39 protein-coding genes (2 of these 39 running past the window's edge) are annotated in these 57,671 nt (G+C 63.0%); 28 read left to right on the top strand and 11 right to left on the bottom strand.

Going from position 1 to position 57,671, the window contains the following annotated elements; translation table 11 throughout:
* Positions 1-296, top strand: partial view of a type VI secretion system baseplate subunit TssF gene (tssF, locus tag B0G62_RS14425; RefSeq protein ID WP_103704877.1) — the final stretch only. The gene continues 1,558 nt to the left of window position 1, outside the view; 296 of the gene's 1,854 nt are visible here — the last part of the coding sequence; its start codon lies beyond the left edge, outside the window; it ends in the stop codon at positions 294-296.
* 2,044 nt (positions 297-2,340) lie between these two features.
* Here tssF and B0G62_RS32180 read toward each other — a convergent pair.
* From B0G62_RS32180 to B0G62_RS14410, 3 genes are all read right to left on the bottom strand, one after another.
* Entirely contained in the window at positions 2,341-2,634 is a 294-nt protein-coding gene (locus B0G62_RS32180) for an NAD-dependent epimerase/dehydratase family protein (protein WP_244193245.1), read from the bottom strand.
* A gap of 1,438 nt (positions 2,635-4,072) precedes the next feature.
* Complete coding sequence (locus B0G62_RS14415) at positions 4,073-4,612, bottom strand: hypothetical protein (RefSeq protein WP_103704876.1); 540 nt, start codon at positions 4,610-4,612, stop codon at positions 4,073-4,075.
* A 319-nt stretch (positions 4,613-4,931) separates the two neighbouring features.
* Complete coding sequence (locus tag B0G62_RS14410) at positions 4,932-5,318, bottom strand: proline dehydrogenase family protein (protein WP_244193244.1); 387 nt, start codon at positions 5,316-5,318, stop codon at positions 4,932-4,934.
* A gap of 157 nt (positions 5,319-5,475) precedes the next feature.
* On the opposite strand from B0G62_RS14410, the gene B0G62_RS31260 reads away from it, so the two are divergent.
* The 10 genes from B0G62_RS31260 (at position 5,476) to B0G62_RS14365 (ending at position 20,290) form a co-directional block, all read left to right on the top strand.
* Positions 5,476-5,928: a hypothetical protein gene (locus tag B0G62_RS31260; protein ID WP_146055281.1), complete on the top strand. Its 453-nt coding sequence runs from the start codon at positions 5,476-5,478 to the stop codon at positions 5,926-5,928.
* 129 nt (positions 5,929-6,057) lie between these two features.
* A complete protein-coding gene (locus B0G62_RS14405) occupies positions 6,058-8,577 on the top strand; it encodes a type VI secretion system Vgr family protein (RefSeq protein WP_103704875.1) in 2,520 nt (839 codons plus the stop codon).
* A gap of 52 nt (positions 8,578-8,629) precedes the next feature.
* Complete coding sequence (locus tag B0G62_RS14400; RefSeq protein WP_146055280.1) at positions 8,630-11,314, top strand: hypothetical protein; 2,685 nt, start codon at positions 8,630-8,632, stop codon at positions 11,312-11,314.
* The gene (locus B0G62_RS31255) at positions 11,307-11,825 is read left to right on the top strand and encodes a hypothetical protein (RefSeq protein WP_146055279.1); all 519 of its coding nucleotides are present in this window, start codon (positions 11,307-11,309) and stop codon (positions 11,823-11,825) included. Before B0G62_RS14400 ends, B0G62_RS31255 begins: the two co-directional genes overlap by 8 nt.
* A gap of 158 nt (positions 11,826-11,983) precedes the next feature.
* Positions 11,984-12,274, top strand: a complete 291-nt coding sequence (locus tag B0G62_RS14390; RefSeq protein WP_103704872.1) for a PAAR domain-containing protein — start codon at positions 11,984-11,986, stop codon at positions 12,272-12,274.
* A gap of 21 nt (positions 12,275-12,295) precedes the next feature.
* Positions 12,296-13,324, top strand: a complete 1,029-nt coding sequence (locus B0G62_RS31250; RefSeq protein ID WP_146055278.1) for a hypothetical protein — start codon at positions 12,296-12,298, stop codon at positions 13,322-13,324.
* 503 nt (positions 13,325-13,827) lie between these two features.
* Positions 13,828-15,432 carry an MFS transporter gene (locus tag B0G62_RS14380; protein WP_103704870.1) on the top strand — a complete coding sequence of 535 codons (1,605 nt, stop codon included), beginning with the start codon at positions 13,828-13,830 and terminating at the stop codon, positions 15,430-15,432.
* A 166-nt stretch (positions 15,433-15,598) separates the two neighbouring features.
* Entirely contained in the window at positions 15,599-18,544 is a 2,946-nt protein-coding gene (locus tag B0G62_RS14375; protein WP_103704869.1) for a molybdopterin oxidoreductase family protein, read from the top strand.
* Positions 18,545-18,558: 14 nt separating this feature from the next.
* Entirely contained in the window at positions 18,559-19,293 is a 735-nt protein-coding gene (locus B0G62_RS14370; protein WP_103704868.1) for a 4Fe-4S dicluster domain-containing protein, read from the top strand.
* 43 nt (positions 19,294-19,336) lie between these two features.
* Positions 19,337-20,290 (top strand): dimethyl sulfoxide reductase anchor subunit family protein, encoded by a 954-nt coding sequence (locus B0G62_RS14365; RefSeq protein WP_103704867.1) that lies wholly within the window; start codon positions 19,337-19,339, stop codon positions 20,288-20,290.
* Between the two features lie 10 nt (positions 20,291-20,300).
* Here the strand turns inward: B0G62_RS14365 and B0G62_RS14360 are convergent, their stop codons facing one another.
* On the bottom strand, positions 20,301-20,981 hold the full coding sequence (locus tag B0G62_RS14360) for a hypothetical protein (RefSeq protein WP_103704866.1): 681 nt from the start codon (positions 20,979-20,981) through the stop codon (positions 20,301-20,303).
* A 161-nt stretch (positions 20,982-21,142) separates the two neighbouring features.
* Here B0G62_RS14360 and B0G62_RS14355 point away from each other — a divergent pair, with 161 nt between their 5' ends.
* The 3 genes from B0G62_RS14355 to B0G62_RS14345 are packed head-to-tail and all read left to right on the top strand — an operon-like array spanning position 21,143 to position 22,344.
* On the top strand, positions 21,143-21,724 hold the full coding sequence (locus tag B0G62_RS14355; protein WP_181315584.1) for an RNA polymerase sigma factor: 582 nt from the start codon (positions 21,143-21,145) through the stop codon (positions 21,722-21,724).
* Between the two features lie 12 nt (positions 21,725-21,736).
* Positions 21,737-22,051 carry a hypothetical protein gene (locus tag B0G62_RS14350; protein WP_103704864.1) on the top strand — a complete coding sequence of 105 codons (315 nt, stop codon included), beginning with the start codon at positions 21,737-21,739 and terminating at the stop codon, positions 22,049-22,051.
* On the top strand, positions 22,048-22,344 hold the full coding sequence (locus tag B0G62_RS14345) for a 4Fe-4S dicluster domain-containing protein (RefSeq protein WP_103704863.1): 297 nt from the start codon (positions 22,048-22,050) through the stop codon (positions 22,342-22,344). Before B0G62_RS14350 ends, B0G62_RS14345 begins: the two co-directional genes overlap by 4 nt.
* A gap of 100 nt (positions 22,345-22,444) precedes the next feature.
* Here the strand turns inward: B0G62_RS14345 and B0G62_RS14340 are convergent, their stop codons facing one another.
* A complete protein-coding gene (locus B0G62_RS14340) occupies positions 22,445-22,765 on the bottom strand; it encodes a DUF4148 domain-containing protein (protein ID WP_103704862.1) in 321 nt (106 codons plus the stop codon).
* A gap of 342 nt (positions 22,766-23,107) precedes the next feature.
* On the opposite strand from B0G62_RS14340, the gene B0G62_RS14335 reads away from it, so the two are divergent.
* Together B0G62_RS14335 and B0G62_RS14330 are read left to right on the top strand one after the other, a co-directional pair.
* On the top strand, positions 23,108-24,544 hold the full coding sequence (locus B0G62_RS14335; protein ID WP_103704861.1) for an MFS transporter: 1,437 nt from the start codon (positions 23,108-23,110) through the stop codon (positions 24,542-24,544).
* A 120-nt stretch (positions 24,545-24,664) separates the two neighbouring features.
* Entirely contained in the window at positions 24,665-25,399 is a 735-nt protein-coding gene (locus tag B0G62_RS14330) for a transporter substrate-binding domain-containing protein (RefSeq protein ID WP_103704860.1), read from the top strand.
* A gap of 82 nt (positions 25,400-25,481) precedes the next feature.
* Here B0G62_RS14330 and B0G62_RS14325 read toward each other — a convergent pair whose 3' ends face one another.
* A complete protein-coding gene (locus B0G62_RS14325) occupies positions 25,482-26,906 on the bottom strand; it encodes a DEAD/DEAH box helicase (protein ID WP_103704859.1) in 1,425 nt (474 codons plus the stop codon).
* A gap of 61 nt (positions 26,907-26,967) precedes the next feature.
* The gene (locus tag B0G62_RS14320; protein WP_103704858.1) at positions 26,968-27,834 is read right to left on the bottom strand and encodes a LysR family transcriptional regulator; all 867 of its coding nucleotides are present in this window, start codon (positions 27,832-27,834) and stop codon (positions 26,968-26,970) included.
* Between the two features lie 165 nt (positions 27,835-27,999).
* Between B0G62_RS14320 and B0G62_RS14315 the strand changes: the two genes are divergently transcribed.
* The 6 genes from B0G62_RS14315 (at position 28,000) to B0G62_RS14290 (ending at position 35,591) form a co-directional block, all read left to right on the top strand.
* Entirely contained in the window at positions 28,000-29,025 is a 1,026-nt protein-coding gene (locus tag B0G62_RS14315) for an NAD(P)H-quinone oxidoreductase (protein ID WP_244193243.1), read from the top strand.
* A 648-nt stretch (positions 29,026-29,673) separates the two neighbouring features.
* Positions 29,674-31,110, top strand: a complete 1,437-nt coding sequence (locus B0G62_RS14310) for a TldD/PmbA family protein (protein ID WP_103704857.1) — start codon at positions 29,674-29,676, stop codon at positions 31,108-31,110.
* Positions 31,110-32,471, top strand: a complete 1,362-nt coding sequence (locus B0G62_RS14305) for a TldD/PmbA family protein (RefSeq protein WP_103704856.1) — start codon at positions 31,110-31,112, stop codon at positions 32,469-32,471. The genes B0G62_RS14310 and B0G62_RS14305 overlap by 1 nt, the downstream gene beginning before the upstream one ends.
* A gap of 49 nt (positions 32,472-32,520) precedes the next feature.
* Complete coding sequence (locus tag B0G62_RS14300) at positions 32,521-33,321, top strand: hypothetical protein (RefSeq protein WP_146055277.1); 801 nt, start codon at positions 32,521-32,523, stop codon at positions 33,319-33,321.
* A gap of 696 nt (positions 33,322-34,017) precedes the next feature.
* Entirely contained in the window at positions 34,018-34,293 is a 276-nt protein-coding gene (locus B0G62_RS14295) for a hypothetical protein (RefSeq protein WP_103704854.1), read from the top strand.
* A gap of 197 nt (positions 34,294-34,490) precedes the next feature.
* The gene (locus B0G62_RS14290; protein ID WP_244193242.1) at positions 34,491-35,591 is read left to right on the top strand and encodes a helix-turn-helix domain-containing protein; all 1,101 of its coding nucleotides are present in this window, start codon (positions 34,491-34,493) and stop codon (positions 35,589-35,591) included.
* A gap of 50 nt (positions 35,592-35,641) precedes the next feature.
* Here B0G62_RS14290 and B0G62_RS14285 read toward each other — a convergent pair whose 3' ends face one another.
* The 4 genes from B0G62_RS14285 to B0G62_RS14270 form a co-directional block, all read right to left on the bottom strand.
* Positions 35,642-37,354 (bottom strand): hypothetical protein, encoded by a 1,713-nt coding sequence (locus B0G62_RS14285; RefSeq protein WP_103704852.1) that lies wholly within the window; start codon positions 37,352-37,354, stop codon positions 35,642-35,644.
* 64 nt (positions 37,355-37,418) lie between these two features.
* Entirely contained in the window at positions 37,419-41,894 is a 4,476-nt protein-coding gene (locus B0G62_RS14280) for an AIDA repeat-containing protein (RefSeq protein ID WP_103704851.1), read from the bottom strand.
* Positions 41,895-42,103: 209 nt separating this feature from the next.
* Complete coding sequence (locus B0G62_RS14275; RefSeq protein WP_103704850.1) at positions 42,104-43,387, bottom strand: autotransporter strand-loop-strand O-heptosyltransferase; 1,284 nt, start codon at positions 43,385-43,387, stop codon at positions 42,104-42,106.
* A gap of 49 nt (positions 43,388-43,436) precedes the next feature.
* The gene (locus B0G62_RS14270; protein ID WP_103704849.1) at positions 43,437-44,426 is read right to left on the bottom strand and encodes a helix-turn-helix domain-containing protein; all 990 of its coding nucleotides are present in this window, start codon (positions 44,424-44,426) and stop codon (positions 43,437-43,439) included.
* A gap of 513 nt (positions 44,427-44,939) precedes the next feature.
* On the opposite strand from B0G62_RS14270, the gene B0G62_RS14265 reads away from it, so the two are divergent.
* The 6 genes from B0G62_RS14265 to B0G62_RS14240 form a co-directional block, all read left to right on the top strand.
* Positions 44,940-45,650 carry a hypothetical protein gene (locus tag B0G62_RS14265; RefSeq protein WP_103704848.1) on the top strand — a complete coding sequence of 237 codons (711 nt, stop codon included), beginning with the start codon at positions 44,940-44,942 and terminating at the stop codon, positions 45,648-45,650.
* A gap of 84 nt (positions 45,651-45,734) precedes the next feature.
* Entirely contained in the window at positions 45,735-46,679 is a 945-nt protein-coding gene (locus B0G62_RS14260) for an AMP-binding protein (protein ID WP_103704847.1), read from the top strand.
* Between the two features lie 9 nt (positions 46,680-46,688).
* Positions 46,689-54,395, top strand: coding sequence for a type I polyketide synthase (locus B0G62_RS14255; RefSeq protein ID WP_103704846.1), 7,707 nt, complete (start codon positions 46,689-46,691; stop codon positions 54,393-54,395).
* Positions 54,392-55,621: a 3-oxoacyl-[acyl-carrier-protein] synthase III C-terminal domain-containing protein gene (locus tag B0G62_RS14250; protein ID WP_103704845.1), complete on the top strand. Its 1,230-nt coding sequence runs from the start codon at positions 54,392-54,394 to the stop codon at positions 55,619-55,621. The genes B0G62_RS14255 and B0G62_RS14250 overlap by 4 nt, the downstream gene beginning before the upstream one ends.
* Positions 55,621-57,489: a polyketide synthase dehydratase domain-containing protein gene (locus B0G62_RS14245; RefSeq protein ID WP_103704844.1), complete on the top strand. Its 1,869-nt coding sequence runs from the start codon at positions 55,621-55,623 to the stop codon at positions 57,487-57,489. The genes B0G62_RS14250 and B0G62_RS14245 overlap by 1 nt, the downstream gene beginning before the upstream one ends.
* A gap of 14 nt (positions 57,490-57,503) precedes the next feature.
* Positions 57,504-57,671, top strand: partial view of an ABC transporter ATP-binding protein gene (locus B0G62_RS14240; protein WP_103704843.1) — the 5' portion only. 579 nt of this gene lie beyond the right edge of the window; 168 of the gene's 747 nt are visible here — the first part of the coding sequence; its start codon is at positions 57,504-57,506; its stop codon lies beyond the right edge, outside the window.

The following is a 57,671-nucleotide window of genomic DNA, read 5'->3' as shown; positions in this document are numbered from 1 at the left end:
CGCACAGTGCAAGCGGGCAGATCAACGCGATTGTCGGCCTATCACGAGAAACCGCGATGGAATGGATCGTGGAAAAGCCTCAGTCCCGTATGGCCCGTGGACTGCGTGTGCGGCTTGTTATTGACGAGACGGCTTTCGTTGACGCTGCGATCGTGGGGTTAGCACGTGTGCTCGAAAGCGTATTCGTGCGCTACGCGCCAGCACATAGCTTTGTGCAACTGGTGCTCGTCTCGGCCAACAACGGCTCAGAATTGGCCAGAGGCCAACTCCTGCCCGGCGCTGTTCCGCTCCTTTAAGGTCGATGGGAGGAGTAGATGTTCGAAGGAGAAGGTATCGCAGCCAGCGCGATCGCCTCTGCTCAGCAAAGCGCTCGAAAAGGCGCTCGTGCGACACCAGATGAATCCTGCAGGTGCGACGTGGGAGGGGCTGTGGGTCGCGCAGGATTTTTCGTGCCGCCACGGTCACATCACCAACATCGCCCCCCGAAACTTGATTCGCCAACGAGAGCAGGGCTGCCGAATCTGCGCCAATGAAGAGGCAACGATGCGTGCGGCAGAACTTGCTGAGGCCGCATCGTCTGTTGGCTTGATCGTCCGTGGCGTGGAACGGCCGCTTGGCACCACTTCCGCTGCACGCAGGGGCGTCAACGGTCGTGCCTCGGCCAGTCGCTCTTGAGTGGTGCGGGCTGGACCGAGTGCTTGCAGGAAGAGCGACAGATTCCAGGCGCACTGCTCCGCGACGGACTGGAACAACTGCAAGCTCGCACAGCCCGGCATGGTGGCGAATGCCCGACCGGCAAGTACTTCGGTACAGCGAGACTGTAATTCCCACCTCACCTGGCAGTGTCACCGCAGACACGTCTGGGCCGCGAATTTCGATAATGTCCGAAATAGGGAGAAGTGGTGCCCGGATTGCAGCGTCTTTAACCGGATCACGAACGCGAAGTCAAAAGCGCGAATCCGGCTAGACCCTGGATGAGTCGATTACTTACCGTTTATCGGGGTGGTTCATCGCATCGTCCTCGAATACGTTCGTGCACATCACACCCGAGACTGGCTTTCCGGTTTTGTCGTCGATCGCTGTGTAGTGACGGCCTGTCTTTTGATTCCAGTCGCATACGCCGGGAGCGGGCAAACCAGGTTTAATATCACGCAAGCCTCGCCCGCCAAGAAAGCCTACCGTCGCATCTGACGAGACAACGCAACCAGATATAAGCGCGCAACCTGCTACAAGAAGTGTGGCTCTAAGCAATCGAAGTCTCCGTTCTGAGTAGATATCAGGCAACGTCACATTTTAAGGATGTGACTATTATAGATCACACGAAATCCGATTTTTTTCGCATGCGGCCCCGCGGTCAATCCTGGCTTTGGAACAAAATGTTCGCCGGCTCGATTTTCGCCCGGCAAGTTCTGGCCTGGATTGAATGGACACCGCTCTCCCTTCGGAGAATTCGGTATGTGTGAGGGCCTCCCGAACCGAACGGTATGGACATCCCAAAGTGGAGTTTCGGCGTGTGGTGAGCAACGGAACATAGTTGCGGTGCATTTTGAACGTGTTTACGCACAAGCGAGATCGTCTTCGGTGCGCATTGCAACGGTCAATTTATCGGGAATTATTCTCATGAGAGCACTCCAGGATGACCCGTGCGCCTCCGGCGTACGCTAGTGGCTTGCAGCGAGGGCGGAAATCCAAGGCGAGTTACGCACTGCGATGCAAGGTTGTTCGGGTGACCGTTATCGATGAAACCGGGGCCTCGCTGGCAATTTGCGGCGATCGCGTATGCCTCACACAGGTCGCTTACAACCCACAATGCGTGCACAGACGATGATGGTCGATGCCCTGCGTACCAAGGCCAAACGACGTTAGTGACCGCTCCGCATCAAGGTTCAGTCATATCCGAACGCTCGGCGAATGTCCCCTCATGGCCGAGCGCGGAAGTACAAGGCCAGCGACGTCCCGCACGTCAACTGCACCGAAGGACATACGCGGCGTGGCCGGCATCGCACCATCAAGCAACGACTTGATGAGCCCAATCGAGCTCGAATAGTCCTGGCCAAGAGTCGGGCCGAATATACCCACCGGATTTACGACGGCGAGCTTGGGTGTGTCGTCCTGCGCAACAAATTCCCATGCGGCTCTTTCTGCGATGGTCTTGGACCTGATGTAGGGTGTGGACGTCCGCACCGGACATATCGGTCCAGTCTGCCTCCGTAAAGGGAGCCGACCGGGTTGGATGCCCGTAGCCGATCGCGCCGAACGAGGACGTCATTACGACCCGCTCGACACCGGCGTCGCGGGCAGCGCAAAGAACGCGCAACGTGCCGTCGCGGGCAGGCCCGGTTAAGGCGTCTGCATCCTTCGGCTGCGCGGACGGAAAGGGGATGCCACGTGCAGAACGTACTGGCATCCGGCGACGGCTTGCGGCCAGCCTGCGTCGTCGCCGAGATCGGCAGCGAAAAACGAAAGCTGCCCGATCTCGTGGCCAATGCCACCCGTCGCCAGCATTGCCCTGACTTCCTTCTCTCGCTCTAGCCGGCGAACTGTGGTATGAACGTCGTGACCCGCTCTGAGAAGCTGAACGATTGTGTGACTGGCAACAAAGCCTGTGCCCCCGGTTACCAAAACCCTGCTCATCCTGATTTCCTCCTGTCGCTCGTGGATACAGACCGGTACACGACTGGAATCGCGAAACCGCAGGCGTGAGTTTTTCGTGTTGTATGCTTGCTGGCAAGCAGGATGATCACGGAGGCATCCGTCGCGTTGCTGCCCGTTTTCCGTTCGCTGCACGATTGGGCCGATCGCTATGGTGCGGCTTTGCTCGCTCGACGCGCGCTTCCAAAACCTCCGCGAAAGAACGGGAGCAAGACGCCGAAGGGCTGATCTTGCTGGGCTGCCACTCTCACAACGCGGACGCGAGATCTCACTTTCGGAAATGGACGACTGGAAGGGTACTGAACGATATGTAATCGTCAGCGCCGAGAGAAAGTCCGTAGTCGAAGAATAAGCAGACGCTCGAATGTCCTGGCTGGCGTGATTCCAGTGCCCGGCACCGGCCGCTGTGCAACACCATCCACGCATTTACCACCAGCGTTTGAAGTCGGCGAACTCGTCGCGATGGAGCTGCGCCAGAATGGCCATCTTCCCGACAAGTCCGTTGGGATGCCTCCTGCTACCCTCGAAAGACAACTGAGCCCCAACAGTAGACTTCAAAACACGCAACACTACCCGGCGTTCAATGTCGAACAGCTCCGGATTCGCACAATCGTCTGCAGCCAAACCTTTCACGAAAGAGTCCCAAGTCGGACACGCTATCCAAACCCGATCAAGGAAGTTCAGCCGCTGGAGGAGTTGGTTGGCTTCTGTGGTTACGTTTCAGCACATTGACGGAAGATGGTCGTCCGTCTCCATCCACAACCTCTATGCCGATGCGAAACGGCCTTTGACGTGCAATTCTCACGGGCACGACCTCTTGGGCGGCTCCTTAAACGTGGCGGCAAGGGGAGTTATTGACGGTTTTGCTTCGTCGTCGCAATCAGGTCGGCAATCGAAGCGCGCGGGGTTCCGATCTACACGGAAAAGATAGAGATTAAAGACCTCCCGCATATTGCCGTTAACAAATAACTGTGCCCAAGGAATGAGAGGACGGGGAGTGGATTGCAATAGGAAAAGAACGGGAATTAACGCATTGGTGATGATCATGGGGTGCTCGTTGGTAGCTCAGGTAGCCCATGCGAGCAAGGAGACCAAGGTCAATCCCGGCGCTGAAGCCCATAGCGCCAAGAGCCACCACGTCCATCAACCCCCTCATCCTATGGTCGTGGCGTGGTCACACGAACACCGGAGGCCTGAGCATTTACAGCACGTGGGGCGAGCGAAACACGAGGAACGTGCGCAACACACGCGAGTGGTGATGGCCCATCCAGGGGCGCGCAGATATATGCATCGTGTGCGGATTCAAAAGCACCCGGTGCACCACGGTCTATGGGCACAGCGAGAGGTCCACTATGTTCAACGGGCGTCGACCGTTCAAGAACCGTGGGCCGCCCAGACACGACACGCTCCCACGTGGGTTCTACCTCAAGTCTGTGATCAGGTGTTGAACTACACCGGCGCGTGCCAACCAGCGGTCCTGGAGAGTTTGCGCGTTCTCGGTCTCCAGGCGCCTGATGTGGAAGACCGCGAACAGATGGCCCAGCATCTCCAATCGATTCTGGATCACGAGGGGTTGGAACAGGCGCAGGCCCAATGCCAATCTGTGTTGGTTGAAGATCAGCAAAAGATTGGGGGGCTTCAAACGCTGTTGGCTCGAGCCCATGTCGTCCCCTCGGATGACTGCTCCCAGGAGATCCAGACTCTCGCGGCCCAGCAACTGATGACTCAGACCACGGTGGTCCAAGCCCAGTCTGTGCCCGTCGCCACCGGCGCGTCTGATGTTGCCCAGGCCCCCGTGGCCGCATCCGAACGACCGAACGTACAGCCATAAAAACAGCTCTGTCAGGTTGACAGAGGAGTGACGCTGGCATTGCAGTTGTCGATCCAGTGGCAGGATGCTCATACTGTTTGTAATGTCGAAATTCGACAGGCGAACGGGTTGCCGCCGTTTGCCGTCCATGAAGCGGTGCAGGGGGCGTTGATCGCTTGGCCGGTAAAAAGGCGGCAGGCCCTCGAATGGGTCATATCGACCCACACCGGTCAGCCGGTCTCCTCGATAGCAGTCGTTCGAACCGGGACCAAAAGTCTGGTCGGTCCCGATCCTCGGTGCGTGCTGTAACTGCTAGCGAGTCCGATCGCGACGTATCATCGCCGACAGGATATCCGGCGATTCGTGGACTCTCCTTGATTCGCCGAGTGCTGTAGCCATACCAGTCATGCCCGTATGGCACATAGACTCGCACATTAAATCCTTGCGCAAGCAAAGCGTCACGCAGCGGTTAACACACCCCAAGTAACATCTGGAATTCAAATTGCGACCTGTCGATTTGCTCGCGTTGCAGCCAGTTGGTCAGTGCATCGATTAATTGTGCATCGTGCGTTGCAATGCCGACGAATGATCCCGCCTGAATAGCTGTCGAAACGTGCCGAACGAAGTGTGAGTTGATCGCGGCCCGATCCATCGATGCGCCCTGGACAAGATGCTCCTTCGCCTCCGCGTAAATCCCCTTGCAAATACGCATGCGACTCTTGCGTGCCTGCAATGGAACTATGTCATCGTTTGTGCGCGTCAAATACGCTTGTATTGCGATTCCGATTTGATGCCCGTCGGATTCGAGATTCAAGAACGCGTCGAGCGTTTTCTGGGTGCAACTGATGTCTTCCATGTCGATGCACGCTCTGATCCCCTTCGATGTTCGGAGTGCCCGGCGACATGGCGGCGATCCAGAAAGTTCTCCTGCTGCGCGACGAGCAATTCCAAAGTGTCCCTTCCCACATCATCGACGCTGCCCATGAGCGATTCCTCAGGTACGTAACAAACCGATGGCGACGATTCACCGATTGCCCCGGAACCCAATTGTTAAAGACGCCGCGTGCATCTATGTGCAGTTCAATATCCAGAGCCCGATATCCCGATGCGGCATTGGGACTTCAGTATCCCAATTCTCGCCCTTTCGGCATGCCGAGATTAGATGCGTCGCGCATAAACTGGATGTGCCTGCAACGTTATCGTTAAAAATCATCATCGCGCCACAGCCATGCAGTTTTGATTTTGATATTATCTCGGCGTTATCAGGCAGGATTTTGTTCGCTGATTTGCCTTATTTACCGATGAACAGATTTTTCGGTCAAATTTTCCTTTTTCAACGAATAAGACGCGCGGTTCCGGCCATTTGTGTTCGCAGCGACCGGGAGCGCGATTTACGCATGATCGGGGTAACGCATGGCTTCCCAGGCACTGGACAAGGCGCTGAGCACCGGCTACTCGCAAGCTGACGTCTCGCCAAACTCGACAAGCCAGTAGGCGACGACTGGCTGCCGTTGCGGCGACCCAATCGTGTTGCCGAACCTATAAGCGCGCAAGCCGTTGCAAGCGCAAGTGTGCAACGAAGAAGATGGAAAAGCATGGACATGACCGACTTGGCTGACGCGATCCGCGGCGGCCTGATCCAGCAGGACCGCCTGATTAAGACGGATATTCCCGCGTTGCCGGACAATGCTCTTGTGCCCCGCCGGGCGGTGACGTATTCCGAGCTGGGCCGGGACTTCCGCGTCACTCTCGACATGGTATCCACGGCCAGCGACATTGAACTCAAGAAGCTCATCGCGCAGCCGATGACGCTGTGGGTTCAGCAGGCGGATAAGTCTTACCTCCCAGTCAATGGATACATCCATACGGCCCGCAGACTTGGCGGAGATGGCAGCCTGTCCAGCTATCAGTTAATTTATGCGTCTTGGATGCACTTCCTGCGATTCCGCAGCGACATGCGGTACTGGCAGGATCAATCCCCGGACGCGATCATCACCGACGTCTTCAACCAGCACCCGCAGGCCCGCGGGCAATTCCAGTTTGCCCTGTCGAAGCCCTTGCTCCAACGCTCGTATTGTCGCCAGAGCGAGACGGACTGGAATTTTGTCCATCGGCTGATGGAGGAGGAAGGCCTGTTCGGCTTCTGGCGGCAGGCCGAAGACGGTAAATCACATACGCTGGTCGTGACCGACGACATTTACTCGCTCGACGAGGTGTCACCGAATCCAGTGAAGTTTTGCCGAGAAGGCACAGGCAGCGAAACGGATGCATTTACGCAATGGTCTGGTGCCCGGACGCTTCAGAGTACGTCGTATACGACACGTACGTTCGACTACAAGGCCCCCACCTCAGCCGTCAATCCCAAAGGCACATCACTACCGACGATGGCGGGCCAGGGTGACTTGCCCGAGCAGACCGAAGTTTATGAATATACCGGCGCGTATACTTACCTGACCCAGGACCGCGGCGAGCATCTGTCGAAGATTCATCTGGAAGAGTGGGAGTCGCGCGCAAAACGGTTCTTCGCTGTTGGCGGCGTTCGTGGGGTTGATGCCGGACGACGCTTCGAACTGAGTGGCCATCCGGAGCACGACCGCGATCAGGCCAGCCAGCGCGAATTCGCGGCGATCAAGGTGCGCAGGTACATCGAGAACAACCTGCCGCTGTCGGCGCAGGACGCGAGCTTTCCGCATAGCCTGCAAAACGAACTGGCTCGGGCCAAGGCCGGGCACGCCGGAGAAACCGTGGCCGCCGACGACGGTTCAGCCGGGTTTTATCTGGTCGAGGTCGAAGCACAGCGCATAACGGTCCCGTACCGCAGCCCGTTCGAACACAAGAAGCCGGAGATGCACCTGGAGACGGCCATCGTTGTCGGGCCGTCCGGCGAAGAGGTCTACACGGACGCACTGAACCGGGTGAAGGTGATGTTCATCTGGGACCGCCTGAATCCGGGGGACGCAGGCGCGTCGTGCTGGGTGCGGGTGGCACAGTCGGACACAGGCGGCGGCTATGGAAGCGTCCACGTCCCAAGGGTCGGTGAGGAAGTGCTAATCGGCTATGTCGGCGGGGATTGCGACAGGCCAATAGTCCTGCATCGCGTCTACAACGGAAGCGTGCAACCGCAGTGGCACAGCAACGGTATCCTGTCGGGCTACCGGTCGAAGGAGTATTCGGGCTCCGGTTACAACGAAATGGTCCTCGACGATGCAACGGGGCAGAATCGGGCGAGATTGTTCAGCAGCACGGCGAACAGCCAGCTTCACTTAGGTTACCTGATTGACCAGAGCGGCAATACCCGTGGCTCGTATCTCGGCTCCGGATTTGCCCTGACGGCGGATTCATACGGTGCGGTGAGCGCCGCGCAGGGGTTGTACGTAACAACGTATCCGAAGCAGGCGAATAGCCAGCAAATGGACGTGCGCGAAGCCCAGCAGCAGCTCATCAGTTCCGAAAGTACGATAGAGGCGTTGTCGCAGGCAAGCCAGCAGCATCAGGCGGAAAGTCTCAGCGCGGGTCACGACGCGCTGAAGACGTTCACTGACGCGACGCAAAGCAGCGCACAAGGCTCGCAGTCGAGCGGCAACACAGCGGGCGGCGGCACGGGCAGCGCAAACGCGTTCAAGGCACCCGTGATGCTGGTCGCAAGCCCTTCGGGCATTGCCCTCTCGACGCAGCAGTCGGTACATATCGCGAGCGACCAGCAGACCAATCTCGTGAGCGGACAAAGCACGTTCATCGCGAGCGGCAAGTCACTGGTGGCGAGCGTGGCGGAGAAGATAAGCCTGTTCGTGCAGAACGCCGGGATGAAGCTCTTCACGGCTAACGGAAAAGTCGAAGTACAGGCACATTCCGACAACATCGAACTTACGGCGCAGAAGACGGTAAAGGTCCTGTCGGCGACGGAGAATATTGAGGCAATTGCCAAGCAGGAAATCCTGCTGACGTCGGGCGGCGCTTATATCCGGATCAAAGACGGCAACATCGAGATTCATGCGCCGGGCAAGATCGACATTAAGGGCGCGCAGCACAGCTTTAGCGGCCCCACAAGGCTCGATGAGAAGTTCCCGTCGTGGCAGAACACTGAAACGGGTCGCGCGATGGATTTTTCGGGCTGACGTTGTTTGCGGTCGATGATTGTCAACATGATGAATTGAATAAGGAAAGTGTGTGGCGCAACAACCAGAGCAATCGCCGAAAGTTGAAAGCTGGGCATATCCCTTTCCACTGAAGGCGACAAACAGCGCGTCTGCACCTGAGGCGTATCTGGCGGCGCTCGCTGCAGCCGAAGATGGTTTTTATCCGATCGGTGCAAACGGGCTGTGGCACGGGGGAATCCACTTCGGTGCCGGGACCGCTGGCAAATTTGCTCAGGATGGCGGAGTGAAGTGTATTGCCGACGGTGAAGTCGTCGCATTCCGTCTTGATTCGAAGCTTCAGGGTCAGGAATTGGCCTATCCGGATGGAAGCAAAGCGGGCTATTCGAAGGGATTCACACTGGTGCGGCATCGGCTCGTCTTGCCAACGCCGCCTTCACAGACTGCCAATGTGAATGGTTCTCCCCAGAATGCCCCTGCTTCTGCGCCCCCGGAGGATGTGCTGACGTTTTTCAGTTTGTATATGCACACGCTCCCGCTGGAGGGCTACAGCGCGAGCACGCCCGCTCAGGGCCACGCGAAGACATTGCCTGCCTACTATGGCGCCAGTGAAATTTACAGCGTCGGCGACAAAGCACACGATCCGCGCCTGAGTGCCGATGGACATCCGGACAATAACGTTACCGGATTGCGCGTGCGGGCGTCGTCCTCGGCCCACGCCGCTGTGGTGGGTTGGCTGGCATCCGGTACGAAAGTTAAGGTCGGGCAGAAGCACGGTGGATGGGGAAAGATCGCAAGCTTCGTTTCGGGTACGGTCGAGTCTTACAAGGAAGGCAGTTCCGTGCCTGCGAACGCTTCGTCTGGTTGGGTCTTCTTAGGGGAGATGGCAAGGGAAGCGCAACCGTCGGCGGTAGACCAGGTCTACATCCTGCCAAAGCCTTACAAGATTTCGGCGGGCGAGACGGTAGCCTATATTGGCGAGTACCAGCGTCTCGTGGAGGCGCGGGCACACCATACGTTACCGCCCAAGCTCGGCGAACGTCCATTGCTGCATGTCGAGGTATTCACGGGAGACGATCTTGAGGCGTACATCTTGCGCAGCCGCACGCGTGCGCAGCAGCTTGATCCGAAATCGCGCAGCCTGTTGCTGATTTCGAAGGGCGCCAAACTGGTGCAGCCATCCTCCCCTGATACATCAATCCCGAGCGGGACTACCGTCAAGGCGGCGCCAGATTCGCCCAACAGCGGGCCGTGGTGCAAGGTTCAGAAAGTTGATGCGTCCGGCCATCCGATTGCTGGCCCGGCGATCTGGATCGCGCGTTCTGACTTGCAATCCACTGGTGCCCGCCAGGGCTGGAGCCAGTTCCCGCTGAGCGTGCAGTCTGCTGGTGGGTCCGCTGCCGCGTGGACACGCGTAGCCTATACCGCATCAGCCCAGCACTTCGTTGAGGCGGCAAACAAGACATGGTATGCGGTCAGTATTGCAGACGAGAACAACGCGCAGGTCGATGGCTGGGTGTGCGATCACGGGCATCCGCTTGTTGAACTGAAGAGTCCATGGGACTGGCCGGGATTCGACATCGTGAGTCTGGGCGCATCGGTCTCGGATATGTTTCAACGCGCCCTGTTCATCGCCGATAGCGGCACACCGGACGAGATCACGCGCTTCGAGAATGCATTCAAGAGCGCACGTTCGGACGCAACCATCGCGAGGCTGGAAGATGCTATCGATGGTCAGGGGCAAAATGACGGCAAGATTACCGCGGACGAACTGCAACTAGCACTTGGCAAACCATGGCTCGCGGACCGCATCGACCATCTGATCGTTCGATACGAAAGTGAGTGGGGCGGTGAGATGAGCAAATGGGATGCGCTGGACTCGCACATGCACGCGGGGCTGCCCGTCTGGCAGGCAGAAAAGAAGCGTATCGATGCTCTGCGGTTCTGGCCCAGTGTGGCATCGATCGACAAGTTTCCATCGTCGGCCACTGTTTGCCATATTCATCCGCTCGGGATCGCCGGAAATTTTAAGGGTAGTGGGTTCAGATTTACCATCGAGCAATTGAAACACCTGTTCCCGGACGCGTCGAATCAGGATATTCAGGCGGTCGTGGACGAGTTAAATGCCCATATTGATCTTTACCAACTCAATCGCCCCCTACGTCGTTGCCACCTTTTTGCACAGATACAGGAGGAAGTCGGGACATCGCTCAGTGTGCCCGTTGAAAGCTTGAATTATTCGTCATCGGCGTTGACGCTTTTCGGATATTTTGTAGCTAATCCTCACGAAGCGACTCTTTACGGTCGAACACACGACCATCCGGCAGACCAAGCAGCAATCGCAAATCGGGCATACGCAAATTCCGATAGCAACGGCGGTGTCGCGACCGGGGACGGGTGGAGCTATCGCGGTCGCGGATATATTCAGTTGACGCACCGTGGGGGATATCGGCGGTTTACAACATGGAACCGAGCCAATCGATCTAACTGGCCCTCCGAGGCAGATGTCGATTTCGAGGCTAACCCTGATCGCGTAGCCGAGATACGATATGCGGTTCGATCGGCGTGTTTTTTCTGGGTAAGCAATGGCCTGTACGAAAAAGCGGACGCTGGATCGACTCCGGACAATGTTGACTCGATATCAAAATCAATTAATCCCGGTCTCTTTAAGAATCAGGATGCGAAAAAAAGGGAGATCATCCAGGATCGGAGGGATAATTTCGCGAGAATTTTCAATTGGGGAGGATTTAATGAATAGCCGAGCAAATTTGTTAGCCATGGCGGCGATTTTGATCGTTAGGGGCGGCATATCTTTAGCGCATGCAGGTGAGCATGATTCGCTCTGCGCCGAAAATGAGACAGTCTATTTTTCGTGCAAGATTGAGCATTCGCAGAACTACGCATCGATCTGCGCAAAAGACAATATGTCTTCGGATTCTGGTTATGTTCAATATCGTTTCGGTCGAAATCGCGACGCGGCATTTAAATTTCCCGATGCCAAGGTGCCTCCGAATGATCTTTTCCATATTCAAATCATCAATCACTTTCGCGATGGAATTGGGAAGCATGTGATATTCAAGAATGGCGCCTATACCTATGTGGTCTCGAACGCTGTTCAACCGCCCGAAATTGGTATTTTTAGAGATGGAAAACTAGTCACAACAAAGAGTTGCGAGTTTGATGGTGGATTTTCATCGATTAGTAACCGCGCCGACTACGGAATCAAGCAAGGGGAAAAGTCGCAATTGGATACGTTCGATGGAAGTTGAGTTAATTACTGATTCGAGGTCGAAATATGGCTGCAGGATTAATGAGTATACGTGATGATATCGGGCGATATCGCTGGGTGCGCGCCAGAAACGCCGACAAACAGCAATTGAGCCCAATGAGCGGCATATCGTTACTCACTTTGAATGAGCAATAACCCTTGCAACGTTACCTGATTCTCAACGGCGACAAGACTACAGCGAACGGAACGGTAGTCGCCGCACCGACGACGATCCAGTTCATGGGCCGCGATGTCGCACACGAAGGCGATGACGTGCAATGCCCCGCATGCCATACGACGGGCAAGATCAAGTGCGACGGTCCGCGCCAGGTGATGAGTGCGCCCGATGGCCGGCACGCCGCGTTAAGTGACGATCTTTGCACCTGCAAGTGCGATCCGTCGCCGAAGCTCGTGGCTTCGCAACAGTCGATGTCGGTCGACGCTCGATAACTGAGGGCGTGCGCAACCCTTATGACAAAGGTTGATGATCGTATTCCAAGGATTCGCGCCTATCTTGCGGCTGATGGATTCAGCCTGCTGGATGAGGAATGGTGCGGCACGTTCAGCCAGTATCGTTTCCGATGCACGAACCACCATGTCTCCGCCCAACTCGGGGCAAGTCTTCTACGTCGCCTTCGCGGAGTGCGCGGCGCATTGGTATGCGAGCAGTGCTGGATTGAACAGCTCATGACCCGCTTGCATGACGCTGCTCATGCGGCAGATGGCCGATGTTTGAGCAATCAGTACGAGAGCAAGAGCGCGAAGTATCCCTTCGTCTGCGCGGTGGGGCACAAGTTCGAAGCATCGGCAGCGTCAGTTTTGGACGGGCGCTGGTGTGCCACTTGCTCAAGCGAAAGGCGTGCCGATTGTCGCCGCTATCAGGGTGGGCTGCAACCGATACAGGACCGAGCCCGCGAATTTGGTGGCGAGTGTCTATCGACGGCCTACAACGGACGGATGGCTAATTACCGGTTCCGATGTGGTCACGGGCACGAATGGGAAATCGCGGGCATGGAGGTCATGCGCGGAACGTGGTGCTCGGAGTGCTTCGTCGATCGGATGCGGCGGCAGAACGGGATGACCGAACTTCAGCAGGCGGCTAAAGACCGCGGCGGCGAGTGTCTATCGACGGAATATACCGGTGTTCGGAACACATATCTGTTTCGATGCAAGGACGGGCACGAATGGTCGATGCACGGCTTTCACATTCTCGTGGGCGGCTGGTGTGCCATCTGCCGCATGGAAGAACGGCAGCGGTCAGGCCTCGAACGGATGCGGACCATCGCGAACGAGCGTGGCGGCATCTGTTTATCCGGCGCGTATATCGACAACAATACGAAACTTGAGTGGGAGTGCGCGCGTGGTCATCGCTGGTGGGCGCGCCCAAGGCAGGTGGGGTCCGGGAACTGGTGCGCGCAGTGCAGTTTCCTGTCGCAGATTACGCAGGAAAAGACTCGACGGAAGCGCCGCTACGAACCGTCCGGGCCTGTCGAGGTATAGTTTCCTGGATTTTTCGCCCTCCAGCGCGTTAGTCCCTCACGGGAGGGGCTACTTGAGCGTACTCACCTGCTTCGGGACGCACGAACCGCCTGGCGAGCTGGGAAATTGGCTGAATTAGCTCTGCTGACGAGGTTTGAATCTACTCAGAAGCAGGAGTGACCGCTCATGGCCGATCCCGGACAACGCCGATCTTCCCGACGCAAGCTGATTTCGGTGTCTCCGTCACATCGACGGCCGAAAGGCCGGGCCGCCGCTGGTTTTCCTCATGCCCCGTTGCGCGATTCGTTTCCAGCTTGGTCGCGTGAGCCGCCGCTTTGGCAACGAGCGGGTCCGCCATAGAGAGCGGTATCCGGTACATCGATTAATCAGACTTATCGACGCGCTGTGCGTCCAGAAGCACATATCGGTACCGGGCCCAACAAATTCAGGGTCCCTCCACCGGGTTGACTTGCTTCGTCGGCACGAACAGACTCTGCTCACCATCGATCAGCACGGGAGCGGACTTGGCCAACCCCGATCTCGACCCGCAGTCCGCGCACGTCATCGCAGCGCAGGCAAGCCCGTGCGACAAGCTCGTCATCCACGCACAGCCCACCACCGTCGACCGCCCGTGCCGGCGCAAGCGCCTCGCGCTGGCCGCGACGATTCTCGGTTCGAGCATGGCCTTCATCGACGGCTCCGCCGTCAACGTCGCGCTGCCATCCATTCAACGCGAACTGGGCGCGAGCATCGCGGCGATGCAGTGGGTCGTCAACGCCTATTTGCTTTTTCTCGGCTCGCTCGTCCTGGTCGGCGGATCGATGGGTGACACGCTCGGGCGCCGCACGGTGTTTGTTGCGGGCATCGCGCTCTTCACGCTGGCGTCGGCGGCTTGTGGATTGGCGCCGAATGCGTCGGCGCTGATCGCGGCTCGCGCGGTTCAAGGCGTCGGCGCGGCGCTGCTCGTGCCCAGCAGTCTCTCGATCATCGGCGCAGTGTTCGACGCCGCCGCTCGCGGACGCGCGATCGGCACCTGGGCAGGCGTCGGCGCGATCACGTCGGCGGTGGGGCCGGTGGCGGGAGGCTGGCTAGTCGACGCGTTCTCGTGGCGTGCGATCTTTTTTCTCAACGTCCCCGTTGCCGTGCTGACGATTGGATTGGCGCTGGCGTCGGTGCCCAACAGCCACAAAATCGATGCGCCTCGTGAACTCGACTGGCCTGGCGCGCTGAGCGCGGCAGCGGGACTCGCCGCGCTGACGTTCGGCCTGACCGAAGCGTCGGCGCGTGGCTTCGCGCATCCATTGGTGTTCTGCGCGATCGGCTCGGGCGTGCTCGTGCTCGGCGCTTTCGTGATGATCGAATCGCGCAGCGCCAACCCCATGATGCCGCTCGACGTGTTTCGCTCGCGAGATTTCACCGCCGCCAATCTCGTCACGCTGCTGCTTTACTTTGGACTTGGCGGTGCATTCTTTTTCCTGCCGTTCACGCTGATCCGCGCGCACGGCTATAGCGCAACCGAAGCGGGCGCGGCGCTCCTGCCGGTGCCGGTAGCGATTGGTTTGCTATCGCGTTTCACCGGCGGCTTGACGAACCGCTTCGGTTCGCGCGCGCTTTTGAGCGCTGGCCCCGGCGTCGCCGGCATCGGTTTCGCGCTGCTGGCCCTGCCGTTCGTGCGCGGCGGCTATTGGACTGGCTTTTTCCCTGCGCTGATCGTGCTCGGGCTTGGGATGACGATCACGGTTGCGCCACTGACGACGGTCGTCATGAGTTCGGTGTCGAGCGAGCGCACTGGCGTTGCGTCCGGCATCAACAACGCCGTTGCGCGTGTGGCGGGTCTGCTGGCGATCGCCGTGCTCGGCATCGTGTTCGTGTGGTCGCACCACGCGGCGTTATCGGCCCGCCTCGACCCCTTGCACGTGCCGCAGGACGTTCGCCCGGCCGGGCAGTTGCCGGAGCCGGACGACCGGAGCGCGAGCGCAGTGGGCGAGGCCCATACGCCGATGGACCGTGTGGACGTCGACGCCACTATCGACGCCATGCGCGCCGTCGCGGCCGTATCCGCTGCGTGTGCGTTCGCCGCAGCGGGCATTGCGGCGGCAAGCCTGCGACCTCAGCAACGGCTTCGCTGACGATTTGTAAGAGCGCGGTGGTTTGGTCCACGTCGCCCGAACCATCAGGCAAGCCGATGTTTGAGATCGCAAATTGCGAGTTTTCTTATGTGCTGGTCATTTATACGATGTCCCTTATCGGCATGGCGTTTTTGCCGTTTGCGCCGCGCGCACATCTGGAGGAGCGATGGAACATAAGCCCCGCACGCAGGACGAAAAACTCGAGGTCAAGACGACGACCTGCTACATGTGCGCCTGCCGCTGCGGGATTCGCGTTCACCTGCGCGATGGCGAGGTTCGCTATATCGACGGCAATCCTGAACATCCGCTGAATCAAGGCGTGATTTGCGCCAAAGGCTCGTCGGGCATCATGAAGCAATACTCGCCCGCGCGTCTCACCCAGCCGCTGCTGCGCAAGCCCGACGCCTTGCGCGGTACCGCGCAATTCGAGCCGATTTCCTGGGAAGCCGCGTTCGACCTGCTGGAAAAGCGCCTCGCCCATTTGCGCGCGACGGACCCGAAGCGGTTCGCGCTGTTCACGGGCCGCGACCAGATGCAGGCGCTGACGGGGCTGTTCGCCAAACAGTTTGGTACACCGAACTATGCAGCGCATGGTGGGTTTTGCTCGGCGAATATGGCGGCCGGAATGATCTATACGATAGGCGGATCGTTCTGGGAATTCGGTGGCCCGGACCTCGATCGCGCGAAGCTCTTCTTCATGATCGGCACGGCAGAAGATCATCACTCGAATCCGCTGAAAATCGCCATTTCGAAGTTCAAGCGTGCGGGTGGCCGCTTCATCGCGATCAATCCCATCCGCACCGGTTACGCGGCCATCGCCGACGAATGGGTGCCGATCCGTCCCGGCACCGACGGTGCGCTGTTCATGGCGCTCATGCGCGAGTTGATCGAAAGCCATGCATACGACCGCGAATTCGTCGAGCGTTATACCAATGCGGGCGAGCTGATCGATATGCGGCCCGATAGCGATAGCTATGGCCTCTTCGTGCAGGACAGAACGGTTGAAGTGCGCAATCCACTCTTTCCGCAGAATCATATGTGGTGGGACGTCGCGGGCCAGCGCGAGGTCCCGCATCACACACCGGGCGCGCGGCCCGCGCTGGAAGGGCGCTACACGCTTGCGGACGGCACGCCCGTCGCACCGTCATTCGAGTTGCTGCGCGAACAGGTCGCCAATTGCACGCCGGAATGGGCGGCGCATATCACGGGTATTCCAGCAGACACGATCCGCCGTCTGGCGCGGGAAATGGCCGATGTCGCACGCGATCATAAGGTAACCTTACCGATTCCGTGGACCGACGCCTGGGGCGAGCATCACGATTGCGTGACGGGCGCACCCATTGCTTTTCACGCCATGCGCGGGCTTGCCGCTCATTCAAACGGTTTCCAGTCGATACGTGCGCTCGCGGTGTTGATGTCGTTGCTCGGCACCATCGACCGGCCAGGCGGCTTCCGGCACAAGTCGCCTTATCCGCGCGCCGTGCCGCCCTCGGCGAAACCGCCCAACAGCCCCGACGACGTAAAGCCGGATACACCACTCGCGAATGGCCCGCTTGGCTGGCCCGCCGCACCGGAAGATCTTTTTGTCGACGCCAACGGGCAACCCGTGCGGATCGACAAGGCATTCTCGTGGGAATATCCGCTCGCCGTGCACGGTCTGATGCATAGCGTGATTACGAATGCCTGGCGCGGCGACCCCTATCCGATCGATACGCTGTTGATCTTCATGGCCAATATGGCATGGAATTCGTCGATGAATACCGTCGAAGTTCGCAAGATGCTCGCGGACAAACACGAGAGCGGCGAGTACAAGATTCCGTTCATCGTCGTGTGCGATGCGTTCCAGTCGGAGATGACTGCTTTCGCCGATCTGATCCTGCCCGATACGACGTATCTCGAACGCCACGACGCGATGTCGATGCTCGACCGGCCGATTTCCGAATTCGATGGTCCGGTCGACTCCGTGCGCGTGCCCGTCCTGCCGCCAACGGGCGAGTGCAAACCGTTTCAGGAAGTGCTCGTCGAACTGGCCGGCCGCCTGAAACTGCCTGCTTTCACGACGCCGGAAGGCAAGCGCAAATACCGCGACTATCCAGACTTCGTGGTTCATTACCAGACGGCGCCAGGATCGGGCATAGGCTTCCTGATGGGCTGGCGCGGCGAGAATGGCGAAAAGGCGCTGGTTGGCGAGCCGAATCCGCAGCAGTGGGAGCACTACGCGAAACACCATTGTTTCTATCACTACTCGTTGCCCGAATCGCTGCAATACATGCGCAACGTCAACGGGCCTTATCTGCAGTTCGCCGTTGAAAAGGGCTTTCGCAAATTCAACGAGCCGATTGTCATCGCGATTTACTCGGATGTGATGCAGAAATTCCGGCTCGCCGCGCAGGGCAGGACGAAGGGGCGCCAGCCGCCCGAGCACTTGCGCGCGCGCATCGAAAAGTACTTCGATCCGCTGCCATTCTGGTATCCGCCACTCGAACACGATACGACCGATCACGCGCGTTTTCCGCTCGCGGCCGTCACGCAGCGGCCAATGGCGATGTACCACTCGTGGGATTCGCAGAACGCCTGGCTGCGCCAAATCCACGGCGAAAACTATCTCTACATGAATCCGCGCACGGCGGCCGCGCAGGGCATCGCGGACGGCGGCTGGATTTACGTCGAATCGCAATGGGGCAAAGTGCGCTGCATGGCGCGCTATAGCGAGGCGGTGGAACCCGGCACGGTCTGGACGTGGAACGCCATCGGCAAGTCGGCGGGCGCGTGGACGCTTGGAGCCGGTGCCAACGAATCGCAACGCGGCTTCCTGTTGAACCACCTGATCGCCGACGAGCTTCCGCTCAAGCGCGCAGATCATGCGCGCACGTCGAACTCCGATCCGGTTACGGGGCAGGCGGCGTGGTACGACGTGCGCGTGCGCATTTATCCGGCGCAAGCGGATGCCGACCACACGCTGCCGCAGTTCGCCACGATGCCCGCATTGCCGGGTGCAATCGGCACAATCGACACTGGCACGGGTGGGCTGATTCATCGCGTCGTACAGACCTATTTTGCCGGGCGCGGCGAGTTTGCCGCGCGTCTTGCGAAGGCCACACAGCGTAAATAATCGGGGGGCAGGCGATGACACAGATGGCGCTCGTGATCGATCTGAACGTCTGCGTGGGTTGCCACGCGTGCGTGACGAGTTGCAAGGAATGGAACACCTCGGGCGAGGCGGGCGGTCTGGCCGATTTTCGCCCGTATGACGCTGATCCGTCGGGCACGTTTTTCAACCGTGTGCAGACGTTCGAAGCCGGCGAATTTCCATTGGCCGACACCATTCACTTCCCGAAATCCTGTCTGCACTGCGAGGATCCGCCGTGCGTGCCGGTCTGTCCGACCGGGGCAAGCTACAAGCGCAAGGAAGATGGCCTCGTGCTGGTCGATTACGACCGCTGCATCGGCTGCAAATACTGCGCCTGGGCCTGCCCCTATGGCGCGCGCGAAATCGACGAAGCGCGCAAGGAAATGACCAAATGCACGCTATGCGCCGATCGCATCTACAACGAGGCGCTGCCCGAGCGCGACCGCAAGCCTGCGTGTGTGCTGGCGTGCCCGACTTCGGCGCGCCTGTTCGGCGACATCCACGATCCCGAGTCGGTCGTGTCGAAGGCGATCCGCGAACGTGGCGGCTATCAACTGATGCCGGAGTGGGAGACCCGTCCGTCGAATCACTATTTGCCGCGTCAGAAAGTGACGTCGTGTGGTGATGGCGCGTGTTCGTGCAAGACATCGGGTGAAACAGCGCCTTCGACACTCGAAGCGCAGGTTGAACACGGCACGCTCAATCTCGCGTCGATCGCCACGCGCGCTTGAGTGCGATTGATTACCACGCCTGAATCGAACAGTGGAGAGCGGTATGAAACCGGCATTTTCAGTGGTGTTTCTCACGACGCTTAGCGGCGCGGGTCAGGGGTTGCTCATCGCGCTAGTCGGCGTTGAACTGGCGTTACGGCTAGGCTTCGGCAATGGGGCTACGGTTCCGGCTGCGTTTTATGTCGTTGGCGCAGGGCTTTCGTGCACGCTGGGCGCGTTGGGACTCGTTGCCTCGTTTTTTCATCTCGGCCATCCCGAGCGGGCATGGCGGGCCATTGCGATGTGGCGTACCTCGTGGCTTTCGCGCGAATGCCTTTGTCTGCCGGTATTTCTGGCCTGTACCTTTGCGTATGGCCTCGCGCATTTAACAGGCGCATCGTTTTCCTTCGCAATAGGCGGCGTGGCGGTCGTGACCAGTGTGCTGCTTTTCGTTTGCACCGCGATGATTTACGCGTGCCTGCGCTTTCTTCAGGAATGGGCGACGCCGCTCACGCTGGTCAATTTCCTGCTGCTTGGCTGCGCATCGGGCTTTACGCTTGCAACGGCATGCGCCGCGAGATTCGCGCCGGTCATGACCGTGCCGCTCGCCATCTGCGCATGTGCGTTGACGCTTGCCGGCTGTGCATCGCGCACGGCGTCGCTCATCCGCAATGCCCGCCTGCGCCCGAAATCAACGGTGCAAAGCGCGACGGGTATTCGCGCGGAACATGTCGAGCAGAAGTCGCGCGGATTTACCGCCGGCGCTTTCAATCTGCGCGAGTTCTTTCACGGCAAGACACCGCGCGCGCTGACCCGCATCAAATGGACGTTCCTGCTAGCGGCATTTCTCGCGCCTTTCTGCCTCGTGGCGATTGGCGGCGGCGTGCGATCCGTCGGGCTGTCGTTCGTGCTGCTTTGCGCGGCGGCGCTCATCCAGTACGCAGGGCTGGTGGCGGAGCGGTGGTTTTTCTTTGCCGAGGCGCGGCACCCGCAGAATCTTTACTACCAGCGCTCCTGATGGAAGAGCGCTAGCCGCCCAGCGCAATAATCGCCATCGTCAACACGGCGCCCAGCAACGTCATGGCGAATCCCGCTTTCATTGCGCCGGCACCCGTGTAGCGTCCGAGCGCAAAGCCCGCGCCGAACAGCATGGCAAGCGTGAGCACGCGTGAAATGATGAGCGCGATGACGTGATCCTTCACGAGGAGAAGGGGCAGCGCGACCGGAAATGTCGATACGACGACAAGCAGAAAAATGCCGGCTGCGCCAATAAAATCGTCCCGTCTGAAATGCGCGCGGGGCGGCAGCGTAGGGGCTGCGGCCAGGCGCGCGCGAATCAGTTCGAGTTCATCGTCTTCGACGAGCGGCTCAAGCGCCTTCGGCAACGCGTCGCGCAATGCCCGCACGGCTGCGGCGCGATCCGGTTCGCGCTTCACGGTCAGCGCAAGGCTCAGGCGCTGCCCGCGATCCGCGAGCGTGCGCACGAGAAACATCACCGCATCGGCGAGGCCCCACGCGAGATTGCAGCCGAGCGCCGCCAGGAACAATTTGCGGCCCGTGTCTTCTCCCGCGGTGACGGCCTTGATGGCGCCAACGAAAGTCAACGCCATGAATAGCCCGAAGCACAATTCGGTCACGCGATCGACGGTATTGAGTACGGGCTCGCGCTTTTCGGGCACCGGTTCGCGCGTCGGTGTAGTGGTGTTCATAGGGCCTCGTGCGAGCGGGAATCAGCCGTTCTGCCGTTCCTTATCCGGACGGATAGCTGCAAAAGATACGCCATTGCGCCAAATGGCTCGCTGAACCGGACTGCGGCAGGAATTTTTCGCGTTCGCCACAATATCCGTGCGCCTGAAACGTCTTCAGGTCCATGGAACCGCCACCCACCTCGCAGCCGATGACCGACCGAGACAGCGAAATCACCGCGACCGTGGTGCGTGAGCGCACGAGGCTCGTCAATTTCATCCGGCGCCGGATCCGCGATCAGGACGATGCCGAGGACATTCTGCAGGATGTGTTCCACGAATTCGTGCAGGCCTACCGGCTTCCCGCGCCGATCGAACAGGCGAGCGCGTGGCTGTTCCGCGCCGCGCGCAACCGCATCGTCGATCGCTTTCGCAAGAAGAAAGAGCAGCCGCTCGCCGACCTGTCCAAGCCGGAGGACGAAGCCGACAGTGAATATCGGCTCGACCTCGCCTTGCCGGCGCACGATGCCGGCCCTGAGGCGCTCTACGCTCGCAGTCTGTTGCTCAAGGCCCTGCAGGAAGCGCTCGACGAGTTACCGCCGAATCAACGTGAGGTCTTTATCGCGCACGAACTGGAGGGGCGCTCCTTCAAGGAGCTGGCTGCGCAAAGCGGCGTCGCGCTCAATACGCTGCTTGCGCGCAAACGCTATGCGGTTTTGCATTTGCGCGCACGTCTACAGCCCATTTATGACGAACTGGATATTTAGAGGAGCAGAAGGATGAAGTTTCGAATCAGATGCGCGGGTAAAGCGCTGCTTGTGCTGGTTGCCATAGCCGTGCTGGGCTGGGTGGTCATGATGCTCTGGAACTGGGTGGTCCCGGCGCTCTTCGTTGGCGCCCGCGCGATCGACTTCGCGCACGCGTTGGGCCTGCTGGTGTTGAGCCGCATTCTGTTTGGCGGATTTCGCGGGCACGGCGGCGGGCGCTACCGGCGTCACTGGCGCAAATGGGAAGCGATGACGCCCGAGGAGCGGGAGCATTTCCAGTCGGCATGGAGAGCGGGACGCGCACGGCGCACGGGAGACGAAGCATGAGCGGGAAATCAACCACTCACTGCAAACAGAAGCCGGGCGTGATTGCGCCAGTCGTCGACCTGAAACGCTGCGAAGGCAAGGGCGATTGCCTTGAGGTCTGCCCCGAGAATGTGTTCGAGGTCCGGCGCATCGATGAAGCCGATTACCGCGGCCTCGGTTGGGGGCATCGCCTGAAACTGCGGGTGCACGGCATGAAAGTCGCCTATACACCCAACGCACAGGCGTGCCAGTCATGCGGCCTGTGCGTGACGGCGTGCCCTGAACGCGCGATCAAACTGGCCAGAGCGGCATAGTCTTATCGACGGAAACTCGCGACTGGAACTCGCGCGTTGGGCCGTGCAGCGGATACAGGGCAGCGAATGCCGCGCAGCGTGCGTTGCGCGGCCCGGCAGCTTACTGGCCGAAGTAGACGGGCTTCATGCCGTCGTAGGCAGGACGCTCGGCGACAGGGGCAACGCGGCCGCCCGAGGCAGTGGAGCCGTCCGCGACGCCGCCAACGGCGCTATTTTGTGCTGCGACCTTGGCCTCGGCGGCGAGGATGTCGTCGGGGTAGTGCGGATCATTGCCGCGTGCGGGGCTATAGCCGGCCTTTTCGAGCTGCGCCAGTTCGGCGCGAACCTGCGCACGGGTAACCGGGCCATTCGACTGGGCGAACGATACAACCGGAACGACGAGGGCAACAGCAACTGCGACGGCTTGAATAAGGGACTTCATGATGACAACCTCCAGTGTTTTGGTGTTCGGTGCGCCGTTTCGCCGCAACCGATGACGAAAGTCTAGGAGTTTGCTTGCCTGGGGTTAACCATGATTTCGGGAAGGAATACTTTCATCGCGCGGAAAGATCCGCCGTCGCTGGCGCGAGCCTGATCGCTCCCCATGTCGAAGTTCCAGATCGCCGATAACGCAAACGACAGCGACTTTTCTAAAAACGCCAGTGACGTTTGCGTCCCTGCTGGATGCCGCTCTTCTTCTATTGCGCCCCTTTATGGCGGCCTCTACTGAGGCGAACGGCAGCGCCACGTCCCGCTGCGCTGCCGTTCTCAACCAGAGGACGTCATGCGAACTGCTTTTGCCACTCCAGCAACGGAACCCCGCGCGAGCGCTGCGGCGCGGCTTGAGCGCCTGCCGTTTTCCGGCTATCACAAGCTGATTTTCACCATCATCGCGCTCGCGTTCTTCTTCGATTCGGTCGACCTGGGCACGATGACGTTCGTGCTTGGCTCGATCAGAAAAGAGTTCGCGCTTTCGACTGCACAGGCCGGGCTGGTCGCCAGCTCCAGTTTCTTCGGCATGACGCTTGGCGCCGCCGTGGCGGGACTGCTCGCGGATCGCTTCGGACGGCGGCCGGTGTTCCAGTGGAGCATGGTGCTATGGGGGATCGCCTCGTACCTCTGCTCGACGGCGCATGACGTGAATATGCTGATCGTCTATCGGATCCTGCTGGGTTTCGGCATGGGCATGGAGTTTCCGATCGCCCAGGCGCTGCTTTCCGAGTTCGTCCCCGCCGCGAAGCGTGGCCGCCTGGTCGCGCTGATGGACGGCTTCTGGCCGCTCGGTTTCATCACTGCGGGGATCGTCGCTTACTTCGTGCTGCCGACGCTCGGATGGCGTACCGTGTTCGCGCTGCTCGCCATTCCCGCCGCGTTCGTGCTGGTCGTGCGCAGGATCGTGCCCGAATCGCCTCGCTGGCTCGAACATCGCGGACAACTGGCCGAAGCGGACCGCGTCGTTGCGCAGATCGAGGCCAGCGTGATGCGATCCGCCGGACTGTCGAGCCTGCCGCCGCCCGCGCGGCTTCTGGAGCCGACGCCCCCACGCGGGCGCAGCGCGCTTCGGGAGATCTGGAGTCCGACGTACCGGCGCCGCACCGCAATGGTGTGGTCGCTCTGGTTCTTCGCGCTGCTCGGCTTCTATGGACTGACTTCGTGGCTCGGGGCGCTGTTGCAGCAGGCGGGATTTGCACTCACGCAGTCGGTTTTTTACACCGTGCTGATCTCGCTTGGCGGCGTCCCCGGCTTTCTCTGCGCGGCGTGGCTGGTCGAGGTCTGGGGCCGCAAGCCGACTTGCGTGGTCTCCCTGCTGGGCGGCGGCGTGATGGCCTATGCATACGGTCAAACCGCGTTGCACGGCGCAAGCATTCCGATGCTGCTTGGCACGGGCCTCGTCATGCAATTCTTCCTGTTCGCGATGTGGGCTGCGCTTTACACCTATACGCCCGAACTCTACGGCACTGGCGCGCGCGCGACGGGTTCGGGGTTTGCCTCGGCGATCGGCCGTGTCGGCTCGCTGATTGGCCCCTACGCGGTTGGCGTCGTCTTGCCGCTTTTCGGGCAGGGCGGTGTGTTCATGTTAGGCGCGTTGTCGTTTGCCGTCGCTGCGCTCGCCGTCTGGACGCTAGGCATCGAAACAAAGGGCTTGTCGCTCGAAGCGCTCACATCGTCAGGGGAAGACGCTGCTGCATTGCCGGTTGCGGGCAACGAGGTCTGGAAATAGCGGGTGAACTGACGCGCGGCTCGCCGTCGCGACGCGCGCCGGGGCCGGGTGATATCCTCGACGTTCCCCTGTCTTTGAACCAGAGCGACGCGCAATATGACGGCGTCGCGCACATCCTCCATGAGCATCGATCCCGCAGTCATTGCAGCTTTGGCTCCCAAAGGCGTCCTGCGCGCCTCCATCAATCTCGGCAATCCGATTCTCGCGAACCAGGATCCGGTCAGTGGCGAACCGTTTGGTGTGTCGGTCGATCTTGCGCGTGATTTCGCCGCGTATCTGGCCTTGCCGCTCGAACTCGTGGTGTTCGATGCCGCCGGCAAATCGGTCGAGGCCGTGAGCGACGAGCGCGCGGATTTCGGCTTCTTCGCGATCGATCCGAAGCGCGGCGAGACGATCGCGTTCACGGCGCCGTACGTGCTGATCGAAGGCTTCTATCTGGTGCGCGAGGACTCGGATGTTCGCACCAACGCCGACGTGGACACGGCGGATCATCGCGTGGCGGTCGGCAAGGGCAGCGCCTACGACCTCTTTCTCACGCGCGAACTGAAAGCGGCGCAGATCGTGCGCGCGCCGACGTCGCCAGCGGTCGTGCAAACCTTTATCGAACAGGGGCTTGAAGTGGCTGCGGGCGTCAAACAGCAACTACAGGCCGACGCAAGCCGCATTGGCGGGCTCAGGCTGCTGGACGAGCGCTTCATGGTGATCGCCCAGGCGATGGGTGTTGCATGCAGCCGGGGGCAAGCGGCTGCGGCTTTGCTGGCGGATTTCGTCGAGCAGAAAAAGGCGTCGGGGTTCATCGCCGAGGCGCTTGCGCGGCATGGCATCCAGGGGGCTTCGGTTGCTCCGGCAGCTTGAATGCGTGGGCGCACGGTCGCAATAGCGGCACGACGAACCGAGGCCGGCCGGCAACCCCGACAAAGCGTTGCCCCATACAGGGTTAGCGTTTGCCGCGGCCACCAGCGGGTTTGCCGCGTGGCTTCTGCGTGCTGAACGGGTTATCGCCGAAGAAGCCAGTGCCGCTAGTACCGCTTTCGCCGCTTGTGCCTTTACCCGCGCCCATAGCGCGCTGCGCCACAGGCTTGCCTTTGTTTTTTGCGCCACTTTGCGGGCGCGGTTTTTTGCCGGGTGTCTGCACGGCGCCCGGCGCAGCCTGCGGCGCTTTGGGTTTCTTGGGCTTTTTGGGTTTCTTGATGAGTTGGCCCGTCGCGCTGGTTTCCGGCACGCGATGGTCGGCTTCGAAACCCGGCTCCTCTTCACGGGGCAGCGTTTGCCGGATCAGCGCTTCAATCGCGGCCAGTTGCGGCGCTTCATCGGCGCACACAAGGGACACCGCCACGCCGCTGGCGCCCGCGCGGCCGGTACGGCCAATACGGTGCACATAGTCTTGCGCCACGATCGGCAGATCAACGTTGATCACCAGCGGCAGGTCGTCGATATCCAGCCCGCGCGCGGCCACATCGGTGGCCACCAGCATATTGACTTCGCCGGTCTTGAAGCGCTCCAGCGCACGCAGGCGCGCGGGTTGGGGTTTGTCGCCGTGGATGGTGTCGACCGCGTAGCCCGCATCGTCCAGCATGGTCGCCAGGTACTCCACGCCGTTGCGGGTCTTGACGAACACCAGCGCGTGCTCCCATTTGTTTTCGGCTACAAGGTGCATGAAGAGTTCGGGCTTGTTCCTTTTATCCACCGGCACCACCCACTGCTTGATCTTGCTGGCCGTGGCATTGGGCGGGCTGACGCTGATATTGACCGGGCCGCGCAGAATGCCCGCCGCCATGGCGCGGATATCGTCGGTAAACGTGGCGGAGAACAGCAGGGTCTGGCGCTGGGCGGGCAAGGCGGCAAAGACGGCGTTGAGTTCGCGCGCGAAACCCAGATCCAGCATGCGGTCGGCCTCATCCAGCACTAGCGTCTGCACTTGATCGAACTGCACAGCGTTCTGGCGATTGAGGTCGAGCAGGCGGCCTGGCGTGGCAACGAGCACATCCACGCCTTTGCGCAACTTCATCATCTGCGGGTTGATGCTCACACCGCCGTAGGCGGCCAGAAATCGCAAATCGAGGCCTTTACCGTATTCGATAAAGCTTTGCAGCACTTGCTCAGCCAGTTCACGCGTGGGCACCAGCACCAGAACGCGCGCGCGGTTGCTGGACACGGCCGGGCCGTGTTGCACCAGCCGCTGCAGCAGCGGCAGCGCAAAACCCGCCGTTTTGCCGGTGCCGGTTTGCGCCGCAGCCATGACGTCCTTGCCACTGAGCACAGCAGGAATCGCCTTGGCCTGCACCGGCGTAGGTGTCTGGTAATTGAGGTCCCGCAGATTCCGCAGCAAGGGATCGATCAGGCCAAGCGAGGCAAAAGACATGGACGTATTCCAGGCTAAAACCGCAATTCTAGCGGTTACCGCGCGGAATGCGCCGCGCGAATCACAGTTCGATGCTCTGAACAATCTCGTCGATGGTGGCGCGAATGCGCGCCGTGCGGCGCAGATCCTTGTGCGTGACGAGCCATATTTCATAGGGCGCTTCACGCCTGCGCGACGGCCACACGCGGATGAGTCCATCGCGTGCGCCCATGTTCACGGGAATCTCGCCGATCCCGATCCCCGCCTTGATAGCCGCGCGCAAGCTCAGGTTCGAGTCGAAGCGCGCCACGATGCGCCCGCGCTGTAATGGCTCGCCGGCGAGCGCAGGCTCGCGGGCCGCGTCGATATAAGGTTGATAGACGACGAGATCGTGCCCCGCGAAGGCTGCACCTTCCTCGGGCAACCCATGCCGATTCAAATAGTCCTCCGAAGCAAACAGTCCCACTTCCCAACTGGCCAACCGTCGCGCCACAAGGCCGGGATTGCGCGGACGCACCGTTCTCACCGCGATATCGGCCTCGCGCGTCGCAAGATCAAGCAACCGCGTCGTGGTGTTTAAACGCACGCACACTTCAGGATGTTTCGCGTGCAGACGCTCGATGGAAGGAATGACGAATTCCAGCGCGATCGCATCGGTCGTCGTCACCTTGACTTCGCCAGCGAGCTTTTTGTCGAGTCCTTGCGTTTGCCTCGTGAGATCGTGGGCCGCGCGTTCCATCGATTCCGCGGGCTGCAAGGCGAGCTTGCCCGCTGGCGTGAGCACATAGCCTTTCGAGGTGCGCGCGAACAGTGCCGCCGATAGATCATGTTCGAGCGCGGCGAGGCGTCGTCCAACCGTCGCCTGGTCGAGATTCAAGGTGCGCGCGGCGGCGCGCAGCGTGCCCTCGCGATGGATCGCGAGAAAGATGCGGGCGTCATTCCAGTCCATGAGTGCTCCATCGGATGCTGATGCAATTTTGCATCAGCGCGCAAGCAAATTGCTGCGTGCCGCGCAAGCCGCAGAAAACTATACTCGTTTGCAGATCCGAGGCGTGCAGTCCAACGAATCCTTCCGGTTTCTACGCGTCTCGATCGAGCTTACGAGGATGAATCGATGTCGAATGCAGCACACATTATTCCGCCGACCATGTCGGCGGTCGAGATTACCCAGCCGGGCGGCCCGGAAGTGCTGGTGCCCACGGTGCGCGCCGTGCCGGCGCCGGGCCCAGGCGAGGTTCTGATCCGCATTCACGCGGCAGGCGTCAATGGCCCCGATGTTTTCCAGCGCAAGGGGCTGTACGATCCGCCGCCGGGTGCGTCCGATCTGCCGGGCCTCGAAGTCGCGGGTGAAGTCGTCGCATCTGGAGCGGGCGTCACGCGCTTCGTGGCGGGCGACCGGGTCTGCGCGCTGGTTCCAGGCGGCGGTTACGCCGAATACGCGACGGCCCACGAGTCGAACACGCTGTTCATTCCTGACGGTTTGAGTCTTGTCGAAGCCGCTGCAATGCCCGAAACCTTCATGACGGTCTGGCTCAACGTGTTCCAGCGCGGCAAGCTCGCGAAAGGCGAAACGGTGCTGATCCACGGCGGCGCGTCGGGCATCGGCACGACGGCGACGATGTTCGCGAAGGCATTGGGCGCGGGCCGCATCATCACGACGATCGGCTCGGACGAGCAGCGCGCGGCCGGCCTCGCACTGGGCGCCGATCTTGCGATCGATTATCGTCACGAGGATTTTGTCGCGCAAACGCTGGCCTTTACCGAAGGCAAGGGCGCTGACGTGATCGTCGATATCATTGCGGGCGATTACGTCGCGCGTAATTTTGCAGCGGCGGCCGTGAATGGACGCATCGTGCAGATTGGCGTCATCAAGGGGCCGGCCACTCAGGTCGATCTGTTCCCGATGCTCACGAAGCGGCTCACGCATATCGGCTCGACGCTGCGCTCGCGCACGCATGAAGAGAAGGCGGAGATCATTCAGGAACTCGAAACGCACATCTGGCCGCATATTCGTGGCGGCAGCGTGAAGCCGATGATCTATCGTCACTTCGCGCTGGAGCACGCAAGCGATGCGCACACACTGATGGATTCCGGCAAGCACATCGGCAAGATCGTGCTGACGACGCGCGCCGCCGCATGATAAGCACAAAACGAGCGAACCTGCGATAAAACCAGGCGCGCTCGCCTGCCGCTTTTACAGACCCACTTCCTTTAGCAACGCAGCCGCAGCCAGCTTGCCGAGGTTGTGCGACGCCAACGGACTATCGCCGGTGATGATATTTCCTTGATGGGGACGACGAGAGGAGGTGAAGCAGTAGAAAGCGGGCCAGAGAGCAGCGCCCCGCGAACAGGGGGCTGAATGCAAGCGGGCGCTTCGCCAGGCTGTCGCATCCGAATCGCGACCGTCTATCGAAGAGAATGGGATGACTAAAGAAGAAGCAGTGAATCCAGCGGGACACGATGGAACTGATCGCGGCGAGCGACGTGCGCACCGTGCTCAACTGGAAGCGGAACTGAATACGATGCCAACGTAAAGCGCCGTTTTAAAGCGTTCAGCACCCGGCTTCATCAAGCATCCATGTCGCGGCTCACTCGAAGCGTTGAAACTCCAGGAGAAAAAATCGCTGACGCTTTAAACTGCGCCATGAGCGCGGTGGCATCCCTTCGTTGCGCTCCGGATGAGTCATGGAATCGCCGGGACACTCGCTTTCGCTAACAGGCCGTTCAAGCGGGCCGTTCACGGCGCTTGCGATTGCAGTGGCGCTGGCGCGCATATGGAGGACTTTGCATGATCGAAGAACGCTGGACACTGGCCGCGCGCGGATTGCGCAGCGCGGCCGACTTCTGGTCGGTGCGTTTCGTGGACGAACGTACCGACGACCATACCGTGCGCAACGACGTGGCGCTGCCCTCGCGTCAGGTGCGCGAGCGCGGCGCGATGGTCACGGCCTGGGCCGGTGCGGGCGCGGGCTACGCGGCCACGGCCGATCTCTCGGCGGGCGGCTTGCAGCGGGCGCTTGAGATCGCCACGGCGCGCGCCCAGGCGGGCGCGGCGCGCGCGCTGATCGACCATCGCGAGATCGCGCGGCCCACGCAAAGCGGCAGCTACGTTTCGCCGAACGCGCACGCGGCCCTGCCGTCGCGGCGCGAATGGATCGAGCGCCTTGCGCACGAATGCGCGGCGGCCAAGGTCGATGCACGTATCGTCGAGCGCGTCGCGGGCATGCACGTCACGCAAAGCGACCAGCTTTACCTGACCAGCGACGGCGTGCGCATCGACCAGCAGTTCCGTTTCCTGATGCCGAGCCTGTGCGCCGTCGCGCACGATGACGGCGACACCCAGGAGCGCACGCTTAACGGCCACTACGGCACGCTCGCGCAAGGCGGCATGGAAATTCTGGCGCGCTATGGTTTCGACGGCGCGGGCACGCGCGTCGCCGACGAAGCGCTGCAGCTGCTCGCCGCGCCCAATTGCCCGAGCGGGCGGCGCGACCTGCTGCTGATGCCCGATCAGATGATGCTGCAGATCCACGAGTCGATTGGCCATCCGCTCGAACTCGACCGCATTCTGGGCGACGAGCGCAACTTCGCGGGCTGGAGTTTCGTGAAGCCCGAGATGTTCGGCCACTACCAGTACGGCTCGGCCTTGCTCAACGTCACCTTCGATCCGGACCTGCGCGAAGAGGCGGCAGCCTACGCGTTCGACGACGACGGCAGCGCGGCCAGCAAGCAATACCTGATTCGCGCGGGCGTGCTGGAGCGGCCACTGGGCGGTGCGCTCTCGCAGCAGCGCGCGGGCCTGCCGGGCGTCGCGAACTCGCGTGCGGCCAACTGGAATCGGCCGCCCATCGATCGCATGGCCAACCTCAACATCGAACCGGGCGACCAGTCGCTCGACGCGATGATCGCGGGCATCGAGCACGGCATTCTGATGAAAACGAATACCTCATGGTCGATCGACGACCATCGCAACAAGTTCCAGTTCGGCTGCGAGTTCGGCCAATTGATCGAGCAGGGCAAGCTCACGCAGGTCGTCAAGCGGCCCGGCTATCGCGGGATTTCCGCGAGTTTCTGGCGCGGCCTCTCGGCGGTCGGCGACGCTTCCACGCGCGGGGTTTTCGGCACGCCGATGTGCGGCAAGGGCGAACCCGCTCAGGTGATCCGCGTGGGCCACGCGTCGCCCGCTTGCGTGTTTTCCGGTGTCGAAGTATTCGGAGGGGCATGATGGCCGGGATTCTTTTTACGCGCGGCGTCGAAGCGATCGACTGGCATGCGCACTTCACCATGCTCGCGCAGGCGATCGAGCGCCTGTGCCGTCCCGGCGAAACGGTGCTGAGCGCATTCGCAGGCGAGCAGTCCGATTTCATTCGCTTCAACGCGGGCAAGGTGCGCCAGAGCGGCCAGGTGGAGCAGGGGCGTCTGACCTTGCGGCTGGTCCATGGGGCGCGTCAGGCGTACTCCACCTTTGATCTAGGCGGCGATGCGCAGGCCGATGCAAGCGACGTGTCCGACGCGCTCGCGGCGCTGCGCGAAAGCCTGCTCGATGCGCCCGACGATCCGCACGTGTTGTTCGACACGCGTTCGTGGACGCACAGCACGCGCCGCAGCGGTCGCTTGCCCGAACCGCAGGCGCTGGTCGAACTTGTTGCGCGCGCGGCGCTAGGGCTGGATTTCGTGGGCTTTTATGCTGGCGGGACGCTTGCGCGCGGCTTCGCGTCGACCACGGGCAGCCGCGGCTGGTACGAGGTGGAGAATTTCAATTTCAGCTGGTCGCTCTATCAGCCCAACGGGCGGGCGATCAAGACCAGCTACGCGGGCGAAGCCTGGGATGATGCCGTCTTCGCCGACAAGGTGCGAGAGGCCGCCGCACGTCTGCCGGTTCTGCTTCGCGCACCGCGCGTCCTGACACCGGGCGGCTATCGCGCCTGGCTTGCGCCCGCGGCGCTGGCCGAACTGGTGGAATCGGCGGCGTGGAATGGCTTTTCGGCGCGCGCCCAGGCGTCGTCGACAAGCCCGCTTTATAAGCTCAATACCGGCGCGGCCGCGTTTGACGCGCGTGTGTCGCTGGCGGAATCGCTAGAACTCGGCATCGCGCCTGCGTTCAACGACGACGGCTATCTGCGTGCGAGCGTGCCGCTGATCGACGCGGGGCGTAGCGTAGGCCAGCTGACGAGCGCGCGCTCGGCGCGCGAGTATGGGCTGGAGCCCAACGGCGCGCAGCCGCAGGAAATGCCGACAACGCTTGCCATGGCGGGCGGCGATCTGGCGCAGGCCGATGTGCTCGCGCGCCTGGGCACCGGGCTTTATATCGGCAACCTGTGGTACGTGAACTTCTCGGACCGCATGAATTGCCGGCTGACCGGCATGACGCGCTTTGCGACCTTCTGGGTGGAAGACGGCGAGATCGTCGCGCCCGTGGACGCCATGCGTTTCGACGACAATCTCTATGGCCTGCTCGGCGAACGGCTGGAGGCGCTCGGCGCACAGCCCGAACTGTTGCTCTCCGATTCGACGTGGGGACAGCGCGCGAGCGGCGGGATGCAATTGCCAGGGGCGCTTGTCAAGTCGTTTGAGCTGGTGTTGTAACGAGCGACCATCGGCCAGTTAATCATTTGTCATCCTCAATAAATCATTCATGAGAAAAATCGCAGTTGCTGCGGTCCTTGGCTTCATTTCGTCAGCCGTGCCGGTCGCCTGTTTTGCGCAGACGGCGGCGAAGCCGGCGATGCATGTCGTTTCGTCGATCGATCTGTCAAAGCCGTTCGGAACGCGTTCGGCGTGGCGGTTCATCGCATCGCAGGGACCCGGCGAGCCGGACCGCAGTGGCGCAGGGGATTCCGGGCCGGGCGTGATTTATCCCTGCATTACGCCCGACAATGCCAGGACGTGTCTGCCAGATACCGACACCGCGTTGCGCCTGGCAAAGGACGCGGACGGCTTTTCTGCGCCTCATTTTCTTCTCGACGCCGGGATCGTACACGCTTCAAACCGCGCGTTACTTCTGCTGAAGCTCGGGAGTATCCAGGCGGACGACGGCGATCAGGTTCAAGGCACCCAGATCTATGCGTACGATCAGGGCAAGGACCGTTTCGCATTGGTCTACGCGCATCGGACCGGACGTAACAACAACCAGGAAGTTCGCTTTATTGCCGATGGCCCGCTGCAAGGCGACATCATTTCGGTCGACCCGACGCGGGACGCTCCCTTCGGTTATTGGGTATCCGTGAACAGCCTGGCGGCGCAAGGCAGTTATAAGGAGGTTGTGCGCTATCGCAGCGCGACGGTCTATGGCGACGGCAATCCGCTGGCTGTGATCGATGCGGAAATGCCCAACATCCAGCGACGGATGGGGGTGTGGAAGCCGGATATGCCGCTCCCCGCGCCGCATGACTGTCGTGCTCCTCACCTTGTAAAGGCGGTCTTGTGGTGCGGTTGAGTTGCGATTCGTATAGGCCGGGTCCGTCGGCCGCTGGAGCTATAGCGGCCGCTTCGTCGCAATTTCGTCTTTCACGCGCGCTCAAACTCTTCAAAAAAATGCCCGCGATTCGTGCGCGAATTTGCCCCAAATAGAGGCATAAAATCGACCGGTAATCGACCGGTAAGATTGGCCTGGTCTCCTTCCGCCAACAATACATATTTTTCCGACAATACTCACGCGAGTGACGCCAATTTTCACTATGCTGCGCCGCAGCAGTGCATAAAATAGTGTTTGTGATTCGGGCTCGCGATGACGTTTTCTGGTGCGGCCCGCTGCGTCAGCCCGGCCTGGTAAGGCCTGGGGAGGTCCGGCGAATTCACGCCGCTGCATTGCCTTCCTGCTGCGCAGCGCATTCTCGATGCTCCGGATGTTGCATATGCATATCGAATAAAAAAATCGTCGTCAATGCGGTCGACAACGCCAATAAAAATAAATATTCGTACCACTTAACAATATCACAATCATCAGACAAAAAGACGGGTCAAAAAAGCTTGCGCCTAAGGGAGGCGGGGGAAATCGGAAGCGGTTTTTTCAAGTTCCTCGTGCAGTGCTGGTTGAGTGCTTTTGTGCAACAACGCGTCCGCCATGAACGGACCGTGGGCCGAACGCCGCTCGCCAATCCTTGAAGCGGAGTGAGATATGAGGGGACCTGTCATGATCAGCAAAAGCAATGTGCAGCCTGATGCGGCCGCGCGGATCGAGGCATGTTGCGTCACCTTGTTCGAGCGGTGGTGCGAGGGCAGGCTCGTGATTCCCCTCGCGTACCTGATGTCGGTCTGGCCGCTTGCCACGCCGTCGCCTCTTTATATGAGACGGCTTTCTCGCTCGCTCGACGATCTTGTTCGTGCGCACGGAGAAATGCTGGGCGACGACGATTGTCGTCTGATCGAAGACGCGATCGCGAACGCCGAGCGGCCGCAACAGAACTGAGTCCTTCTCGCCGCCGATGGTCACCGATCGTCACCGATGGCCGCCGGCTGGCAGCAGTGGCAAAGAATGCAGGTTGCACTTCAGGTTGGCTGTGCGTCGCGTGCCGTCGCGGGGTTGGGGCGGCGCAGCGCAAGCAGCAGCTCACCCGCACAACAGGGGAAAACAAGATGGAGCGCCTTCCGAATGTATTTGGCGTCGTGTCCAATCGGGCCGGCGGGCCGCGCAGCACCCGCACGGTCAGACAGATCGCAATCACGCTATTCAATGGTTTCTCGCAACAGGAGGCCATCACCGTCGCGCGGGCCTTCCAGTCCGCCAACGTCCTGTCGCGATCCTGGCGCAGCGACAGCCCGATTTACAACGTGCGCCTGCTTTCGGCGACCGGCGGCATGATTGCGAGTTCGTCCACCATGGTCGTCTGGACGGAGAGCATCGAGGCCTGCCATCACGGCGAAGGTTTCGACGTGCTGTTCATCATGGGCGGCGCAGGCGCGCACCACGCGCTCTGCGATGAACGGCTTGTCGGCTGGTTGCGACAGGCCGTGCCGTGCTGCCGGCTGACGCTGCCGATCGCGGAGGGCAGGCTTTTGCTCGACGCGGCCGCCAGCGTGGCCGTGCGTCACGCCCGGCCATCCGGCAACGGCGCAGGCAACGTGACGCCACGGTCGACCGAAGCGTGCGCGTATGCAAACTTCGTGGGACCGCTGCGCATGGCGCTCGATGTGATCCAGACGGATCTGGGCGCTGACATCGTCAACCAGATCGCCGTGGCCGTCGCGCCGCCGTCCGAGACGCAGTTCACGGCCATCGTGCGCAAGAACGCCGAGCACTTCGTGAGCGATCGCATTCAGGCGTCGGCGCGCTGGTTACTGGCGCATGCAGCCAGCCCGGTCGTCATGCGCGAGGCGGCTCGCGTGGCCGCGATGAGCGAGCGTAATTTCCTGAGGCGCTTCAAGATCGAGATCGGCGTGACGCCTTCCGAGTATCTGATGTACGCGCGACTCGACATGTGCTGCCGGCTGCTGGTCGAAACGAACCTGTCCGTCGACAAGATCGCGGAGCGCTGCGGCATTGGTTGTGGCGGGCGGCTTTCGAAGCTCTTGCGCAAACATCTCGCCACCACGGCGACCGCCTATCGCGCCGACGCGCGGCGCATGGCCGATGCGCCGCTGCCGTTCCCGGCGCAGGAGGCGACGACGCTCGCGCTGCCGGCTTCACAGACGGTTAAGCAGACGGTGCAGGCAGCGGCGCGCGCATCGGTCGCCGTCCCTTCATCCGGGCTGGAGCCGACGACCTGACGCGCGAAGTCGCGAAGAAACGGACGGGCGCCTCACGCCCGTCCGCCGATCTAGAACGTGAACGAAGCGCCCGCGAAGATGGAGTAGCGCACGAGGCTGCCGAATTCGCTGCGGCTCGGTCCGAGCGTCACCGACGGGACGAAGTAGAGCAGCCAGTTTTTCCCGACTTCATATTCGACGTCCGAGAGCAACTGCGTCGAGTGATCGTTGAGGTCCTGGATCACGCGCACGGTGAGGCTGACATTGCGCACGAGCTTCGCGTCGACGTACTGGAGCAGCAGATAGTCGCGGCGCGGATAGGGGTTGGTCGGATCGAGCGTGAGCGACGAAGCACAATGCGCGATGTCCTGCGTCGTGCAGCCCGCATTATGGTGAAAGTACTCGCCCGTGATCATCGCGCCGTTCATGAGCGTGTAGGTCGCACCGGCGAGCAGATCGTAGTCCGGGTGCGGGAGCGCTGGATTCGTGGCCGTGGAAAGCGCCGCGCTGCCTTCGCTGTAGAGCAGCCAGGCATCGGAGACGTTCCAGCCGCCGAAATAGCCCATGCGCCAGGGCGTCGTATCGCGTTTGGAGACGACCAGCGAGAAGTAGGTTTTCTCGCCGGTGTAGTCGAACTTGGACGCGTAGGCCTTGTGAAACGGGCCGCTGGCCTCGGTGCTGTCATTGAGCCGGCCCGCGCCGGTGTTGGCGATGAACGAGCCCGTGAACGACGAGTTCGGGATCGCGACGACGCGCGCGTAATCCAGCCCCGGCTGTTCGATCGCCGGGTTGTTCTTGCCGTTGTTCTGGTTGAACGGATTGGACGGTGAGAGCAATTGCGAAGGCCCCCATTGCAGATTCTCGCGGCCATAGCTCACCAGCAGCTTGTCCGTGACACGGTAGCGGGCAATCCACTCGTTGATGTAGGCCGTCGCGGTCGTCAGATCCGTGCCGCCCTGGACGCCATTCTGCACACGATCCCAGTCGGCCTCGAAGCGCGGCTTGATGCCGAGTTCGAGTTGGCGGAAGTTCAGGCTGAAGTCCGGGCGCAGGGCAAGCTGCGTCTGGTAGTGCTGGATACCAAGCGCATTGTTCGGATTCAGCGTCGAGTTCACCGGGTCTTGGAGAACGCCGTAGCCCAGCACGTTGATGCGCGAATAGAAGCCCGCGATCAACTCCTGGGCGAGCGGCGAGTCCAGCGCGGGTTCGTCGAGACCTTCTTCGGTAGCGGCCGACGTGATTGCCGCCGGTGCGCCCGTGGAGGAGGCCGCCGAGATGGCTGGCGGTTCCACCGGGCCGCTGGCGAGCGTGACCGCCCTCGACGATGCAGCCGACGCCGACACAACCGGCGCTGTACTGGCGGCTGCCGCGTTAGCGGCGTCCGCTGCCACCGCGTCTTCCGGCAAGGGCGAGAGGGTCAGCGCAATCGACTTGCCGTCGATAGGGGGCACCTCGCTGTGGTCGTCGGCGAGTTTCGACGGAACTCGTGAGGTCTCCATATCATCTGCATTGTCGGCGTCTGGAGTTTTTTTCGCGCTGCTGCCCGGCGATGTATCGACGTGTTCCGACACCCTCGCGGGCGCGTCGGAATCGAGGCCTTCGTCGTTTTCGGTAGCCTGCGCGAGCGGCGCGTCGATGCCAGGCGGCGCGTGCGCTAGCGCGTCGGCCGCCACCGGGATGGACGGCGGATCGACGGAGTCGGCGGGATCGGCGAGCGCGGCGCCTGGCACGGCCAGCGTCACGCCGATCGCAAGTCCCGAGACGATAAAAAACGGTACGGTCATAACGGTCTCCCAATCCGGTTCACAAGCCGCTTTAAAACGGCTTCCCAGCCAACTCAGCCGCGTCTCAGAACCGGTAATCCACCTTGATGCTGCCGGCCTTCACTGACGCGTTCGAGGTATGCAGCAGGGTGTCGAAGGCGGCGGACACCCACAGCGAGCGCGTCACCCGCATGTTCAGCGAGACGCCCGCCGTGACGAGGTTGCGCGGCAGCGGCACGCCGGCCGCCGTAAATTGCGTGCCGTCCTGCGCGCTCACCGACACGGCGCGATTGGTGGTGCCGACCTCGCGCGCGTAGCCCACATAGGCTTCCAGGTGCGAAGGCATCGACGTGCTGCCGAACGCATAACGCAGCGCCATTTGGGCATACGGCTGCACGCTCTGGATGTTGTCGGTGCCGACCAACAGATCCTGGTTGCCCGCGCCCGACTCGCTGAAGGCCTGGCCGTGGAAGTACGCGAAGCGCAGTCCCGCGCGCGGAATCAGCACGAAGCCGCCCAGCGAGGGCAGCGGCATGCTGGCTTGCGCGGCAGCGGTGACTTCGAGGCCGTTGTGGCTGCCCGACGTATTGCCGATTGCCGTATCGAACGGCCGCTTCTGGTCGATGAAGTCGTAGCCAAGGCCAACGGTGGCGGCCAGGTTGACCGGCCCCGTCCACGTCGCGCCGTAGGCGGACCATCGCAGGCTGTCGGCCGTGCCGGTGTCGGGCGTTTGCGCTTCGCTCACGTCGACATGGCTGTAGGCCAGTGTGCCGCCCACGTCATAGCTGCCGATGCGGTGGTCGTAGCCCGCGATGAAGCCATACTGGCGCGCCGAGTAACCGGAGATGCCGCCGTTGTCGTCGGTGCGCGCGTAATCGCCGACGGCCTTGATCCACACGTGGTCGGTGCCGGCGATACAGTCGCGTGTGTTGGTGCTGCGGCACAGACGGCTGACGCGGTCGAGAATCGCCGCGTTCGTGGCCTGGGCGACTTGCGAAATCGCCGAACCCATCGCCGTGAAAATGCTCGTGTCGATCGGCGCGAGGACGAGATCGACCTCGTTCGCCTTATAGGTGACGCTCGGCGTCACATAGCTCAAATTCGCGCCGCTTTCGACGATCGCAACCGGCGCGCCCGAGAACGCGCCGCTGATCGACGACGCCGTGAGCAGCTTGACCGTTCCCGGTCCATAGGCGCTCGCCGCGGCGCTGCTGCCGGCGTCGTAGACGATCGCCAGCGTGCCGGCGAGCGTGGCGTTGCCCATCACGTCGAGTTGCGAGGCCGAGGTCGGGCTGATTTCCACTTGCAGCGTGGCGGCGGCGGCCTGCTGGTAATTGCCGACGATCGTGGTCGTGCCGATCGAGCCGCCGGGGCTGACGGTGCCGTCGTTGACGACGTTGCCGCCGATCGTGCCGTGCCCGCGCAACGTGCCCGCCTCGCCGACGACGACATTGCCGCCGAGCGTCGCCGACGTATGCGCACTGTCACCCACTTCCAGCGTGCCCGCGAGCACCTGCGTCGTGCCGCTGTAGGCCGTGCTCGCGCCGTTCAGGATGACCGTGCCGCTGTGCGTATCCACGAGCGTGCCGCTGCCTGTGAACGCGCCGCCATAGGCGTAGGTGCCGGCGAGGTCGAAGACGAGCGTGCCGTCGTTGTGCGTGTCGCCGACGAGCGCGCCCGAGGCTCCGCCTTGACCGAGCATGAGCGTGCCGCCGCCGTTGACCGTTGCGCTCACAACGGTGCCCAGCACGTTCTGCATGCCACCGCTGTTGACAACGGAATGGCTGGTCACGCCGCCGCTCATGACGACCTGGGTGCCGCTGCCGTTGATCACGGTGCCGCTCGTGAGCGCGCCGCTGTTGACGGCCTGGAAGCCTGCGGTGTTGACCGTCGTGAGATTGGCGAGGCTGCCCGCGTTGACGCTCTGCATGCCGCCGTTGAGCGTCGTATCGGTCACGACGGACCCGTTCGTCAGATATTGAACGCCGCCCGAGTTGACGGTCGTGCCGATGGCCGTGCCGCCGCTGACGACGTTCTGCACGCCGCCGTTGTTGATCGCCGTGACGCTGGTCACGCCTGCGGACGCGACGTATTGCAGGCCGCCGCTGTTGACGCTCGTGCTGGTCGCGAGGCCGCCGGCTCCCACGATCTGCGTGCCGCCTCCCGAGAGGGTCGAGGCACTGGCCGTCCCCGAGACGGCCACGTACTGCGTTGCGCCGTTGCCGACGAGTGTGACGCTGGCCGTGCCGCCGCTCGCCACGTACTGCGTGCCGCCGGAGAGCAGCGTGTTGCTGGTCGCGAGGCCGCCGAAGACATACTGGTTGCCGCCGCTGTTGACGGTCGTCGAGATGGCGGTTCCCGCGCCCACGACGTATTGCGCGCCGCCGTTGTCGATGCTGTTGCCGGTAGCGATGCCGCTGGCGATGGTCTGGATGCCGCCGTTTTCGACGCTGTTGCCGTTCGCGGCGCCGCCGACTACGTACTGATTGCCGCCGCTGTTAATGGTCGTCGAGACGGCGGTTCCCGCGCCCGCGACGTATTGCGCGCCGCCGTTGTCGATGCTGTTGCCGGTGGCGATGCCGCCGCTGGCGATGGTCTGGACGCCGCCGTTTTCGACGCTGTTGCTGTTCGCGGCGCCGCCGACTACGTACTGATTGCCGCCGCTGTTAATGGTCGTTGAGACGGCGGTTCCAGCGCTCGCGACGTATTGCGCGCCGCCGTTGTCGATGCTGTTGCCGGTGGCGATGCCGCCGCTGGCGATGGTCTGGACGCCGCCGTTTTCGACGCTGTTGCTGTTCGCGGCACCGCCGACTACGTACTGATTGCCGCCGCTGTTAATGGTTGTCGAGACGACGGTTCCCGCGCTTACGACGTATTGCACGCCACCGCTCTCGATGCTGTTGCCGATGGCGAGGCCGCCGCTGGCCGCCGTCTGCACGCCGCCGTTGTCGATGGTGTTGCCGCTCGCCGTGCCGCCGACGACATATTGATTGCCGCCGCTGGAGACCACGGTTTCAAACGCGCTGCCCGCGCTCGCCACGTACTGCGCGCCGCCGCTGTTGATGGTGTTGATGCTCGCGATGCCGCCGCTGGCCACCGTCTGCACGCCGCCGCTGTCGATGGTGTTGCTGTTCGCGGCTCCGCCCACCACGTATTGATTGCCGCCGCTTTCGACCCAGGTGAGATCTGCCGTCCCCGACGCCGCGACGTACTGCGCGCCTTGCGCGAGCACGGTATTGCTGGTGGCGACGCCACCGCTGGCGATGGTCTGGGTGCCGCCATCGATGACATTGCTCGTGGCCGCGCCGCCGACCACATATTGATTGCCGCCGCCGCTGACTACCGTGACGACGGCGCTGCCCGCGCTCGCAACGTACTGCGCGCCGCCGCTATTGACGCTATTGCTGGTGGCGATACCCCCGCTCGCAATGGTCTGCGTGCCGCCGTTGTTGATGTCGGTGATGAGCGCGTTGCCGCCCAGAACATACTGCGTGCTGGCGGAATTGACGGAGGTGCTGGTCGCCGTGCCGCCCGACCCGATGGTCTGGACGCTGCGATCGAGCGTCGTGTCGTTGGCGTTGCCGCCGTAGCCGATGTCCTGCGCGCTGAGTTCCAGCGTGTTGCTGGTCGCGATGCTGTCGTAGCCGACGAACTGGTAGCTGGCCGTGAGCGAATTGCTCGTGGCCGTGCCGCCGAGGTCGAGGTACTGGACGCCGCCGACAAGCGAGTTGCCGCTGGTGGTGCCGCCGTTGCCGACGACCTGCACGCTGCCCGTGAGCGAGTTGCTGGTCGCCGTGCTGCCGCTGCCGTTGACGACCTGCACGCTGCCCGTGAGCGAGTTGCTGGTCGCCGTGCTGCCGCTGCCGTTGACGACCTGTATGCCGCCGATCACATCGTTGTCGAGCGTCGTGCCGCCGCTGTTGACGAGCTGGACGCCCGCAATGATGGTGTTGCTGGTCGCCGTGCCGCCGCTATCGACGAACTGCAGCGCGGCGTCGAGCGTTGCGCTTTGCACCGTGCCGCCCGAGCTGACGACGATCGTGACGCCATCGGGCGCGGACGGGACCGCCGCAATGCGGAAACTGCCCGAGCCGAGCGCGGCGGCGAGCGTGATTTCGGCGATCTGGGCGGCGACGGGTATGGCGCCGATGCCATTGACGACGGTGTCGGTCGCGCTGCCGCCGTCGGCGATGTACTGAAGTCCCGTATAGACCGTCGTGCCGCTTGCCGTTGCGCTATCGACGACAAACTGCGCGCCTGCGTTGTTGACCGTCGTTCCGTCGGCGGCACCGCCCGTTACCTGCTGGGTGCCCCCGCTGTTGACCACGGTGGCGATGGCCGTGCCGCCGCTCAGCACCCATTGGGTCTGATCGGAGCCGTTGGGCACGACGACGCCCGACGTGGTCTGTCCGGCGCTGACTACGTATTGCGCGCCAGCGTTCGTCGACCAGCCATGGGCCATGACGCCCGACAGGAGCAGCGCCGTCAGGCGGGAGATCCGCTGCGAGCGCCGGCCAAACATGTGTACGCAGAATCTGCGGCGATAGGTGATCGGTTTCATTCTGGTCCCCCTGTGTGATCCAACTCAGATGCGTGTTCAACGGAGTGATGTCGCCGGGTTGTCTTGTCGCTATCTGCCGCGCCCCAGCGGCGCTTTCAGGTACAGCTTTCCCTCTGCCAACAAATTGATTCGCATACCGAATTAATGGCTATGAGAACGGTTACCGCGAGGCGATGTTGCGGTCGTGGCTCTCCTGTCGTGTTTCCTGACTAGTTTTCGCCGGGCGTGCCCACCGTGGCGGCGAACGCCGGCAGGCGCTGAATGGCCGCCTTCACCTGCGCGGCCGTGATGAGCCGCGTGCATTCGAATTGACGCGGCGTGCCGGCGTGCCGCGGACACCAGAGGAAATCGCTGTGATCGAAGCGCACGCGCGGATCGTTCCAGCAGCTGTTGCAGGCGTGATAGTTGATCACCCGCCCCGGCGTCGAAAACTCATTGCTCGCGCTCGAAAAGCCGCTGATCAGCACGACCGGCGTGCGTGCCGCCCAGGCGAGCCAGGACAATCCGCTCGACAGTCCAACAAAAAAATCCGCGTGCTTGAGCCATCTCGCGCGCTCGGTGATCGGACGTTCACCGGTCTGATCCTCTGCGCCATGCGGAATGTGATTCCAGACGATCCCATGACCATGCACCGGCTTCTGGTCGATGCAGATCACGCGATAGCCCTGGTCCTTCAGAAAGGCGACGATCTCGCGCCAGCCCTCCGGGTTGTTCCAGTACTTGCATTGCGTGGTGCTCTGCGTCGCGATGCAGACGTAGCGCTCCTCGATGGGGCGGCGCTCGTCGTCCAGTGCGAGCAGGGGCGGCGTCTCGAAGGGATCGACGCCGAGGATGTAGCCGGCGGTGCGATGCAGGCCCGTTTGACGGAAGTCGCACGGCTGCCAGTCGCCGGCGCTGTCGTCGAAAAACAGGCCGATGTTGTAGGTTGCGTAGTAGCGCTCGGGCCGAACCGCGTCCGGCTCGATGAACTCAATCTCGGGATAGGCTTCCTCGAAAAGCGGAATCAACTGGGCCGACATCGCGCAGGTGAGACGGCAATGATGCTGCCGCTGGAATTTCACCGCGTACGGAAACCAGCCGACGATATCGCCGAGCGTGCCAACCGGGAACTGGATCAGCACCGGCTGGCTTGCGGCGTCGTAGGCATGACTCACGACCGCAGGGCGATTGGGGCGCGTGCGGTCATGAATCTCGATGCCGAAGCGCACGAAGTATTTTTTCGCGCTGCTGACCGTGCCCGCGCCGATCGTCGTCTCGTAGAGCACGTTGCCGGTGTCGAGATCGGTCAGTCGAACGCGCCAGTCGCCCGCAGGGAGCGCGACACGGCAGCCCAGGTTGAAGTCGAAGCGGATGCCTTCGGCGGCCTGCTGCGTCGGCAACGGCGCGGGAGCCGGGAACGGCGCCTTGAGCGCAGGCGGGGCGCTCGCGACCGGTGCTTCATGGCGGGGAGAGGAGATACGATCCCGCGATTCCATTTGGTTAGTAATGCTCATTGTTGGTCCCGTATGGTCTGGTTGCTGTATTATCGACTTGTCACGCGGTTCAAATGCCCGTGTTGAGCGTCTCGATCGCGGCACCCGTCACAGGGCGCTCGCGCGCCAGCGAACGGTATTCCAGCGGCGAAACGGAGAGGTACTTGAGAAAATAGCGGCGCAGATGATCGCCGTTGAAGAGCCCGCAGCGGCGTGCGATCTTGTCGACCGGCAAGTCGGTCTGCACGAGCAGAATCTGCGCATTTTCCAGTCGCACGCGCGCGAGATATTCACGCGGGGTCTGTCCGACCTCAGCCTTGAAACGTCGCAGGAAATTGCGCTCGCTCATGGACGCGCGCCGCGCCAGTTCGGAGATCGACACCGATCCCGCGTGATTGCTTTTGATCCATAGCAGCGAGGCTTCGATGCGTTCGCTCAGCGCGAAAGTGCCGATCATGCTCGTGATTCTGCCGCCGCTGCGGGTTGACGGCAGCTTCGCGCGCAGCATCTCGCTGCGAATGCGCACTAGCGTGCCGAAGTCGCGTTCCGCCATGGCAAGTACGCGTTCCACTGCCGCCACGCTGCGCGCCGTCCTTGCCGAGCCGCGGCTTGAGGCGTCCTCGGGCGATGGGCGCAGCTGGGTGAGCAACGCCTCGACGTCGCTCGAAATGGCGATCAGTTCGACTTCGGGGCCTGCCTGAATCAGCCAGTCGACGACGTGCGGCGCGAACGTCCTATGGCCGCCGCCAACGAAGATCGCCTTGAACAGGCGCGGGTCGTATTCGTCGATGTTCTCGGCGAACAGCCGGATCGACGAGGCACAGGCGACGTTGCCTTTTTCCGTCGACAGCACGAAGACGTCGTAGCGATGCGTGGCTTCGTCCGACCAGGACAGCGCGTCGTTGACCAACTGCCACGTTTCCGCCACCGAGGCCGCTTCACTGAGCTGACACGCCTCGAGAATGAGTATCGCGATGCGGCTCGTTGTGTAGGCGGCGGGCGCGGCGCCCGTGTCCCGTGGCGCGTGGTTCCCCGTTTTATCGCAGTCTCTCAGGCTCATCGCGGTCTCCCGTTCAAGCGTGCAAATCTAGTTATCCGCTGCGTTGCATCATACTGGCCACGTTTTTGAGGGGGTGCATTTCGTCGGAATGGAAGGTTTTTTTGGCGGAATCGGGCATCGTGGATCGGAACGCCTCGCGCGGTCCTTATTTCATGGAGCATTCGCGCGATAGCGCGCGACTCGCGCGAAGCTCATGATGGCGCCTTGGTTGCGAACGGACGTTTGGAATGCTCGGTGTGCAATGCGGAAATCGTGTCTGAAACTTTAGGGAATATGGCGGATACAACGGAATTTATCCAATAACATCCATTTAACCGGCTCGGCACTTACAAGCAGTAACAAAAACAGACGAACAGGGAGAACGCCGGGGAGGCGCATCGAAATGACGATGCGGGCAGGAAGGGGCAGGAGGGGTGGCCTTGCGAGGTGCGGGGAAATCAGACGAACCGCGCTGCCGCAAAAGGTCGATGCAGGTATCGAGGATGACCGCATATTAATAAGGATGGCTGAGCAATGAACGAGAGCCAGATTGTCATTACGAAGATGCGCGACACGTTTAGCCAGATCGAATACGCAGGCAGTATCGAAGATTGCCTGAGTGAGCTGGCGCAGAAAGCGGGGGATGTGCTCGATGCCGCGTGCGCGATCGTCATGCTGAGCGAGTCCCAGGTCGAAGAGATGGGGCTGCGGCCCGGCACGGGGTTCGGCGATGTGCTGCCGCCCGCTGCGCTCGCCTCGCCTTCGCTGGAGAGTATGCGCATGTTCTCCGCGATCGAAATGCAAGGCAAGGTGATCGGCGTGATCCGTGCGCATCAGCGGCAGCCGGCGCGCTGCTTCGATGCCGACGATCTGCAGCTCTTTGGCCTGCTCGCGCTCGTCATCACGCGCTCGATCCAGGTCATCCATATGCAGCACATCCTCAAGTCGCGCTTCGCGCAACTGGCGCTCACGCGCAGCACGGAAAAGACGATCGGAGAAATCGTCGCCGAATCGGCGCAGTCGCCGAACCAGATGGCCCGCATTCTCGCGAAGTCGTTCTACCGCGAAATGATCAGCGCGGGTTTCAGCTTCAACCAGATCGTCTATGCGGCTACCGAGGTCATCTCGGAGCTGACCGACAACATGCGCAAGCACAAGAACGCGTACCGGCGCCGCGTGGCCAGGACGAGCGCGCCGGAACTGGAGGGGAGCGTCGGGCCGGTGGGCCAGGCCGACGCCATCTGAAGGACGGTCGGGAATGGCAGAACGTAGGGCAGGAGGCAGGGCAGTCGTGCCGAACCGCCGCACGCAAGGGGTAAGGGGAACGCCATGAATGTGAGACCAGACGTTGGCAAGTGGTTCACGGACCACCGCGCCGTGATGGATGGCGATGCACTGCTGTGCCGGGTGCCGCATACCGCGCTCGACTGGACGATGCTGGAGGAGATCATTCAGCATCCCTTATCGAGTGGCGAGTCGATGGGCAGACCGCCTCGGGAAGCCGCACCCGCTCACGCCTTCACACTTGCCCATCTCGTGCCGGAACCGATCCAGCGTCGCTTCGAAGTGCGCGCGCAACTCAACCCGGGGGCGCGCGCCGTGAAATGCGGCGATGACGAACTGACCTACGGCGAGCTGGACAGTCAGGCCGACAGCCTGGCCGCGATCCTCCAGGAACAAGGGCTGGCACCGCGCGAGGTGTGCGCGGTGCTCATGCCCGCGTCGCTCGCGATGGTGCGCGCGATTCTCGCCGTGCTTAAAGCGGGCGGCGTGTGCCTGATGCTCGACCCCGTCAGCGAGGGCGCGCGTCTGGCTGCCGCGCTCCAGGCCGCGGGAGCGAGAACGGTGATCGTGCAGCGCGCGGAACTGCCGTGCTGCGCGGGCATCGACGCGAACGTGGTGTGCTGCGATGACGATACCGGCGGGTGCCACGCCAACTGGCCGGACGATTGCACGGCCGATGGCGTTTCGCCGGCCTGCGCGGTGTGCCGCGAAGCGGAAGGCGACGCGCCGACGGTCGTGTTCCAGCAGCACGTCGACGTGCTGGACCGGCTGGAATCGCTGCAGGCGATGGCGCCGATCGGACAGGGCGACTCGCTTCTACAGGGCGCGGAGCACGCCTTAGACGAGGCCGTTTGGCAGTCCTTATGGCCGCTCACACAGGGCGCGCGGCTGGTGATCCTCCCGCAGCGCGAAAAGATGAATCTCGAAAGCGTGCGCCAGCTCATCGAGCAGGAGCACATCACGGTCATGCACGTCAACTTCCGTGGATAGGGGGCTTCGATGAGAACAGTCCGACAAAAGTCGCTCGCGGTGATGGCGCTCACGCCGTCCTGCTGGCTCACCCCGGCAATCGCCATCGCAGCCTGCCGCGCGGGCGCGACAGGTGTGCTCGATCTCGGTATCGGCAATCCGCCTGCGGCGGTCGAAGCGGCGCTCTCGCAGCTCAGAAACGGTGTCTCCGAGTCGGCCTCGTGGGGCGTGCGCTGGGACGCAGGCATGAACGCAGCGGGTGGTTTGGGGATGTTGTCCGCCTTGCTCGGCGATGCGCTGCCGGTGCCGCTGCTCGTGCTGGCCGGATTGAGCGCCGACGACGCCGCGCGGCTTGCCGCAGCGGCTCGCTCGCTCGCCGGCACGGTCATGCTGGAAGTCCAGGATCTGCGCGGCGCGAAGGCGGCGCAGGATGCCGGTTTCGACGGCGTGATCGTGAAGGGCCACGAAGCCGGCGGTCGGGTGGGTCCGCACGCCTCGTTCATCCTGCTTCAGGAGTTCGGCGGGCAACTCGACATTCCCTGGTGGATCCAGGGCGGCATTGGCCTGCATACGGCGGCCGCCGCGATGCTGGCCGGCGCGGCCGGCGTGGTGCTGGGCGAGCCGCTTTGGCTTGCCGAAGAAGGCCCGTTCTCGACGCCCGCGCAACGCATGCAGTGGTCGAAGCTCGACGGCAGTGAGACGGTCGTAATCGGCACGGGCGATACGCTCTATCGCTTCTTCAACCGCGCGGGGCGCACGCATCTGCGCGAGCTTGACGTCGCGCTCGCGAAAGGCGAAGCGTGGCAAGCCATGCTCGCGCCGCGCATGGAAGGCGCGCAGGGCATGCCGGCCGATAGCGGCCTGATCCCGCTTGGCCAGGACATCGCGTTCGCGCCGTTCCTCGCCGAGCGCTACGGCACGGTCGGTCGCATGATTACCGCGCTGCGCGAGCACGCGGCGGCCGCGCTCGAGCAGGCGGCCATGCAGACGCCGCTCGCGCCGCACGCGGCGCTCGCGCAGCAGCACGGCACGCGTTACCCGATCGCGCAAGGCCCGATGACGCGCGTGAGCGACGTCGGCGCCTTCGCGACGGCGGTGGCCGAAGGCGGCGCGCTGCCGTTCCTGGCCCTGGCCGTCCTGCGCGGCAAGCAGGTGCGCGAGGTGCTGGAAAGCACGGTGGAACGGATCGGCGCGCGCCCGTGGGGCGTCGGCATTCTCGGTTTCCTGCCGTTGGAGTTGCGTCAGGCCCAGCTCGAAGTCGTGCGCGATTTCAAGCCACCGTTCGCGATCATCGCGGGCGGCCGGCCCAGCCAGGCGCGCGAACTGGACGAGGCGGGCACCGTGACATATCTGCATGTGCCGTCGCCGGGGCTGCTGCGGGGATTTCTCGCGGACGGCGCGCGGCGTTTCGTGTTCGAAGGCAGCGAGTGCGGCGGCCACACGGGACCGCGCACGAGCTTCATCCTGTGGGAATCGGCGATCGGGCTGCTCGCCAGAGCCGACATTAAGGATCCCGAATCGGTTCAGGTGCTGTTCGCGGGCGGGGTGCACGACGCGCTCTCGGCGGCGATGGTCAGCGCCGTCGCGGCACCGCTCGTCGCGCGCGGCATGAAGATCGGCGTGCTCATGGGCACCGCGTATCTCTTCACGCACGAGATCGTCTCGCAGGGGGCGATTGTCGAGGCGTTCCAGCGCGAAGCCGTCGCCTGCGAGAAAACCGCGCTGTTGCAATCTGGTGTGGGCGTGTACACGCGCTGCGCGCAAACGCCGTTTTGCGACGAGTTCGAAAAGGTACGCCGCGATCTCGTGCTCTCCGCAAGCTCTGACGAAGACACGCTGATGAAGCTGGAGATGATGAACATCGGGCGGCTGCGCATCGCGGCGAAAGGCATCGCGCACCGCAGCGACGCGGAACTCGCGCGCGGCGACGACGGCTATGTCGAAGTCGACGAGGCCACCCAGCGCAACGAGGGCATCTACATGCTCGGCGAGGTCGCGAGACTGCGCACGGCCACCTGCAGCGTCGCCGAATTGCACGAGAACGTCTCGGCCGGCAGCGAAGCGCTCCTGCGCCGCCGTGCGCGGCCCGTGTCGTTCCCGGCGCGCACGCGGCGCGAGGACATTGCGATCGTCGGCATGGCGTGCCTCTTTCCGGGCGCGCAGAGCGTGCGCGAATACTGGCAAAACATTCTGCGCGGCGTGGATGCGATTCGCGAAGTCAGCGACGATCGCTGGCGCGTGGCCGATCTGTTCGATCCGAAGCGCGGCACGCCGGACAAGATCTATTCGAAGTGGGGGGGCTTTCTTGACGACATCGCCTTCGATCCGCAGCGTTACGGCATCGCGCCCGCAAGCCTTGCGTCGATCGAGCCGGTGCAACTGCTGTCGCTCGAAGTCGCGCGGCTCGCGCTGGAAGACGCGGGGTTCGACCGGCGCGGCTTCGCGCGCGAGCGCACCGCGACGATCTTCGCCGTGGGCGGCATGAACGATCTCGGCACGATCTTCAATTTCCGCGCGCTGCTGCCGCACTATCTGCGCAACGTGCCCGGCCTGTCGGACGCGGCGCGCGAGCAACTGCTCGCCTCGATCTACGACGACGTGTTGCCCAAATGGACCGAGGACACCTTCCCCGGCATTCTCGGCAACGTGATCGCCGGGCGCGTGGCGAACCGGTTCGATCTGGGCGGCGCGAACTTCACGGTCGATGCGGCCTGCGCGTCGTCGCTGGCCGCGCTCGACGCGGGCATGCGCCAGTTGCGCAGCCACGATGCCGATGTCGCGCTGGTGGGCGGCGTGGACGGCACGAACGGGCCGCTCGGCTTCATGTGCTTTGCGCAAACCTACGCGCTCTCGCCGCGCGGGCGCTCGCGTCCGTTCGACGACAGCGCCGACGGCATCGCCATCAGCGAGGGTGTGGGCGCCGTCGTGCTCAAGCGCCTGGCCGACGCCGAGCGCGACGGCGACCGCGTCTACGCGGTCATCAAGGGCATCGGCAGTTCGAGCGACGGGCGCAACCGCAGCCTGACCGCGCCTCATCCGCCGGCCCAGGTGCAGGCGCTCAAGCGCGCCTACGCGGAAGCGGGCGTCGATCCCGCGGCCGTGACGCTGATCGAAGCGCACGGCACCGGCACGGCGCTGGGCGACAAGTCGGAGATCACCGCGCTCAATCTCGCGTTCGGCGAGGCCCACATGGGCAAGCAGGTGTGCGCGGTCGGTTCGGTCAAATCGATGATCGGGCACACGAAGGTCGCCGCCGGCATGGCGGGGCTCATCAAGGCGGCGCTCGCGCTGCGCCATCGCGTGCTGCCGCCGACCATCGGGGTGGACAAGCCCGCGAGCGGCATCGACTTCGAGACTTCGCCGTTCTACGTGAACACGCAGACGCGCCCCTGGCTGCGCGGTGCGCAGGCGCAACCGCGTTACTGCGGCGTGAGCGCTTTCGGCTTTGGCGGCACCAATTTCCATACGGTGCTGGCCGAGTACACGGGCAGTTTTCGCGATTCGGACACGCTCGACCTCAACCCGCGCGACGCTGAAATCTTCGCCTTCGCCGGCCCGACCCGCGCGGCGATCGAGGCAGCGGTGCGTCAGATGCAGCAGTCGCTGGAGCGCACCCAGGCGGTCGATCTCGCGCAACTGGCGTGGTCGCTTTGCCGCGAGCAGTCCGCCGTCAAGCGCGTAAACGGCTCGCATGCCTGCCGTCTCGTTGTGCTGGCCACGTCCGTCGCGGATCTTCGGCACAAGCTCGCGCGCGTGCTCGACCTGCTGCCGGATCACGCGGAAATCACGGCGCCCCCGTCGCTCTTCTACGGCGAGCGCAAGGAGGCGGCGGGCGGCGTGTGCTTCCTGTTCCCAGGGCAGGGTTCGCAGCGCGTGAACATGCTGCGCGATCTCGTCGCGACGATGCCGGATCTGCAGCGTTTCTTCGAGGAAGCAACACCCGACGGTGAGGGGACGGTCGCACCGCGCGTTGCTTCGCGCATCTATCCGGTGCCCGTGTTCGACGACGCCGCGCGCGACGCGCAGCAGGCGGCGCTCAACGATACGGCCGTCGCGCAGCCCGCCCTGGGCATGACCGGCATGGCGGCGTTCGAGGCGCTCACGCGTTTCGGCCTGCATGCCGACTTTGTCGCGGGACACAGCTATGGCGAGTACGTGGCGCTGTGCGCGGCCGGCGCGCTCTCGTTCGACGCGCTGATCCGCCTTTCGAAGGCGCGCGGCAAGCTGTCGGCGGCGGCGCCTCTCGGTGCGATGGCCGCACTCGAAGCCGACGGCGCGCGCGTGGCCGAAACGATCGCCAGCCACGGTCTGAACATTAGTATTGCGAATCTTAATGGACCGGATCAGACCATCGTGTCCGGCACGGTCGAGGCGATCGACGCCGCGTTGCCCGTGTTCGCCGATGCGGGCCTGCGCGTGAAGAAGCTGCCCGTGAGCGCCGCGTTCCATTGCGACATCATGGCCGGTCCACGCGACGCACTGGCTGCGGAACTGGCGGGCGTCGAGTTCAGCGCGCCGCGCGTGCCGGTGTACAGCAACACGACGGGCGAGCCGTATCCGCCATCGGGCGAGGCGGTGTGCGCGCTGCTGGCGCGCCATATCGCGGAGCCGGTGCGTTTCGCGGACGAGATCGAAGCGCTCTATGGCGCGGGGGCGCGCGTGTTCATCGAGTGCGGGCCGGGCCTCGTGCTGGGCGGCCTGGTCGGTCGCATACTCGGCAGCCGCCCGCATGCCACGCTCGGTCTCGACGCGCCAGGCCGCCCTGGCGGCCTGCAACTCGCGCAACTGCTGGCGCAGGCACAGGTCATCGGCCTGCTGGTGCGGCTCGATGCCTGGTTCGCTCATCGCGGGCTCAAGGACTGGAGCGTCGAAGAGGTTTTCGCCGATGCCGCGACGCGCGACGCGCCCGGTCCGCTCGTGTGGCGCGTGAACGCCGCGCGGGCAAAACCTTGGCATGCGCCGCAGCCGCGCGCCGCCGCGCGGCGGCAGGCGGTCCCGCCTCAGGGCTTAGCCATGCCGCCCGAACCGTCGAGTCCGTCTCCCGCAGCGCGCCCAGCCGCGCCCATCCCCGCACCCGTCGCGGCTTTTCCCGCCGCCGCGTCCAGCGCGCCTGCCGTTGCCGATCCGGCGCCGGCCATCGCCGCAGCAGTGCCTGCCTTTGCGCCGGCGCTACCGCTTACGCCTTCCATCCTCAGCGACAGGAGAACCACGATGAAAATGGAAAACCTACCCGGCGAAGGGCCAGGCGCGATTGCGCGTGGCGCGCCGCCCACAGAGCGTTGCTCGGAGACCGAGTTTGCCCAGATCCAGTTCGGCGTGAGCCGTCTGCTGGAGCTGCAGTTCGAGCAGCAACGCAGCTTGAGGCATTTCCTCGAATTCCAGGCGCAGCTCGTCGCCCTGCCGCGTCAACGCACGGGCGCCGCCGATCCGCTGCAGCAACCGTCGCCCTATGCGATTCTGGGCGCGGTGCCGCTGGCCGCGTCGGCTCCGCAGCCTGTTGCCGAACATCAGCCAGCGGTGCCCGCGCCGCAAGCGCAGCCCGTGGTGCTGGCGACGACGCTAGACGCCGTGCCGCCCACGCCCGTCCTGCCGCGCCAGATCACGGCGGCTGCGGCGATTGCGCCGACTACGCCCGCCCCGGCGCCCCAGCGCGTCGCGCCCTCGGCATCCAGCGAGCCGATCGAAGCCCCGCGCGTGATTGCCGTGCCTCCCGGTCCGGCCAACGGCGCGGGCGCTGCCTCGATCGACGCATTCAAGACCCATCTGATGCAGGCCGTGTCGGAGCGCACCGGCTATCCCGTCGAAATGCTCGATCCCGATGCCCACATGGAGGCCGATCTCGGCATCGACTCGATCAAGCGCGTCGAGATCTTCAGCAACCTGACGACGAAGTTCAACCTGCTCGGCGAGCGCGACGAGGAGGCGGTCATCGAGGCGCTCTCGGGGCTGAAGACGCTCAACGAGATCGTCGCGTGGTACGCCGACATGACCGCAGCGGCGACGGGCGAAGCGAACATCGCCGCTGGAGGGCATGCGCCAAAAAAAGCCTCGGCTCCACCGACTTCGTCCAATGAAGCGGTGGAGTCCGATGACGATGTCGCGCACGGCGATCCGGTGCAGTGCTATGCACTGGAGGCGGTCGCCGCGGGACTGGAGGAAGCGGGCGAGCCCGGCGACCTGTTCGCACATGCGGGCGTGCTATTGGTGGGCGCCGGTCCGCTTGCCGACGCTTTCGCCGCCGCGCTCGCGGGGCAGGGCGCCGACGTGTGCCGGATCGTGCCGGGGGTGCCAGGCGCACCCACGCGCGCCATCGACGCTCAGCAGTACGAAGCGGATCTTTCATCGCTCGAGCCGGTGCGGCAACTGCGCGAGCTCGTCGTTGCTGCGTCTGCTGCGCGGCCTGTCGCGCTCATCAACGTAATGGGCGCGGGCGCTGACGTGGCGCACACCCATCGCCACGATGCGCGAGCGCTGTTCCTGCTGCTCAAGGCCTTCGAGGCGGATCTCAAGGCCGGCGCGCAGGATGGCGCATGGATCGTCAACGTGACGGCCTTCGATGGGCAATTCGGCCTGAGCCGCTCGCGCGCGTTCGAAGTCGAGTGCGCGGGCGTGCTGGGCGTGGCCAAGTCGGCGGCGCGCGAGTGGCCGGGGGTGAAGGTCAAGTGCGTGGACGTCGATCCCGCGCTCGCGCCGGCTATCCAGGCGGCCCGTGTGATCGGCGAGATTCGCAGCGGCCAGCCTGGCGTTGAAGTGGGCTACACGGCCGAAGGCCGCTGGCGGCTCGATCTGCGCCACAACGGCGTCGTGCGTCAGGATCTCTCGCGGCTTACGCTCGACCCCGACGCCGTCGTGCTCGTCACCGGCGGCGCGTGCGGCATCACGGCGGACGTGACCCGCACGCTCGCCGAACGCTATCGACCGAAGCTCATCCTCGTGGGCCGCAGCCCCTTGCCAGGCGACGAGGACGAATCGACCGCCGAAGTCGACGATCCCGCCGCGCTCAAGCAGATTCTGATTCGCGAGCGGCGCGCGCAAGGGGGCAAGGTCACGCCTGCGGAAATCGACCGCATTTATACGCGCATTCTGCGCGACCGCGAGATCCGCGCGAATCTCGCGGCGATGCGCGCGACCGGCGCCACGATCGAATATCGCAGCCTGGACGTGCGTGACGAAAAATCGTTCGAACAACTGATCGATGATATTTATGAACGGTATGGCCGCATCGACGGCGTGTTGCATGGGGCGGGCGTGATCAGCGACAAGCTGATCGCCGACAAGCCGCTCGACGCCTTCGACGCCGTGTTCGACACCAAGGTGACGCCCGCGCTGGTGCTCGAACGGCGGCTACGCCCGGAGCAACTGAAGTTCATCGTGTTCTTCTCGTCCGTGACGGGGCGCTTCGGCAACGTGGGCCAGTCCGACTACAGCGCGGCCAACGAAGTGCTCAACAAGCTCGCCGACCGCATGTGCCACACGTGGCCGCACGTGCACGCGCTCTCGATCAACTGGGGGCCGTGGGACGCCGGTATGGTGAGCAACGAATTGCGCCGCCTTTACGCAATGCGCTCGATTCGCCCGATTCCCGTCGAACTCGGGCGGCGGCATTTCATCACGGAACTGGAGCGAGGGGCGAGCGGCACGCCCGAACTCGTGATCTCGTCGAGTCTCCAGCAGATTGCCGCGCTACGGCTCGGCCCGGACGCACGCAAGGCTAACCAGGGGAGCACGCTCAAATGAATACTTTCGCCAAGCCCGTCCTCACCAATTTCTGGCCCGCCCAGGTTGCCAAGCCCGTGGCGCAGCGCATCACGCTGGAGGTGAGTTCGTACGCCCTCGCCATGGGCTTTTGCCGCACGCACGACATCCAGACGCGCGACGGCATCCGGCAAACCGTGCGCGATTTCAGGGATAAATTCTCGCGCTACGCGGTGACGCCCGACCAGATCCGCCGCCGTCAACTGGTGTTTTTCCCACGCCTGCGCGATATCCGTTTTGTCGACGGCGAACTCGTGCTGGCCGATCCCGCGCCTGAACATCGGCACCTGCGTTTGCATTCGCCCGATCTGAAGGACCCGAAAGGCGCGAACATTCGCGAGCGTCACGAAAGCTATGCGAAGGTCGTGGGCGACTGTCTCGCCGAAATGTACGACGGCATCGCCGATGCGCCCGATGACATGATCCACGTGACCAGCACCGGCTATCTCTCGCCGAGTCCCGTGGAGCGGATGGTGGCGCACAAGGAATGGTTCGACACGACCGTCACGCACAGCTATCACATGGGCTGCTACGGCGCGTTTCCGGCGATCCGCATGGCGCACGGCTTTCTTTCGTCGTCGCACTTCGGCGTCACGCCGCCCAAGCAACGTGTCGATGTCGTGCATACGGAACTGCTCTCGGCGCACCACAATCTGGAGGACGGCAGCGCGCAGAACATCGTGGCGATGACGCTCTTCGGCGACGGCTTCATCAAGTATTCGGTGTGCTCGGACGAGTACGTGCGCTCGCACGGCCTGCGCGGCTTGCGCGTGCTCGCGTTCGACGAACATCTGCTGCCCGATTCCGCCGACGAGATGACCGAGGTGCCCGCGCCGCACCAGTTCCAGATGACGCTCACGATCCGCGTGCCTATCGTCATCAAACAGCATGTGCGGCGCTTCGTGACCTCGCTGCTGCAGAGCGCGGGCATCGACTTCGAGCGCGAGAAACACAGCATCGTCTTCGCGATCCATCCGGGCGGTCCGCGCATCGTCGAGCACGTGCAGGACGAACTGGGACTGCGTGACGATTACGTCGGCATCAGCAAGGAAGTGTTCCGCGACAACGGCAACATGACCTCGGCGACGATTCCGTACATCCTCAAGCGCATCGTCGAAGAAAAGGCCATTGCGCCGGGCACCCGCGTCGTCTCGCTGGGATTCGGGCCAGGCATGACGGTGACCGGCCTCGTGATGGAGAAAGTGTGATGCTCAATCACCACGACCACGGCATGCCCATCGTCGCGCGACTGCATGAAGTTCGCGCGGCGGCCGGACTCGCGGCCGATGAAGGACTCGCGGCGCGGGAAGCGGGCGCGAGCACACATGAACCGATTGCCGAACCGGAGCGCGTGTTGCCGTTCGTCGGCGACGTGGTGCATTACGAACCGGGCGTGGCGGTGACGATCGAGCGGCGGCTCTCGCTCGACGAGGATCTGTACCTCGCGGATCATCACTTCGTTCAGGCGGATGGGGTCAAACCGCTTTCGGCGTGCTTTCCGGTGGTGCCCATGACCGTGAGCCTGGAGATCATGGCCGAGGCGGCGGCCTGTCTTGCGCCAGGTTTCGGACTGGTCGGCTTCGAGCAGGTGAGTGCCGCGCGCTGGATTGCGCTGGCCGATACCGACTCGCTCGCGCTGCGCGTCGAGGGACGCGTGCGCAGCCTCGATACGGTGCGCGAAATCTGCCGCATCGAGGCGCAGATTTATGTGCAGGGCGAAACCCGGCCGTCGATCAGTGCGACGGTGCTGTTCAGCTCGCACTATCAGCTCGATCTCAATCTGGGATTCGGTGTCCTGAACACACCCAAATCCCTGTCGGCGGGGCACGTCTACGAGGAGCGCCAGCTTTTTCACGGGCCGCGCTTTCAGTGTCTGACCGGCGACATGCTGGTGGGCGAGCGCGGCGTGCAGGCCGATCTGCGCGTGAGTTCGCCGGCCAACCTGTTGCGCTCGACCGCGCAGCCGCAACTGCTGACCGATCCGGCGCTGCTCGACGCCGTGGGGCAGGCGATGGCGGTGTGGACCTTGCAGCAGGGCGGCATTGTGTTTCCGATTGGTCTCGGCAAGCTGGAGCTGTATCGCGCGACACCTGCGCCTGGCACCCGCGTGCCGATGCGCGTGGAGATCACGAGTGGCGCCGGCAAGACGCTCGCCGCCGATGTCGAGATCCAGGACGGCCAGGGCGGTGTGTGGCTGCGCGTGAAGGACTGGCGTTCGTGGCGTTTCCAGTGGGATCGCAAGCTTGTGGCGTTCCGCCGTCAACCCGAGCGGCATCTGCTGAGTGACGAACTCGCATTGCCGCCTGGCGCGCTCGATGCGGACGGGGTGGGGCGGCGTGTGACGAAAGCGTGCCTGACGGGCTTCGATCCGGAATTGCTCGCGCGTCACTATCTGAATGTGGACGAAATGGCCGTGTTCGCGCGTCACGCGCAACGTTCGGGCCAGGCGGGACCGGCGGGCCCGGCGGGGCGGCAGCGGGCCTGGCTGCTCGGCCGTATCGCGGCGAAGGACGCGTTGCGTGCCTGGTACGCACGCGAGCGTGGCCCCGAGACGGCGTTGCATCCGGCGTCGTTCGGCGTCGCGAACGACGCGCGCGGCAAGCCGGTCGTGACGGGTTGGCCCGAGCCTGGTGCGCCTGAGCTGACCATCGCGCATAGCGGCGACGAAGCCGTGGCGATCGCGCAGCACGCGAGCGTGGGCGTCGATATCGAACGGATCGCGAGCCGCGACGACGCCTTTGTTCGCGCGATATCGAGCGACGCCGAGCACGCCTTGCTCGACAATCTTTCGCATGACGAAGCATGGACGAAGGAGCAGCGCGATGCGTGGATCACGCGGCTGTGGTGTGCGAAGGAGGCGCTGGGCAAATGGCTCGGCACCGGCGTGGAGGGCGCTCCGCATCACTTCGAGGCGACGGCGCTCGACGCAGGGGGGCATCTGCATATGCGCCATCGGGGCAGCGGGCGCGAAGCTCAGGTGAGCACCTTGCAGGACGGCGCGATGATCGTCGCCGTGTGCCGTGGATGCGAACCGGAACCCTCCGGACGTGAAAACAGCAGCCCATCGACGTATTGATCGAGGAGCCTCACATGACCCTACTCGCCATGACTCAGGCTAGCGAACCGCTCGTGGAGATGCGCCAGGTCGTCAAGCGATACCAGCTTGGCGAGTCGCAGATCACGGCGCTCAGGAACGTGGATGTCTCGATCCAGGCGGGCGAGTTCGTCGCGGCGTGGGGACCGTCTGGCTCGGGCAAG

It is taken from the genome of Paraburkholderia eburnea (genome assembly GCF_002917095.1).
GTDB lineage: Bacteria > Pseudomonadota > Gammaproteobacteria > Burkholderiales > Burkholderiaceae > Paraburkholderia > Paraburkholderia eburnea.
This window is presented reverse-complemented; position numbering and strand designations above follow the sequence as displayed.

Coding starts and splice junctions, on each gene's coding strand:
- B0G62_RS32180 (WP_244193245.1), bottom strand. CDS start 2,634: ATGAGCAGGGTTTTGGTAACCGGGGGCACAGGCTTTGTTGCCAGTCAC.
- B0G62_RS14415 (WP_103704876.1), bottom strand. CDS start 4,612: ATGGACGGCAAACGGCGGCAACCCGTTCGCCTGTCGAATTTCGACATT.
- B0G62_RS14410 (WP_244193244.1), bottom strand. CDS start 5,318: ATGGAAGACATCAGTTGCACCCAGAAAACGCTCGACGCGTTCTTGAAT.
- B0G62_RS31260 (WP_146055281.1), top strand. CDS start 5,476: ATGGCGACGATTCACCGATTGCCCCGGAACCCAATTGTTAAAGACGCC.
- B0G62_RS14405 (WP_103704875.1), top strand. CDS start 6,058: ATGGACATGACCGACTTGGCTGACGCGATCCGCGGCGGCCTGATCCAG.
- B0G62_RS31255 (WP_146055279.1), top strand. CDS start 11,307: ATGAATAGCCGAGCAAATTTGTTAGCCATGGCGGCGATTTTGATCGTT.
- B0G62_RS31250 (WP_146055278.1), top strand. CDS start 12,296: ATGACAAAGGTTGATGATCGTATTCCAAGGATTCGCGCCTATCTTGCG.
- B0G62_RS14375 (WP_103704869.1), top strand. CDS start 15,599: ATGGAACATAAGCCCCGCACGCAGGACGAAAAACTCGAGGTCAAGACG.
- B0G62_RS14370 (WP_103704868.1), top strand. CDS start 18,559: ATGACACAGATGGCGCTCGTGATCGATCTGAACGTCTGCGTGGGTTGC.
- B0G62_RS14365 (WP_103704867.1), top strand. CDS start 19,337: ATGAAACCGGCATTTTCAGTGGTGTTTCTCACGACGCTTAGCGGCGCG.
- B0G62_RS14360 (WP_103704866.1), bottom strand. CDS start 20,981: ATGAACACCACTACACCGACGCGCGAACCGGTGCCCGAAAAGCGCGAG.
- B0G62_RS14355 (WP_181315584.1), top strand. CDS start 21,143: ATGGAACCGCCACCCACCTCGCAGCCGATGACCGACCGAGACAGCGAA.
- B0G62_RS14350 (WP_103704864.1), top strand. CDS start 21,737: ATGAAGTTTCGAATCAGATGCGCGGGTAAAGCGCTGCTTGTGCTGGTT.
- B0G62_RS14345 (WP_103704863.1), top strand. CDS start 22,048: ATGAGCGGGAAATCAACCACTCACTGCAAACAGAAGCCGGGCGTGATT.
- B0G62_RS14340 (WP_103704862.1), bottom strand. CDS start 22,765: ATGAAGTCCCTTATTCAAGCCGTCGCAGTTGCTGTTGCCCTCGTCGTT.
- B0G62_RS14335 (WP_103704861.1), top strand. CDS start 23,108: ATGCGAACTGCTTTTGCCACTCCAGCAACGGAACCCCGCGCGAGCGCT.
- B0G62_RS14330 (WP_103704860.1), top strand. CDS start 24,665: ATGAGCATCGATCCCGCAGTCATTGCAGCTTTGGCTCCCAAAGGCGTC.
- B0G62_RS14325 (WP_103704859.1), bottom strand. CDS start 26,906: ATGTCTTTTGCCTCGCTTGGCCTGATCGATCCCTTGCTGCGGAATCTG.
- B0G62_RS14320 (WP_103704858.1), bottom strand. CDS start 27,834: ATGGACTGGAATGACGCCCGCATCTTTCTCGCGATCCATCGCGAGGGC.
- B0G62_RS14315 (WP_244193243.1), top strand. CDS start 28,000: ATGTCGAATGCAGCACACATTATTCCGCCGACCATGTCGGCGGTCGAG.
- B0G62_RS14310 (WP_103704857.1), top strand. CDS start 29,674: ATGATCGAAGAACGCTGGACACTGGCCGCGCGCGGATTGCGCAGCGCG.
- B0G62_RS14305 (WP_103704856.1), top strand. CDS start 31,110: ATGGCCGGGATTCTTTTTACGCGCGGCGTCGAAGCGATCGACTGGCAT.
- B0G62_RS14300 (WP_146055277.1), top strand. CDS start 32,521: ATGAGAAAAATCGCAGTTGCTGCGGTCCTTGGCTTCATTTCGTCAGCC.
- B0G62_RS14295 (WP_103704854.1), top strand. CDS start 34,018: ATGATCAGCAAAAGCAATGTGCAGCCTGATGCGGCCGCGCGGATCGAG.
- B0G62_RS14285 (WP_103704852.1), bottom strand. CDS start 37,354: ATGACCGTACCGTTTTTTATCGTCTCGGGACTTGCGATCGGCGTGACG.
- B0G62_RS14280 (WP_103704851.1), bottom strand. CDS start 41,894: ATGAAACCGATCACCTATCGCCGCAGATTCTGCGTACACATGTTTGGC.
- B0G62_RS14275 (WP_103704850.1), bottom strand. CDS start 43,387: ATGAGCATTACTAACCAAATGGAATCGCGGGATCGTATCTCCTCTCCC.
- B0G62_RS14270 (WP_103704849.1), bottom strand. CDS start 44,426: ATGAGCCTGAGAGACTGCGATAAAACGGGGAACCACGCGCCACGGGAC.
- B0G62_RS14265 (WP_103704848.1), top strand. CDS start 44,940: ATGAACGAGAGCCAGATTGTCATTACGAAGATGCGCGACACGTTTAGC.
- B0G62_RS14260 (WP_103704847.1), top strand. CDS start 45,735: ATGAATGTGAGACCAGACGTTGGCAAGTGGTTCACGGACCACCGCGCC.
- B0G62_RS14255 (WP_103704846.1), top strand. CDS start 46,689: ATGAGAACAGTCCGACAAAAGTCGCTCGCGGTGATGGCGCTCACGCCG.
- B0G62_RS14250 (WP_103704845.1), top strand. CDS start 54,392: ATGAATACTTTCGCCAAGCCCGTCCTCACCAATTTCTGGCCCGCCCAG.
- B0G62_RS14245 (WP_103704844.1), top strand. CDS start 55,621: ATGCTCAATCACCACGACCACGGCATGCCCATCGTCGCGCGACTGCAT.